Origin of the sequence: Sphingobium sp. AntQ-1 (assembly GCF_028538045.1) — a bacterium.
Taxonomy (GTDB): Bacteria; Pseudomonadota; Alphaproteobacteria; order Sphingomonadales; family Sphingomonadaceae; genus Sphingobium; species Sphingobium cupriresistens.
Genome location: NZ_CP117158.1, coordinates 3,505,756 through 3,562,407 on the forward strand (window position 1 = coordinate 3,505,756; position 56,652 = coordinate 3,562,407).

At 62.3% G+C, this 56,652-nt stretch carries 53 protein-coding genes, 2 tRNA genes and 2 pseudogenes (2 of these 57 cut by a window edge); 27 read left to right on the forward strand and 30 right to left on the reverse strand.

What is annotated here, in order from left to right:
* Both gspN and sphantq_RS17575 read left to right on the forward strand, forming a co-directional pair.
* Positions 1–238: the 3' portion of a type II secretion system protein N gene (gspN, locus tag sphantq_RS17570; protein WP_272799116.1), read on the forward strand. Its footprint begins 485 nt before the window's first position; 238 of the gene's 723 nt are visible here — the last part of the coding sequence; its start codon lies off the left edge, out of view; its stop codon occupies positions 236–238.
* Positions 235–975: a prepilin peptidase gene (locus sphantq_RS17575; protein ID WP_272799117.1), complete on the forward strand. Its 741-nt coding sequence runs from the start codon at positions 235–237 to the stop codon at positions 973–975. The genes gspN and sphantq_RS17575 overlap by 4 nt, the downstream gene beginning before the upstream one ends.
* A gap of 154 nt (positions 976–1,129) precedes the next feature.
* Here sphantq_RS17575 and sphantq_RS17580 read toward each other — a convergent pair whose 3' ends face one another.
* Together sphantq_RS17580 and sphantq_RS17585 are read right to left on the reverse strand one after the other, a co-directional pair.
* Positions 1,130–2,371, reverse strand: a complete 1,242-nt coding sequence (locus sphantq_RS17580; protein WP_272799118.1) for a type II toxin-antitoxin system HipA family toxin — start codon at positions 2,369–2,371, stop codon at positions 1,130–1,132.
* Positions 2,368–2,685 carry a helix-turn-helix domain-containing protein gene (locus sphantq_RS17585; protein WP_272799119.1) on the reverse strand — a complete coding sequence of 106 codons (318 nt, stop codon included), beginning with the start codon at positions 2,683–2,685 and terminating at the stop codon, positions 2,368–2,370. Before sphantq_RS17585 ends, sphantq_RS17580 begins: the two co-directional genes overlap by 4 nt.
* A 505-nt stretch (positions 2,686–3,190) precedes the next feature.
* Here sphantq_RS17585 and sphantq_RS17590 point away from each other — a divergent pair.
* Genes sphantq_RS17590 through sphantq_RS17615 form a run of 6 tightly spaced genes read left to right on the forward strand, consistent with a single transcriptional unit; the run spans position 3,191 to position 12,847 of the window.
* Positions 3,191–6,211 (forward strand): BPTD_3080 family restriction endonuclease, encoded by a 3,021-nt coding sequence (locus sphantq_RS17590; protein ID WP_443021507.1) that lies wholly within the window; start codon positions 3,191–3,193, stop codon positions 6,209–6,211.
* Positions 6,208–7,107, forward strand: a complete 900-nt coding sequence (locus sphantq_RS17595; protein ID WP_272799121.1) for a hypothetical protein — start codon at positions 6,208–6,210, stop codon at positions 7,105–7,107. Before sphantq_RS17590 ends, sphantq_RS17595 begins: the two co-directional genes overlap by 4 nt.
* Positions 7,107–9,923 carry a site-specific DNA-methyltransferase gene (locus tag sphantq_RS17600; protein WP_272799122.1) on the forward strand — a complete coding sequence of 939 codons (2,817 nt, stop codon included), beginning with the start codon at positions 7,107–7,109 and terminating at the stop codon, positions 9,921–9,923. Before sphantq_RS17595 ends, sphantq_RS17600 begins: the two co-directional genes overlap by 1 nt.
* A complete protein-coding gene (locus tag sphantq_RS17605) occupies positions 9,923–10,804 on the forward strand; it encodes a hypothetical protein (RefSeq protein ID WP_272799123.1) in 882 nt (293 codons plus the stop codon). Before sphantq_RS17600 ends, sphantq_RS17605 begins: the two co-directional genes overlap by 1 nt.
* Position 10,805: 1 nt before the next feature.
* Complete coding sequence (locus sphantq_RS17610) at positions 10,806–12,077, forward strand: UvrD-helicase domain-containing protein (protein ID WP_272799124.1); 1,272 nt, start codon at positions 10,806–10,808, stop codon at positions 12,075–12,077.
* Complete coding sequence (locus sphantq_RS17615) at positions 12,005–12,847, forward strand: 3'-5' exonuclease (RefSeq protein WP_272799125.1); 843 nt, start codon at positions 12,005–12,007, stop codon at positions 12,845–12,847. Before sphantq_RS17610 ends, sphantq_RS17615 begins: the two co-directional genes overlap by 73 nt.
* On the opposite strand, the gene sphantq_RS17620 is transcribed toward sphantq_RS17615, so the two are convergent.
* Positions 12,840–13,190 (reverse strand): hypothetical protein, encoded by a 351-nt coding sequence (locus sphantq_RS17620; protein WP_272799126.1) that lies wholly within the window; start codon positions 13,188–13,190, stop codon positions 12,840–12,842. The two genes, sphantq_RS17615 and sphantq_RS17620, sit on opposite strands and share 8 nt — an antisense overlap.
* Before the next feature lie 31 nt (positions 13,191–13,221).
* Between sphantq_RS17620 and sphantq_RS17625 the strand changes: the two genes are divergently transcribed.
* On the forward strand, positions 13,222–13,767 hold the full coding sequence (locus sphantq_RS17625; RefSeq protein ID WP_272799127.1) for a hypothetical protein: 546 nt from the start codon (positions 13,222–13,224) through the stop codon (positions 13,765–13,767).
* 152 nt (positions 13,768–13,919) lie between these two features.
* On the forward strand, positions 13,920–14,060 hold the full coding sequence (locus sphantq_RS17630) for a hypothetical protein (RefSeq protein ID WP_272799128.1): 141 nt from the start codon (positions 13,920–13,922) through the stop codon (positions 14,058–14,060).
* 288 nt (positions 14,061–14,348) lie between these two features.
* On the opposite strand, the gene sphantq_RS17635 is transcribed toward sphantq_RS17630, so the two are convergent.
* Positions 14,349–14,786: a hypothetical protein gene (locus sphantq_RS17635; RefSeq protein ID WP_272799129.1), complete on the reverse strand. Its 438-nt coding sequence runs from the start codon at positions 14,784–14,786 to the stop codon at positions 14,349–14,351.
* A gap of 65 nt (positions 14,787–14,851) precedes the next feature.
* Here sphantq_RS17635 and sphantq_RS17640 point away from each other — a divergent pair, with 65 nt between their 5' ends.
* From sphantq_RS17640 to sphantq_RS17660, 5 genes and pseudogenes are all read left to right on the forward strand, one after another.
* Positions 14,852–15,658: a hypothetical protein gene (locus tag sphantq_RS17640; RefSeq protein ID WP_272799130.1), complete on the forward strand. Its 807-nt coding sequence runs from the start codon at positions 14,852–14,854 to the stop codon at positions 15,656–15,658.
* A gap of 89 nt (positions 15,659–15,747) precedes the next feature.
* Positions 15,748–16,380 (forward strand): hypothetical protein, encoded by a 633-nt coding sequence (locus tag sphantq_RS17645; protein WP_272799131.1) that lies wholly within the window; start codon positions 15,748–15,750, stop codon positions 16,378–16,380.
* A 90-nt stretch (positions 16,381–16,470) separates the two neighbouring features.
* Positions 16,471–17,007, forward strand: coding sequence for a hypothetical protein (locus tag sphantq_RS17650; protein WP_272799132.1), 537 nt, complete (start codon positions 16,471–16,473; stop codon positions 17,005–17,007).
* A gap of 86 nt (positions 17,008–17,093) precedes the next feature.
* Positions 17,094–17,816 (forward strand): MobA/MobL family protein, encoded by a 723-nt coding sequence (locus sphantq_RS17655; protein WP_272799133.1) that lies wholly within the window; start codon positions 17,094–17,096, stop codon positions 17,814–17,816.
* Between the two features lie 149 nt (positions 17,817–17,965).
* A pseudogene (locus sphantq_RS17660) lies at positions 17,966–18,079 on the forward strand (IS5/IS1182 family transposase); the annotation flags it as partial.
* 52 nt (positions 18,080–18,131) lie between these two features.
* On the opposite strand, the gene sphantq_RS17665 reads toward sphantq_RS17660, so the two are convergent.
* The 4 genes from sphantq_RS17665 to sphantq_RS17680 form a co-directional block, all read right to left on the reverse strand.
* Positions 18,132–20,186, reverse strand: coding sequence for a hypothetical protein (locus sphantq_RS17665; protein ID WP_272799134.1), 2,055 nt, complete (start codon positions 20,184–20,186; stop codon positions 18,132–18,134).
* A gap of 108 nt (positions 20,187–20,294) precedes the next feature.
* Positions 20,295–20,371 (reverse strand) — tRNA-Pro (locus tag sphantq_RS17670).
* A 275-nt stretch (positions 20,372–20,646) separates the two neighbouring features.
* Positions 20,647–20,856: a hypothetical protein gene (locus sphantq_RS17675; RefSeq protein WP_066605281.1), complete on the reverse strand. Its 210-nt coding sequence runs from the start codon at positions 20,854–20,856 to the stop codon at positions 20,647–20,649.
* Between the two features lie 155 nt (positions 20,857–21,011).
* Positions 21,012–22,385, reverse strand: coding sequence for a M20/M25/M40 family metallo-hydrolase (locus tag sphantq_RS17680; RefSeq protein WP_129926159.1), 1,374 nt, complete (start codon positions 22,383–22,385; stop codon positions 21,012–21,014).
* Positions 22,386–22,484: 99 nt separating this feature from the next.
* Between sphantq_RS17680 and ettA the strand changes: the two genes are divergently transcribed.
* Entirely contained in the window at positions 22,485–24,170 is a 1,686-nt protein-coding gene (ettA, locus tag sphantq_RS17685) for an energy-dependent translational throttle protein EttA (protein WP_129926158.1), read from the forward strand.
* A 226-nt stretch (positions 24,171–24,396) separates the two neighbouring features.
* Here the strand turns inward: ettA and sphantq_RS17690 are convergent, their stop codons facing one another.
* The 4 genes and pseudogenes from sphantq_RS17690 to sphantq_RS17705 all read right to left on the reverse strand — a co-directional run bounded on the left by sphantq_RS17690 (position 24,397) and on the right by sphantq_RS17705 (position 27,429).
* A complete protein-coding gene (locus sphantq_RS17690; protein WP_272799135.1) occupies positions 24,397–25,398 on the reverse strand; it encodes a cytochrome-c peroxidase in 1,002 nt (333 codons plus the stop codon).
* Between the two features lie 275 nt (positions 25,399–25,673).
* Positions 25,674–25,949 (reverse strand): annotated as a pseudogene (locus tag sphantq_RS17695) (acylphosphatase); the annotation flags it as partial.
* On the reverse strand, positions 25,949–26,776 hold the full coding sequence (locus tag sphantq_RS17700; RefSeq protein ID WP_066605277.1) for an NYN domain-containing protein: 828 nt from the start codon (positions 26,774–26,776) through the stop codon (positions 25,949–25,951). The pseudogene sphantq_RS17695 and the gene sphantq_RS17700, both read right to left, overlap by 1 nt.
* A gap of 14 nt (positions 26,777–26,790) precedes the next feature.
* On the reverse strand, positions 26,791–27,429 hold the full coding sequence (locus sphantq_RS17705; protein WP_066602133.1) for a carbonic anhydrase: 639 nt from the start codon (positions 27,427–27,429) through the stop codon (positions 26,791–26,793).
* Between the two features lie 8 nt (positions 27,430–27,437).
* Between sphantq_RS17705 and lipA the strand changes: the two genes are divergently transcribed.
* Positions 27,438–28,445 (forward strand): lipoyl synthase, encoded by a 1,008-nt coding sequence (lipA, locus tag sphantq_RS17710; RefSeq protein WP_272799136.1) that lies wholly within the window; start codon positions 27,438–27,440, stop codon positions 28,443–28,445.
* 7 nt (positions 28,446–28,452) lie between these two features.
* Positions 28,453–28,926 carry a type II toxin-antitoxin system RatA family toxin gene (locus sphantq_RS17715; protein WP_224546162.1) on the forward strand — a complete coding sequence of 158 codons (474 nt, stop codon included), beginning with the start codon at positions 28,453–28,455 and terminating at the stop codon, positions 28,924–28,926.
* Here the strand turns inward: sphantq_RS17715 and sphantq_RS17720 are convergent.
* Both sphantq_RS17720 and sphantq_RS17725 read right to left on the reverse strand, forming a co-directional pair.
* A complete protein-coding gene (locus sphantq_RS17720) occupies positions 28,875–29,390 on the reverse strand; it encodes a CinA family protein (RefSeq protein ID WP_224546163.1) in 516 nt (171 codons plus the stop codon). The two genes, sphantq_RS17715 and sphantq_RS17720, sit on opposite strands and share 52 nt — an antisense overlap.
* Positions 29,391–29,394: 4 nt before the next feature.
* The gene (locus sphantq_RS17725; RefSeq protein WP_272799137.1) at positions 29,395–30,576 is read right to left on the reverse strand and encodes a bifunctional 2-C-methyl-D-erythritol 4-phosphate cytidylyltransferase/2-C-methyl-D-erythritol 2,4-cyclodiphosphate synthase; all 1,182 of its coding nucleotides are present in this window, start codon (positions 30,574–30,576) and stop codon (positions 29,395–29,397) included.
* Positions 30,577–30,691: 115 nt separating this feature from the next.
* Between sphantq_RS17725 and dusB the strand changes: the two genes are divergently transcribed.
* From dusB to hflX, 7 genes are all read left to right on the forward strand, one after another.
* Positions 30,692–31,714, forward strand: a complete 1,023-nt coding sequence (gene dusB, locus sphantq_RS17730) for a tRNA dihydrouridine synthase DusB (protein WP_272799138.1) — start codon at positions 30,692–30,694, stop codon at positions 31,712–31,714.
* Positions 31,711–32,820: a two-component system sensor histidine kinase NtrB gene (locus sphantq_RS17735; protein ID WP_224546166.1), complete on the forward strand. Its 1,110-nt coding sequence runs from the start codon at positions 31,711–31,713 to the stop codon at positions 32,818–32,820. Before dusB ends, sphantq_RS17735 begins: the two co-directional genes overlap by 4 nt.
* Positions 32,820–34,265, forward strand: a complete 1,446-nt coding sequence (gene ntrC / locus sphantq_RS17740) for a nitrogen regulation protein NR(I) (RefSeq protein WP_066602117.1) — start codon at positions 32,820–32,822, stop codon at positions 34,263–34,265. Before sphantq_RS17735 ends, ntrC begins: the two co-directional genes overlap by 1 nt.
* 111 nt (positions 34,266–34,376) lie before the next feature.
* Positions 34,377–36,629 carry a sensor histidine kinase gene (locus sphantq_RS17745; RefSeq protein ID WP_272799139.1) on the forward strand — a complete coding sequence of 751 codons (2,253 nt, stop codon included), beginning with the start codon at positions 34,377–34,379 and terminating at the stop codon, positions 36,627–36,629.
* Positions 36,619–37,989: a nitrogen assimilation response regulator NtrX gene (gene ntrX, locus sphantq_RS17750; protein ID WP_066602110.1), complete on the forward strand. Its 1,371-nt coding sequence runs from the start codon at positions 36,619–36,621 to the stop codon at positions 37,987–37,989. Before sphantq_RS17745 ends, ntrX begins: the two co-directional genes overlap by 11 nt.
* Positions 37,990–38,164: 175 nt before the next feature.
* A complete protein-coding gene (hfq, locus tag sphantq_RS17755) occupies positions 38,165–38,647 on the forward strand; it encodes an RNA chaperone Hfq (RefSeq protein WP_066602107.1) in 483 nt (160 codons plus the stop codon).
* 121 nt (positions 38,648–38,768) lie between these two features.
* Positions 38,769–40,118 carry a GTPase HflX gene (gene hflX, locus sphantq_RS17760; RefSeq protein ID WP_129926975.1) on the forward strand — a complete coding sequence of 450 codons (1,350 nt, stop codon included), beginning with the start codon at positions 38,769–38,771 and terminating at the stop codon, positions 40,116–40,118.
* A 16-nt stretch (positions 40,119–40,134) separates the two neighbouring features.
* Here hflX and sphantq_RS17765 read toward each other — a convergent pair whose 3' ends face one another.
* The 14 genes from sphantq_RS17765 to sphantq_RS17830 form a co-directional block, all read right to left on the reverse strand.
* Positions 40,135–40,668 (reverse strand): tetratricopeptide repeat protein, encoded by a 534-nt coding sequence (locus sphantq_RS17765; RefSeq protein WP_272799140.1) that lies wholly within the window; start codon positions 40,666–40,668, stop codon positions 40,135–40,137.
* A gap of 116 nt (positions 40,669–40,784) precedes the next feature.
* A complete protein-coding gene (mazG, locus tag sphantq_RS17770) occupies positions 40,785–41,564 on the reverse strand; it encodes a nucleoside triphosphate pyrophosphohydrolase (RefSeq protein WP_272799141.1) in 780 nt (259 codons plus the stop codon).
* A 235-nt stretch (positions 41,565–41,799) separates the two neighbouring features.
* Entirely contained in the window at positions 41,800–43,218 is a 1,419-nt protein-coding gene (locus sphantq_RS17775; RefSeq protein WP_272799142.1) for an ISNCY family transposase, read from the reverse strand.
* 283 nt (positions 43,219–43,501) lie between these two features.
* Positions 43,502–44,902 carry an ISNCY family transposase gene (locus sphantq_RS17780; protein WP_443021562.1) on the reverse strand — a complete coding sequence of 467 codons (1,401 nt, stop codon included), beginning with the start codon at positions 44,900–44,902 and terminating at the stop codon, positions 43,502–43,504.
* Positions 44,903–45,129: 227 nt separating this feature from the next.
* Complete coding sequence (locus tag sphantq_RS17785; RefSeq protein ID WP_272799144.1) at positions 45,130–46,431, reverse strand: MFS transporter; 1,302 nt, start codon at positions 46,429–46,431, stop codon at positions 45,130–45,132.
* Entirely contained in the window at positions 46,428–47,057 is a 630-nt protein-coding gene (locus sphantq_RS17790; protein WP_272799145.1) for a retropepsin-like aspartic protease family protein, read from the reverse strand. The genes sphantq_RS17785 and sphantq_RS17790 overlap by 4 nt, the downstream gene beginning before the upstream one ends.
* Entirely contained in the window at positions 47,057–47,848 is a 792-nt protein-coding gene (locus tag sphantq_RS17795) for an MBL fold metallo-hydrolase (RefSeq protein WP_129926972.1), read from the reverse strand. Before sphantq_RS17795 ends, sphantq_RS17790 begins: the two co-directional genes overlap by 1 nt.
* Positions 47,845–48,618 carry a TatD family hydrolase gene (locus tag sphantq_RS17800; RefSeq protein ID WP_272799146.1) on the reverse strand — a complete coding sequence of 258 codons (774 nt, stop codon included), beginning with the start codon at positions 48,616–48,618 and terminating at the stop codon, positions 47,845–47,847. The genes sphantq_RS17795 and sphantq_RS17800 overlap by 4 nt, the downstream gene beginning before the upstream one ends.
* 4 nt (positions 48,619–48,622) lie before the next feature.
* Positions 48,623–50,191: a methionine--tRNA ligase gene (gene metG / locus sphantq_RS17805; protein ID WP_272799147.1), complete on the reverse strand. Its 1,569-nt coding sequence runs from the start codon at positions 50,189–50,191 to the stop codon at positions 48,623–48,625.
* A gap of 41 nt (positions 50,192–50,232) precedes the next feature.
* Positions 50,233–51,207, reverse strand: a complete 975-nt coding sequence (locus tag sphantq_RS17810) for an AAA family ATPase (RefSeq protein WP_272799148.1) — start codon at positions 51,205–51,207, stop codon at positions 50,233–50,235.
* Entirely contained in the window at positions 51,204–51,830 is a 627-nt protein-coding gene (tmk, locus tag sphantq_RS17815; RefSeq protein ID WP_066602077.1) for a dTMP kinase, read from the reverse strand. The genes sphantq_RS17810 and tmk overlap by 4 nt, the downstream gene beginning before the upstream one ends.
* Positions 51,827–52,990, reverse strand: coding sequence for a D-alanyl-D-alanine carboxypeptidase family protein (locus sphantq_RS17820; RefSeq protein ID WP_272799149.1), 1,164 nt, complete (start codon positions 52,988–52,990; stop codon positions 51,827–51,829). Before sphantq_RS17820 ends, tmk begins: the two co-directional genes overlap by 4 nt.
* Before the next feature lie 47 nt (positions 52,991–53,037).
* A complete protein-coding gene (locus tag sphantq_RS17825; RefSeq protein WP_272799150.1) occupies positions 53,038–53,988 on the reverse strand; it encodes an RlpA-like double-psi beta-barrel domain-containing protein in 951 nt (316 codons plus the stop codon).
* Positions 53,972–55,021, reverse strand: coding sequence for a lytic murein transglycosylase (locus tag sphantq_RS17830; protein WP_272799151.1), 1,050 nt, complete (start codon positions 55,019–55,021; stop codon positions 53,972–53,974). The genes sphantq_RS17825 and sphantq_RS17830 overlap by 17 nt, the downstream gene beginning before the upstream one ends.
* A 133-nt stretch (positions 55,022–55,154) precedes the next feature.
* Here sphantq_RS17830 and sphantq_RS17835 point away from each other — a divergent pair.
* Both sphantq_RS17835 and sphantq_RS17840 read left to right on the forward strand, forming a co-directional pair.
* Positions 55,155–55,244 (forward strand) — tRNA-Ser (locus sphantq_RS17835).
* A 50-nt stretch (positions 55,245–55,294) separates the two neighbouring features.
* Positions 55,295–55,885 (forward strand): hypothetical protein, encoded by a 591-nt coding sequence (locus tag sphantq_RS17840; RefSeq protein WP_272799152.1) that lies wholly within the window; start codon positions 55,295–55,297, stop codon positions 55,883–55,885.
* A gap of 14 nt (positions 55,886–55,899) precedes the next feature.
* Here sphantq_RS17840 and sphantq_RS17845 read toward each other — a convergent pair whose 3' ends face one another.
* Both sphantq_RS17845 and sphantq_RS17850 read right to left on the reverse strand, forming a co-directional pair.
* The gene (locus sphantq_RS17845; RefSeq protein ID WP_272799153.1) at positions 55,900–56,601 is read right to left on the reverse strand and encodes a response regulator; all 702 of its coding nucleotides are present in this window, start codon (positions 56,599–56,601) and stop codon (positions 55,900–55,902) included.
* Positions 56,598–56,652, reverse strand: the end of a protein-coding gene (locus tag sphantq_RS17850) for a sensor histidine kinase (protein WP_272799154.1). Its footprint extends 2,612 nt past the window's final position; the window shows 55 of its 2,667 coding nt (coding positions 2,613–2,667); its start codon lies off the right edge, out of view; the stop codon is at positions 56,598–56,600. Before sphantq_RS17850 ends, sphantq_RS17845 begins: the two co-directional genes overlap by 4 nt.

Below are 56,652 nucleotides of genomic sequence, written 5' to 3' on the forward strand. Positions count from 1 at the left end.
CCTCAATCTGACGCAGGGGCTGTCGGGCGTCGTCGTTTGTGATGGCGACGCGCTGCTGCTGCCGCTGGTCAGCCAGTCGGGCATGGAGAAGATCAGCCTGCGCATCTGGCGATCGGGCCGCTATACGGCCGAAATGCGGATCGAAACCGCCGACCCGGCGCTGGCCGCGACTTTGGGCCAGGCCGGTTTCGCGGGCGTGGGCAACGCTCAGCTGCTCAAGGTCGAAGGGACCCTGTGATTCAGCCGGTCACGGCGCTGGCCGGCGCGCTGGTCGGCGCGATCCTGGGCAGTTTCCTCGCCACGCTGATCCTGCGCTGGCCGCAGGGGCGCGGCGTGGCGCGCGGGCGATCGGCCTGCGACGGCTGCAGCCGGACGCTGGCGGCGCGCGACCTGATCCCTCTGTTCAGCGCGATGGTCCAGCGCGGCCGCTGTCGCACCTGTGGCGCCCGCATCGATCCGCTGCATGGGCGGGTGGAGGCGGGATGCGCGATCATCGGCGCGCTGGCGATCGGCGGGATGCCGGACATAGGCGGGATCGGCTGGGCGCTGCTCGGCTGGACGCTGCTGACGCTGGCGATCCTCGACTGGCGGCACTTCTGGTTGCCTGACGCGCTGACGCTGCCCCTGGCGTTCCTTGGCCTCACCATCGGTCTGTGGGCCACCGACGTCATCCTGATTGACCGTATCATTGGCGCGGTGATCGGCTATGGCGCATTACTGGCCATATCGCTGGGCTATCGCGCATTGCGGGGGCGTGATGGGCTGGGGCTGGGCGACGCCAAGCTGCTGGGCGCGCTGGGCGCCTGGTTCGGCTGGCAGGCGCTGCCTTTCATCCTGCTGATCGCATCGATGCTGGGGCTGGCGGTGATGCTGGTCAGCGGACGGGCGAAAAGCCGCACCGCGCGCGTGCCTCTTGGCGCCTTTCTGGCGCTGGCGGCGCTGCCCGCGTGGATCATCGTCCTGCGCATATTTTAAGTGAGTGGTCGGGGAGACAGGATTCCAGACCGAAATACCTGCCCCTTCGACCCACGGAAATCCGCGGTTTTTGCGGGATCGCAAACCCCTTGTGTAGGGCTTATGTGTATGGGTCAAGTGCCATCCTGAAAACGATCTGTGTGGATGCTTCGACTTAGCTGAATACCCTTTCTATCTCATCATGGCGTCGGGCAATCTCGGCGATGGAAACGGTCGCTCCGGCATCCGCTGCGATGGACTGCCATTTGGCCAAAGCACCGCGTACGTCATCAATGATGGCTGTGATTGTCCTGTCGGACAGGCCATGCCGCCGCCCCAGCGTCGTCACCTGCGCACGTGTCGGAGCGCGTCCTTCGCCTTCGACGGCTAGATAATGCTCGCCGCCGGGGCCGGTCGAGAAGGTCAGGTCATAGGCCGGAGCGAGACGCCATTCGCCGGCTTCATCCTGCAGGAAGCTATGCTGGCGCGTGTGGTCGTCGCGGTTGTGGGAGAGGATGTTAAAGACCATGCGGCGGAAGGCTTCCTCCACATCATTAGCATGACGGGTAATTGCCATCGTTGCGCGAAGGAACATATCATAGTCGATAGACGGCATGTCGGCGCGCGCCTCCAAAGCACCGGCGAGTGAAATCATGTGGAGGCGTCGACTGGGCGCTGGCCGATCAAACCTGCGCGTCGCGAAATAGCCGGGCCCATCGTGCGCAGGGAGCAGGCGAGATACCGCCATATTGATGCCCGCCATCCGCGCCATGCGGGCATAGGCTTCTTCTATCGGGCCGATGTCGACGGGATCGACGCCGGCGCGAAACTTCACGATCCAGTCTTCATGGCTGGCACCGGCTTCGGCGCTCAGTGTCCCGTCCGATGCGATGCCCAGATGCACTTTGGGTCGCGCACCGCCGGATGCGCCACCAAGACGGGCAAGCATGTCAATCTGTCCAGCATCCTCGCCGAGCAGCAAGACCCGCGACTTTTCCGCCAGAGCATCAAGATCGATCAGGCCTGCGTCATCGCTTGGCGTCGTCGCGGGCTGATAGACCAGTGCGCCGCGGCCGGTGGTTCCTACCAGAGCGAGCCTGTCGACAGCATTCAGCGTGTCGATATGGATGCCCAATTTCTCCAGCCGTCGCTTCATGAGCAGCCGTCCCCACGCGTCAGGAAGGCTGTCGGACAGGAAGCCGTGCAGGCCCTCAAAGCTGCGCCCGCGCGCGGCGTGGAGGCCAGGTTCAGCGGGATAGAGGAGTGGATCGATCCTGTGCTGTCGCTCGATGATGGTCGCTGCCCATTCGACCTGCGCCAGCCCATCGGCCATCGCGAGACGGCCGACTGGGTCGAGGGGCTGGCTTTCGTCGAGCATCAGGCCGATTTCGAGCGGGGTGCCGGGAGCGAGTTTCATGAAGCCTTCGATGCCGATGCACGCAGGCGGGGCTTTGGCTTAGCCTCCGCCTTCTGCTGCTGGAGCAGAGCATCCATGGACAAGGCCGGTGGCACTGGAAACAGAGCCGCCAAATCCTGTTCGCAGCGTAACGCCAAAGCGGCACGGACGAGATCCTCGATCGAGGCCTTGCCTTCCGTTTCGAGGCGGCGCCAAGTACGATACGCGATGCCAGCGCGAGCGGCCGCATCGGCCTGGGTCAGGCCGATGCCGAGACGGCGACGCTTTATCCGCTGGCCCAAAGCGGCGGTCAATTCGATTGGTGTTTCTAACATGGTCCAAATATGGACTATAATTCGGAAAAATGCAATTAATAGTCCTTATTTGGACGTTTAAATCTATACTCAAAGTATGCGATTGCTTACCGTTTGGTGTCCCATCCCGCGTGCCCTGACACCGTCATCACCCACGATAAAGGCGATTTCACCACGACATCTACACACAGCGCTAGACGCACGGCTATCGGCACGGTGGTCTGGCCTTTGGCCGTAATTCTGCTGCGCTCTTCGACTTGCGGCACCATAGCAATCACCCTGCATGCGAGGTCAGAAATTTTCATTTCCGCTTCAACTACGGGTTGAGATGGGACATCCGCGACCTGATCGTTCAGTTAGGAGTCGATCGATTTTCCTGTTGGATGTGATCTGCGCCGCAGCGCTGCAATTTTGCAGCCATTATAAATAGATTATCGACATCAAGTGCTTGACCCTGGCGGGGATGAAGAACCATTCATGAACGATCTGGGCGGGATAGAATCGGAAGGCGATGGGGTGAGGACGCATGAGTGAAGTATTTTTTCAGTCGCCTATCCTTAATTCGCCGTATGAAGAGCCAACCAAGCATTGGGAACTTGATCCCAATGGGCAACCCACCAGCGTCATTGTGTCGCGCCGTCGCCAGAGCGCGCTTGTCTCGCCGATCCCAAAGGCCAAGAAGGTCCGTGGAAAGGCTGTGCAAGCCGATCTGCTGGCGGATGAAACCGGGCAGGAATATAATCCGACCGAAGTAATCAACGGTATTCGTTCCGCCGTGGAGAGTTGGCGCACATTGCCTGAAAGCCAGTGGCAGGTGACGCCGACCACAGCCCGGCTGCTCCGTCATTGGCGGACCCATCCTTTCGCGAACCAGAGGCCATTCTTCTGCCAGGTAGAGGCGGTCGAAACGGTGATCTGGCTGACCGAAGTCGCGCCTCGTTCGTCATCGCAGGGGCGTCGTTTCTGGACCCATCTCGAAGCGGCCAACGCAGCATCGAATCCGGAATTGATGCGCATGGCGCTGAAACTGGCGACTGGCGCCGGGAAGACGACCGTTATGGCCATGCTGATCGCATGGCAGACCCTGAATGCTGTCCGGCACCCCAACGCCAAGCGTTTCACCAAAGGTTTTCTGGTCGTCGCGCCCGGCATCACGATCAAGGACCGCCTGCGCGTTCTCCAGCCGAATGACCCGGAAAGCTATTACAAAAGCCGGGAAATCGTACCTGAAGACATGCTGCTCGATCTCGGTCGAGCAAAGATCGTCATCACCAATTACCATGCCTTCAAGAAGAAGGATGAGGTGTCGCTCAACAAGGTCCTGCAGGCAGCGTTGCGCACGAAACCCAAGCCAGAGAGCGACGGTGCAATGATCCGCCGCGTGGCGGGGGAATTGATGGGCTTGACGAACATAGTCGTGCTGAATGATGAGGCCCACCACTGCTACCGGGAGCGGCCGCTGTCCGATGAGGAGCAGAAGGCGCTAAAGGGTGATGAACTGGCCGAAGCGAAGGAAGCAAATGAGGCTGCCCGCCTCTGGATTTCCGGCATCGAAGCGGTGAAGCGCGAACTGGGCGTGTCTATGGTTTATGACCTGTCGGCCACACCCTTTTTCCTGCGCGGCTCCGGCTACCGGGAAGGCTCGCTGTTCGGCTGGGTAATGTCGGACTTCAGTCTGATGGACGCGATCGAGTGCGGAATTGTGAAGCTGCCGCGTGTTCCGGTGATGGATAATGTGCCTGGCGGCGATACGCCCATGTTCCGCAATCTGTGGGATCATGTCGGCAAGCAATTGCCAAAAAAGAGCGGCGGAGCCAAAAATCTTGATCCGCAGAAGCTGCCTAACGAATTGCTGACCGCCATTGATGCGCTTTATGGGCATTATGTCACGACCCACGCGGCCTGGCGCGACGCTGGGATCGGGGTGGATCCCGTGTTTATCGTGGTTTGCAACAACATTGCCACATCGACACTCGTGACGCGTTATATTGCGGGTTACGAAATCGAAGATGCGGACGGCAATAAGTCCCTCATCGCCGGCAAGTGCCCGCTATTTCGTAACTTCGATCCTGACGGTGTTGCTATCCCGCGCATGCGCACCCTGCAGATCGACAGTCAACAGGTGGATTCGGGCGAGTCAATCAGCGCAGATTTCCGGGCAGCCGCGGCACCGGAAATCGCCCGGTTCAAGGACGAACTGATCCAGCGGACCGGTGATCGCGTCGCCGCTGAAAAGGTCGACGATGCCACCATCCTGCGCGAGGTGATGAACACCGTCGGCCGCAAGGGTCAACTTGGCGAAGGCATTCGCTGCGTCGTTTCCGTGTCCATGCTCACCGAAGGCTGGGACGCGAATACCGTCACCCATGTTTTGGGCATCCGTGCCTTCGGTACGCAATTGCTGTGCGAGCAAGTCATCGGCCGCGCGCTGCGCCGCCAGTCCTACAAATTGCTGGAGGAAGGCCCGGACGCGGGTAAGTTCAAGGTCGAATATGCCGACGTCTTGGGCATTCCGTTTGACTTCACCGCGCAGCCGGTCATTTCGAAGCCGTCACCCCCTGACAATATGGAGCGCGTGCACGCGATCAGTCCGGCGCGCGACATGTCGGAAATCCGATATCCGCGGGTAGAGGGCTATCGCACCGAACTGCCGAGCGAGCGACTGACCGCATCATTCTCCGACGACTCGACGCTGCAACTGACGCCGGATCTGGTGGGGGCCACAGAAACGGTCAATTCTGGCATCATCGGTGAGTCGGCTGACTTGAAGATCGAGCATCTGGCCGACACCAGAGCCGCCACGATCCATCTGAAGCTTGCGGAATGGATCGTAAAGCGCCGCATGACCAACGCCGGGGATCGGCCCAATGTCGGCCTTATCATTCAGGCGAAATCGATCGTCCGTGCGTGGATGGCGGACCATCTGGTGCTGGCTGGCGGCACCCAGCCAGCCCAATTGCTCTATTACAATATCGCCGATCGTGTTGCCGATCGCATTATGAATGCCATTACGCGCGGGCACGAAGGCGGCGGCCGCGTTATCGCCATGCTTGATCCCTATAATCGGGAGGGCAGCAGCCGAAACGTCAGCTTCATGACCAGCAAGGACCGGTACGAAACGAGCGACCGATGCCATATCAACTATGCTGTCATCGACAGCGACTGGGAGGCGGAATTCTGCCGCGTCGCAGACAAGCATCCGCGCGTGCTGGCCTGGGTGAAGAATCACAACCTAGGCTTTGAAGTGCCCTATAGCGCCGGGGGCGAAGCGCGGCGCTACCGCCCGGATTTCATCCTGCGGATCGATGACGGCCACGGCGATGAAAGCCCGCTCAACCTGGTGGTCGAGATCAAGGGCGCTCGCGACGAGGACGACAAGGACAAGGCAGAAACCATGCGCACGCTCTGGGTGCCGGGCGTGAACGCGCTGGGCGAGCATGGCCGCTGGGGCTTCGCGGAATTCACCGACGTGTGGACCATCGCTACCGAGTTTGCGGCGAAGGTCGAGGCATGGCTGGACGGTGTGGGTGAGGGAGAGCCGTCGTGAAGCAAACCAACGAAAACCTGTCAGCGGATACTGCGACGAAGGCGCTAATGCGGTGGCTCGTTGCAGCGGCGCTGGACAATTCCTTTCTGACATATGGCGAGGCAAAGCTGCGGCTTGAGCAGGAAGTCGGTTTCGAGCGGATCGCGCGAGCAGGGCGGACCGGTCTGGTCGCCGGCACGATGATCGACAATCTCATCCGCGTTGATCCCAAGGCTCCGCTCTTGAACGTGCTTCTGGTGGAGCAGGCGACGGAACTGCCGAGCGACGGCGCTGGCAGTTATCTGGCCAATCGCTTTCAGGAACCGCTCCTGCGCCTCGACAACGCGAAGAACATGTATCACAAACTGTGGCGACGCACTTTCGACAAGGCGGCGGGCGAAGTTTACGCAACGCCAGAGGCCGAGTGGCAAAGGCTATTCGAAGCGGCATACGGAGAACCACTGGCAGACCGTCAGATCGCTGACGATCGCAAGAGGCGTAAAGCGGGGACCGAGGAAGACGGTTTGCGCTACGGTCGCAGTGGTGAAGGACCGCACCATAAAGCGCTTCGGCTGTGGGTATGTGACAATCCCGCTTTCATCCGTCGACAGTTTGCCGGTGCCACAACGGAAACTGAGGTTGTCCTCGACTCTGCCGATCGTGTCGATGCGGTATTCAATCTCAAGAACGAGGTCATAGCGATCGAAGTCAAATCGCGGGACTCAAACCTGATCGACCTTCGCCGCGGCGTTTATCAGTGCATCAAATATCGTGCTGTCCTAGACGCGATGGACATCCGCCAGAGTGGCTCCGTTCGCGCCATGCTGGTCACGGAAATGCCGTTGCCCGGTGAAATCGCGACACTGCTCAAGACCCACGACATTGCCCATTATCAAGCCCCTATGGATCGAAACTAATGGCCAAGAAGCCGCTTACCGTTGAAACCCTGACCCATGACGAGGCGACGCGGCGCAATGCGCCGACGGCGGAGCTGGAGGCGTTCGTGTCGCCGGAGGTGAAGACGCCGATCCGCGCGGCCTATGAGCGGCGCAACCCGGACTTGGACCCGCAGCTCGTGTGGCGCGGCAAGGATATGGCGGACTGGTCCGACCTGATCGTCGAGGCGCCGCCGCTCTACATCCAGGAGAAGATCCACCCCAAGGCGCTGGTCGAGGACCTGAAACGCGCCAGCCAGCGGCGCGCCGAGCCGGAGGCGGCGCCGGACCTGTTCGCCGATTTCAACGGGATCGAGCCGGACCAGCGCACCGAATTCTACGCGCATGACCAGCATTGGTCGAACCGCATGATCCTGGGCGACGGCCTCAAGGTGATGGCGAGCCTGGCCGAGCGTGAGGGGCTCAAGGGGCAGGTGCAGTGCATCTATATCGACCCGCCCTATGGCATCAAATTCAACTCCAACTTCCAGTGGAGCACCACCAGCCGCGACGTGAAGGACGGCAAGGCCGATCATTTCAGCCGCGAGCCCGAACAGGTGAAGGCGTTCCGCGACACCTGGGCGGACGGCATCCACTCCTACCTCACCTACCTGCGAGACCGGCTGACGGTGGCGCGCGACCTGCTGACCGAGAGCGGATCGGTGTTCGTGCAGATCGGCGATGAAAATGTGCATCGCGTGCGTGCGCTTATGGATGAGGTGTTTGGTCCGGATAATTTCTTCCGGACAATCACCATTCGGAAAACCGCGGGAGACACTGCGGCGGTTTTGAAACCGCAAGCGGATTACATCCTCTGGGCAGTTAAAGACATTTCAAAGATGAAGGGGCGAAACCTCTTCCTCGACAAAGACGTTGGTGCGGGGGCCGGACTACAATACGACCGAGCGCTGTCGATAGTAGATCGAAGCACCCGACGACTCTCCGCTACAGAACTTGCGGATATTGGAAAGTTGCAGTCAACCCATATTCCATACCGGACTGCGGACCTCCGGCGACAGGGGTTTAGTCGAACCGCAACGATAGATTTCGAGTTTGAGGGCAAGTTCAGGCATCCAGGATCGACGCGACAATGGAAAACGCCCGAAGCAGGGTTAAATCGCCTTTTGAAGAGCGACCGGCTCGAACTTGTCGGGAACACACTCGAATATCGTCGGCTGCATGAAGATTGGCCGGTCACCGAACTCACAAACATTTGGATGGATGCTGGTGGCAGCGGATTTGGCGATCCGCGTATTTATGTGGTTCAGACAATTACTCGTGTCATCGAACGCTGCATCCTGATGACCACCGATCCCGGTGACCTCGTCCTTGATCCCACCTGCGGGTCGGGAACCACCGCCTATGTCGCCGAGCAATGGGGCCGCCGCTGGATCACGATGGACACCAGCCGCGTCGCGCTGGCGCTCGCCCGCGCGCGGATCATGGGCGCGCGCTATCCCTGGTATCTGCTCGCCGACAGCCGCGAGGGTCAGGTGAAGGAGGGCGAGGTGACGCGCCAAGTCCCTGCCGACACGCCCACCTATGGCCGCCTGCGCCAGGGCTTCATCTACAAGCGTGTGCCGCACATCACGCTCAAGTCGATCGCCAACAATGCCGAGATCGACACGATCTGGGAAAGCTATCAGGCGAAGCTGGAGCCGCTGCGCGATGCGATCAACACCGCGCTCGGCACCGCGTGGCAGGAATGGGAAATCCCGCGCGCGCTGACCGCACAGCAGTCCGCCGCGGCCCAGCCCCATGCTGCGTGGTGGCAGGCGCGCATCGCCCGCCAGAAGGAGATCGACGCGTCCATCGCCGCCAAGGCGGACACCGAATATCTCTATGACCAGCCCTATGAGGACAAGGGCCGCGTACGCGTCGCGGGGCCGTTCACGGTCGAGAGCCTGTCGCCCCACCGTGTCCCCGCCATGGACGTGGACGATAGCCTGTTCGACGAACTGGAAGCGGCCGAGGGCCGGCGTCAGCAGGGCGCGGCGGCGTCAGAAAGCGCCGACTTCGCCGAAATGGTGCTGGATAACCTCAAACGCTCCGGCGTGCAGCAGCGGGACAAGGTGGACCGGCTGGTCTTTTCTTCGCTCAAACCCTGGCCCGGCCGCTTCATCTGCGCCGAGGGCGCGGTGCGGCAGGCGTCGGAAGGCGAAAGCGACACGCTGGCCGACAGTCCCACCCGCCGCGCCGCGATCTTGGTCGGCCCGGAATATGGTACAGTCGCCCGCGCCGACCTGACCGCCGCTGCGCGCGAGGCGATGGAGGCGGGCTTCGATCTGCTGATCGCCGCCTCGTTCAACTTCGACGCCCATGCCTCCGAATTCGACCGCATGGGCGCGCTCACCGTGCTGCAGGCGCGGATCAACCCGGACCTGCACATGCCGGACCTCGCCAATACCGGCGCAGGCAACCTGTTCACCGTCTTCGGCGAGCCGGACATCCAGGTGCATGAGGAAGCTGACGGCTGCATCAGCATCGAGGTGGCTGGCATCGACATGTACAAGGGCGGCGAGATCGTCGGCAGCGACGCGGACGACATCGCCGTCTGGTTCATCGACACTGATTATAATTACGAAAGCTTCTTCGTCCGCCACGCCTATTTCCCCGGCGCGAACGATCCGTACAAGGCGCTCAAGACGACACTGAAGGCGGAGATCGACGCGGATGCGTGGGAAAGCCTGAAGCGGACACGTTCGCGCCCTTTCCCCAAGCCGACCAGTGGGCGGGTAGCGGTCAAGGTCATCAACCACCTTGGCGACGAGGTGATGAAGGTCGTGGGGATTAATTGATGGCTGACTTGGATATGAATGGCAGCGAACGAATTGTAGATGCGGTCCAGTCGCCGTCACAGCTACCATTGTCTCAAAGGCGCTATATTGCTGTGGTCAGTGATGACCAGTTTGACAAATCCAAAGATGAGGCACCTAACTGGAAATACGGTGGACTGGTCTGGGATGTAATTCCTCTAGTAATTCCCGGCGGGCCATTGGCGCGCGCTGGTAGCTCTCTGGTAATAAAATTGTTCCACCAATGGAATGAAAATAAGAAAATTAAAACAAAGAAAGCCGGAACGCTTATTCAGGCCATGCCGATGAGAGAAGCTGGAAACTTTTTATTTCTTGGTGGATGCCCAGAGGTTGGCAGAGCTTATGCAGCAAATCCACTTGATGATCGAACCTATTTTTCTGTCGAGACGTATAACGATGACATGGTTGATCATAAGCTCAGCGAACTAGAAAGGATTTTAAATTCACTTGGTGCGAGGCAGTACGAGATCGTCTTTCAGACCGATGAGAATGTTCACGGCAAGATAAGCGGTGGTGCCGAGCGACGAGCCTTCTTCAAAAAGGGCGAGAAGGCTCAAATGGAGGCTGAACTGCATCGGGCTCGGGCAAAGCGCTTTGAGCGGAGTGGGACGTCGCATGGACGAGACCCGGTTCTCGCTCCGAATTTGGTGTGGCTTGAAAGAGAGGCATCTTGGAGAGCTCTTGTAGAGAGTCGGCTTGAATATGGCCGAAAGGACTTTCACCTTCGAGTGGACCTTGATCGAGATATGAAGTTGTCCTCCCAAGCAAGCGCTGATTTCAAGGTAATTGGTTTGAACGTCGGAGCAGAATTTGAGAAGAAAACGAATTTTACGCTTACGGTAAAGGGGACTTTTGCGGAATAGTATGGTTTTACTCTACGCCTCGACCTTTACCAAAGCGCTCGATCGCCTGACTGTCGCCGAGCAGAAGCAGGTGAAGATCACTGCTTTTGATCTTGCGCAGGACGAGAGCGGTAATGGCCTGTCGCTTCACCGTGTCGAGGCGGCACCTGGTTTCTGGACTGCCCGTGTCAGTCAGGACATCCGGATCGTCCTGCATAAGGATGGCGGTTATACCCTGTTGGCATGGGTCGGGCATCACGATGATGCCTATCGCTGGGCGGAGCGGCGCCGACTGGTGCCGCATGAACGCACCGGCGCGATGCAATTGGTCGAAATCGTCGAGCGAACCGAAGAGCGTCTCGTTTACACCGAGACGGTTGAAGACGCTGCGCCCGCGCCGGTCGCGGTCCATCGCCCCTTCGCTCAGCTTTCCGATGACGACCTGCTGAACGTCGGCGTGCCGCGCGACTGGCTGGACGCTGTTCGGTCGGCCGACGAAGCCAGCGTCGATGGTCTTTTTACGTCTCTCCCTGACGAAGCGGCCGAGGCACTGCTGGACTTTGCAACCGGCGGGCGCCTTCAGGATCATGTCGCGCTTCAGGCCGGTCCGGGAGCCGACCCGTTCGCGCATCCGGATGCGCAACGGCGATTCCGCGCGGTCGATGGGGTTGAGGAGCTCAAGGCGGCGCTGGACGCGCCCTTCGCACAATGGGCGGTGTTCCTGCATCCCGCGCAACGCGCGCCAGTGACGCGCGACTGGAAGGGACCGGCGCGCGTGTCGGGATCGGCTGGCACAGGCAAGACTATCGTCGCCCTGCACCGCGCCGTGCATCTCGCCGGCCGGGCGGGCGCGCAGGTGCTGCTCACCACCTTCTCGAAGCCGCTCGCCGCCAGTCTTGCGACCAAGGCCGCACTAATTACCCAGGCCTTGCCGGACACGCGCACCCGGCTCACCGTACGCGCCATCGATCAGGCCGCATATGAGCTTTACGCAAGCGCCTTGGGCCGCCAAACTTGGCAACAGCATCGCAGGTGCGAGCAGCGATTAAAGCCGCGACCGAGGGTGGCCTTGGCGCCGGGCACAGCCCCGCCTTTCTCTACGAAGAATGGGATGAACTGGTCGATGCCTGGGGTCTCCACGATGCCGAGGCGTATGCCGCCGTGCCACGCATCGGCCGCAGGACGCGGCTCGGGCCCAAACAGCGGGAGAGCGCGTGGGCCGTGTTCGCTTTCGTCCGCGAACGATTGGCAGCGCGCGGTGTCGTCACGACTGCCGACATCTATGGTCGCCTGACCGGGTGGGTCGAGGATGGCGGGCGTCTCCCCTTCACCCATGTGGTCGTGGATGAAGCGCAGGATTTGTCGGTGGCGCAGGCACGTTTCCTGGCTGCGGTGGGTGGCGCGGGTACGGCGGACGCGCTGTTTTTCACTGGCGACCTTGGCCAGCGCATTTTCCACCTGCCATTCTCCTGGGTGAAGCTCGGTTTGGATGTGCGCGGTCGGGCGCAGGTGCTGAAGGTCTGCTATCGGACATCGCATCAAATCCGCCGCGCCGCCGACCGGCTACTGGCCGGCGAGATCGCCGATCAGGACGGGATCGAGGAATGTCGGCGCGGCACCGTATCCGTATTCGACGGGCCTGATCCGGTCATGGCGCTGTTCGAAGATGCCAAAGCGGAAGCGGTGGCGGTCGAAGCTTGGGTGCGTGATAGATTAGATGAAGGAATGCCTCCATCTGAATTGGCCGTGTTGGTGCGGGGTGCGCAGCAGTTGGACCGCGGTCGCGCGGCCGTTAACTTCGACGGCGCAAACGTTGCGGTCATGACGATGCATGATGCTAAAGGCCTTGAATTTCGGGCTGTAGCAGTCATGGCTCTGGATGAGGATGTTCTTCCTGATCCGGACCGGCTTCAAGATATAGGCGACATGGCTGACCTTGAGGCGATCCAGGACGCGGAACGGCATTTGCTGTACGTGGCTGCGACACGAGCAAGAGACCGGTTGATGCTGTCCGGTGTAATCCCAGGGTCGGAATTTTTAGATGACGTCCTTATTTCTAATTGAAACGCGGGAATGGGACATCGAACCCTTCTTCCCGCAACTTCTGGCGAAGTATCACTTCGCTTTCCAATTTTGATGACAGCGAAATTTCTTCACCTTCAATGAATTTGTTCAACTTAACGAGGTCGTAGCTGGACGTGATCGCTGCCTCAATGTCCCGATAGTATAGTAAATGACCCGCCTTTCCCTGCATCTCATCAAAAGCATTGTCTAGGATCATATGAGAATGCGGGCCTTCGGACAAACCAAGCGCTTCCCAGATCTTATCGACCCGTTTTGCGACTATTTCTTTCGCAATTGGAAGGTAGAGGCTTGTTTGGCCTTGACGGTCGGCGACTGTGACCAATTGCCCGCTGGCATCTGATACGGGCGCAGGCGTGGCGACGGGCGCAGGCGTGGCGACGGGCGCAGGCGTGGCGACGGGCGCAGGCGTGGCGACGGGCGCAGGCGTGGCGACGGGCGCAGGCGTGGCGACGGGCGCAGGCGTGGCGACGGGCGCAGGCGTGGCGACGGGCGCAGGCGTGGCGACGGGCGCAGGCGTGGCGACGGGCGCAGGCGTGGCGACGGGCGCAGGCGTGGCGACGGGCGCAGGCGTGGCGACGGGCGCAGGCGTGGCGACGGGCGCAGGCGTGGCGACGGGCGCAGGCGTGGCGACGGGCGCAGGCGTGGCGACGGGCGCAGGCGTGGCGACGGGCGCAGGCGTGGCGACGGGCGCAGGCGTGGCGACGGGCGCAGGCGTGGCGACGGGTGCAGGCGTGGCGACGGGCGCAAATCGGAGCCAGGACGCAAGGTGTCTTGTCTTCTTGAACCGCCAATATCGGGTTGAACCTGGTTCCGGTCGCTCCGGTGGCGGCGCGCCCAAAGTCGACCTCCGGGACGGTCGGCGACCGGGTTCGAATTTTTCCATCGTCCTGCCGGAATAGACGGCAAACGCGTCGGTCCAAGGGTTTTCAAGATCGTCGCATGTTGGATCCTGAGCCTTCCAGCGTATCAAGTCCGCAATAATGGCTACCTCATCTTCGTTGACCTTATGCATCATCGAATGGCCGACGCCGAAATATAGCAGCCGGTCGATATGCCTGACGAATTCATCGTGAATGCCATCTTCGTCTTGGCCCGTGATCACTGGACGCTCCCGCTGGCGCAGACGGGTTTCCTTCAGCGCTGCGATTTTGTCCTTCTGGCGCGCGAGCGCCAACAACTTTATCATTGCTGATCGGATGGTGTCGGCGCCATTTTTCTCCATGTTCCAATAGGTCTGTTCAAGCATGTCGATCTGCTGGTCGATCGGCGTTGCGGATTTCGTAGGATTACTCAACTGCCTGCGCCTGGTCAGGCCGACATCGTCATTGTCCGTCATCAACGCCGTTTCGGTCCGCCACTTCTCGATGTCAGCCTCTTCGGCTTCAAGATATGCAGCGGCTAGTTTAAGCAGTTCATCCAGCATAAGGCCTCACCATAAAATGATGTACCCAGGTCTTTGTAGGATGGTCGCTGCCCCGCGTTAAGCGAACTCGTTCAATCGATTTCGCACGGTGCTGTTGATGCCGTCGTCCAAGACGGCGAAAAATTTTTCCTTAGATGATGGAAAAGGGTGCCGATGACCTTCGGCGACGGACCCGAGAGAAATAGGCGCAATACCGTTAATATGAAGCATAGCTTTCATATTAACTTGCGGAATTCCGCCTGCGCGAAATTCATGTGCCTCCGCTTTTCCTTCACGGAATTGCTTCGGTTGCCGTTCAACGGTGATTTTTGGGCGGCTCGCATCAGCGAGCCTTGGGCCTTGCCATCCTACGGAGGCGCTAATTTCGTTGCGACGCACAGACCTCCGACTTGGTCGCGTTAACTGCACGCTGTCGTAATTGACCGGACGATTTTGTGACTTTGCACCAATTGCAGAGGCATTCGATGACCGGATACGGGTGGGGAAAATTGGCATGACGCCGCCTCAGCGGCTCCGGTTCGTGACCGCCAGCCGGCGGCGCGTCCCCATGGAGAAAATTTATGCGGTGGCAAAAACAGCCAGTCCATTATCCTTATGAACATGTCGTATGCTATGATCTTGAAACCATCACGGACCAGGAAATGCAGGATGGAAGCTTCCCACCGTGGCCACGGCACCGACCAGTGGCAGGCTCGTTCCTGACCGCCGAATGGTCGCCAGTGGGCTACAGATTCAAGCTCGACACGCTGTTGTGCCGCGAAGGGCGTGAGGCTGAATTCTATCGCAAGGTTGATAGTCTGCTACCCCCTGGCGGTATGGGCGTCTCACTGAACGGCCGTAATTTCGATAATGCCGTCCTGCGCCTTCAGGCGCAACGTAACGGCCTATTTGACCTGCGCAACATTGCCCGTCAGGCCGAGTCCAGTCGCTTCGATGTCGCTCATCTCGATCTGCTGGACGTGTTTGGCGCCCGCCCGGGCACGTCTCTGGCTGAACTGTGTCGAGCGCTCAGTATACCAGTGAAGACGTCCGTTACTGGTGGCGATGTCGCCGACTTATGGAGGTCGGGGAATGTGGCAGCGGTCAAGGCCTATGTGCAGGAGGACGTCATCGCGACGTACATTTTGCATCTGCATGCTGCCGCTTGGCGCGAAGGACATGAGAGGCAACTGGTGTTGCCACTCGCTGATCTAGCTATCTGGCTGGAAGGCGAACCGGGGCTGCGACATTTGCTGTCCTTCGCAACATGCCGACCCGCGAGATGGGCGCGCTCCCGCGCACCTGCATTGCGAGCAGCGGCCGCCCTCGCTGAAGCCGAGTTGCGGCTGAAGCGCGAGCAGGACGAGGCGGCATTTTCCGCCCGCTAATCGCAAGTCCCACGAAAACCCATTTGCACGCGTGTCTCAGTTCGGTCGCTTCCGAACGCAAAGGCGTGTGCCTGAAGCAGGACATATCCATGACTGACAATAATGTTACCTTCGTATCTGTTGCCGCTGCCACCATCACAGTACCGCCGACCGTCAGTAGCGATGCGCCAGAGGTCTATCTCATCGGGGCTGGCTTACTGATCGCCACGCACGACGGCTCTCGCTGGCGATTTAGCGCCGAGACTGCCGCCGTCAGGGCTGGAGAGAAGGAGCAGAACCTGCTTCTTTGGCTCGCAGACCGACTGCCTTTAGCCACGACAGTGATTGGTTGGAACATTGATAAGCGCGTTGTTCCAACCCTGATCAATGCAGCAGCTCATGCAGACCCTGCGATCGCGCAGCATTTCATGCAGCGGCTCGCGCGAGCGCTCCGCAACAATGTCGTGGATCTATCGATAGATTGCAGCGTCGCCGCCGCGCCCGGTATGTCGGGAGAGGCCGCCACGGCGCGAAGCATGGCCCCGGATGTACTACTTAAGTCTTGGGGCGATGGACGGCTCGATGTCGTGCGTGATGGCTTGGCGGCCGAGGCGATTGGCACCTGGCTGGCGTTCGTCCGGCAGGAAAAGGCACCTGGCATGGTAGCAGAACAGGCGACACGAGATTGGATGCGTCGCCGGTGTAGCATTCAGTCGGTGAAGAGCGGGCCGGGCCAGGCCTGAGTACAAAGCGGTGAAATTGGGATCCGTGAGAGAGCGGAAAATTGAAAATCCCGGGCCAGTAGGCCGTCACCTCAAAGTTGGAGTATCTGAATGACACATCCCTATCTCGCACGTGGTCAAGCTTGGGCGTTGGCACTGCGGACACTAATGGGCTATCCACCCTACGAGCCCACGCGCCACACCATGTCCTTCTGCACTAGTGGCCCGCGCGACGTGGATGATATCCTGCATCTGACCCAGCTCGCGACAGAGATGCAAAAAGACATGCTGCATCTGACCTTTACTGAACTGGATGATCCGGAGCCGTGCATGGTATCGCTGGTCGTGCATCTTCCGCACTGTGTCGAATGGATGCCGGGATGTCAGTTGTACGCAGCCAGCGAGGGTGCGCCAGTCGATTTGTTGCAAGGTGGCAAGCGCTGGCGCATCGACGCGCGAAACCAGTTGGTCAGCGATAGGCTACCGCCGCGCCAAAAGCTTGCCCGGGGCCATTGGATCGCATGGAAACGTTGGCGCAAAATGGCTGAAGAAACGGATGGTCTCGCCTTGGCGGGCAACAGCTTCGTGCCGCAAGGGCAGCCCTTCGCTGCCGCCATTCCGGTCGAGGCGATCAGGGTGACCAACTAAATCGTCACATAAACCCCATCCGCGTCCGCATGGCGCTCTCCAACGCCGCCCCACGTGGGCGGCGTTGGCGTTTCTAGGAGACCAATATGTTTATCACCCAGGATCAACTCCGGCAGGCTCGTCGGGAAGTGGTCGTTCGTCCCCGGAGCATATCCCGGATCGAATGGCCGGATTTCAAGGTCAGGCCAATCAGCGAGGAATGGCAATACTGCGGGCGTGTGCCGGCCTATAAGTCCGCGGTTGCCAATGTTGCGTATATATGGCGCCACAGTGATCCCGTCGACAGGTTCGGCTCCATGCCCACCCGTTTCGCTGAGCGGCGATTCGAACTCAAGGGGTCGGGCCTGCTGCTGCCCGCCAGTGCACCAGTCTGGGCGGCAAGCGATCCCTATAAAATCTGGGCTGAGGCGGATGCCGTCACCGTCGCGACGGGCGATCCCACCGCCGTGGCGGCGTGGCACGTCCTAATGGAAATCCCGCTTGATGTTCGCCCTGAGAACTGGCGCTGGCTCTGCGAAGGTTTTCTACACAGCCAACTCGTTCAGCAAGGTGCAGCGGTCGCGTGGGCGATCCACTCCGTTGAAGGCGACGACGGGGATTGGATCATCAAACCCCATATGCACTCGATCGTGACTGCCCGTTATTGGCGCCATGACAAACGCCATGGACGCCGGCACCCAAACTGGATCGGTAGTTGGGCGCAGCAGAAACGGATGGAATTTGCTTGGCGGCGGCGCTGTTCGTCCATGCGCGACCTTTTGCGCGCGGGCTTCCTCGCGAACCGCTCTCGGCCATCGTTGACACAATAAGGCTTTCCCCCCTCGACATGCGAATGAACCCGATGTCGAGGGGCTGCCACAGTGTGCCAGAATTCAAATTATGTTCCTGCAGGACTTGCAAATGGACTGTCTTTGCAATCCAATTATCGGCTTGGGTCAGGCGTCAGGCTCGCTCAATGGCCAACCGCAATTGTGGCCTGGCTAAAGACTTCGAGCGGACTATCAAATCCGCTACCGCGCTTCTCTACGCCGCCGCTGCCATCGTCCTCATCAGGCGTATCGCTCGTTACGCATCAGATTCAAGACAGGCTCTCAGGCAAGCATCTCGCATGTCTGACGTCGACATCATAACGATCGACGAGTGTGCCCCGCATCGCTGCGTTCCTTACGTTCGCGCGAAGATCCCACCCGCGACCGTTTCTCCAAAGGGAGCAAGCGGATGGGAGCGTTAGCAACATTAGCAGTGATGACTGGAATATATCTCTCGATGAAGATCAGGCGTTCGGCCAAGACGACGTCAAGGCCCTCTGTCTGTATGCGCTTGCTATAATGTTTGCCGTTTGTGCCCTGACGGGCGTGTCCCATGACATCCGCACGAATGTTTTCGTTCACTCCGTCAATCTCGTAGAAGCTCGATCCCAGCGCCCGGATGGAGTGAATGTCGGGCCCCTTGCCCCTTTCGCTAATCGGGAGAGGCAGCCGGTCCTCGATATAGTCCACCATATGTTGCCAGGCGCGTTCGTAGAAAAACGCCCCGCCGCGCTTTTCAGCGGCGACTGGATAGAGCTCCGGAAACAGAGCCACATGACCTTCTTTTCTGATGGCTTCGACATAATCGAAGAACCCCAGCCGTATCAGTTCTGGATGGACAGGCAGATGTCGACGGCGTGCCGCGCGTTTTTCACCGGCCTTCTCCCCATCACGTCCACGGGTTAAGTTGTCGCGGATTTCGATATAAGGCGTCTGATGATCAACGGTGAGGTCGGCGAGTTCCAGACCGCAAATCTCTTCGCGACAGGCGCTGGTATAATACCATATCAACGGCGCAAAATAGGCAGCGTCATGCCAAACATGATCGACAGGTCCATCCGGCTTAAGGCGTCGAAGGGCTCCCCCACCGCCGAGATACAGGGGTGACTGGAAAAGAATTTCCATATGTGGCCGTGTCCAGGCAGGCCGCAGGTCGGCGCTGTTCTCCGCTTTGATCGCAATGCGTACCCCGCTGAAATCCATGATCTGCGCGCCGGGGACCTTTGGCCTCCAGGCGGTCTTGCCCAAATGCTTACTGACAGTTGCCATGAAGGACAGATCACGATTCACTGTCTTATTGCTGCGGCGATCGCCGGGGGCGAGTGCAGGCAGTTCGGCAACCACATCTTCGAATGGGCGCGACATCGCGCCTTCTGTCAGGCTCCCGAAGCGAAATGACGTCGGCATTTTCTGGATACCCTGCTTAAACCTAGGCGCATCCATATGATTGTAGCTGCCCAATGGGCGGTTGCCGGTGATCCAGGCGAACGTCTCCATGATCCGTCGCTGTTGATGGGTTTGTCCCTTCCAGACACCGTCAGCCTTCAGCTCTGCGATGACATCGTCGATGACATCACCGAACCGCCTGTCGTCATATATCATGAAGAGGCATTCCGACTGGGCAGTGGGCGATACCGGAGCAACGGCGGCCGGAATATTTGCCGCCGGGTTGGTTCGGCCAAGCAGTGCCTTGACCTCCGGCGTCGGCTCGCCAAGGTCGGCGATGAGCGCGCGGATCGGGTCAGGGGCGTCCATGGTCGCATCGTCGAACACTGCGGCGACACGGGAACAGGCAACAGCGCCAGCACGGATGATGTGCCCGCGGGCGGCGGCGATATTCTGAGAGTGCGTCGGCGCACCAATGGCGGCGAGGCGACGAGCGATGCTTTCATCGTCGAGCATGTCGCGGATTTGCGCCATATATTCTTCAATCGAGCTAATGGCGTTTTCCATGCCCAGCGCATGGAGCCTCGCCCGGTCCCCATCGGTCATGCCGTTATGCCGATTGGGAAGGCGCAGTATGCGATAGGCTTCGGCTTCCTCCGCTGCCACATCGGGAACGGAGGACGACCAACTGGCGTCCTCATAGGCGCTGTTCACGTAGAAATTAAGTTCCTCTTCCAGCTTCTGGCGGAACAAGGCTTCAATTTCCGGGCCCGTCAGGGACCTCCCGCCTTCCAGCATTGCGTCAACTTCCCCCTTCACCAGAACGAAGCGCGCAGAGAGCAGCGCGGCGCGCTTGCGGGCCACCTTCGGATCGGCGGTCTGCAGCGCGATGGGTAGGGGCTTGGAGATAATATTTCGGAAATGAACGCGGCGCCGAAAAACATACCGGCCATGGATGCGGGCGGTAAACGGGGTGCGGCACATGGGTATTCACCTTTCCGCGTGTGTCACCGTTATGTGCACTGATCATGTGATCGGTGCGTTCCGATGAGCCACGCCTTAAGGCGGATTTCCGTCGTTGTTGCGATAAAGTGGTCGGGGAGACAGGATTCGAACCTGCGACATCCTGCTCCCAAAGCAGGCGCGCTACCAGACTGCGCTACTCCCCGACGAGCGGCGGCCTTAGCGGGGGAATGCGCGTCCCGTCAATCGCCATCGCCCCGTCAGTGGAAGAAAAGCCACAAAAGCAGAATGATGGGAATTGGCACGCCCAGCAGCCACAACAATATGCCCTTGCCCATGTCGATCTCTCCCGTGTCGTCGGTCATAAAAGCGGCGGAGAGCCACGGATGTTCCGTCAGGCGCTCGTTCCAGATCGCATCGGCACAAACAAAAAGGGCGGACCATTAAGGCCCGCCCTTCGAGAATCTCGCAAATGCGAAGATTACATCGCGTTCGCAGCGTTCACAGCGTTAGCGGCGTTTTCAGCCACATTCGCGGCGTTCATGGCGTTGTCCGAAGCGTTCATCGCGTTCTCAACAACGTTTTCGACGACGGCGTTCGAAGCGTTCGCGGTCTCGTTGGCCGGCTTCTCACCGCAAGCGGCGAGGGCCATCAGGCTGGCCGAAGCGAAAACAGCAGCGATCTTCTTCATTGTGTACGGCTCCCATAGCATTTTGCCGCGTCAGGCACTTTACATGTGACCCTACGCGAGCGACCCGCATTAACGTGTGCGATGCACAAATCAATGCTTTTCTGCGCCGGTGAAACGAAGGAATCACGCGACAGAGCGTTGTCTACTATAAAAGTTCAGTTAACGCCCATGGATTCTGTTGCATTGGCGATGGCCTCCAGCGTCAGCGCCCAGGCTGCGACATTCTGCTGCAACTGAACCGGATCGACCTTGTCCAGCGTATCGTCGGGCGTGTGGTGCAGGTCGAAATAGCGCGTACCGTCCTGTTGCAGGTCGATAACCGGCACCCCAGCCTTTACCAGCGGTGCGATATCGGCCCCGCCGCCCGCCTCCTGCCCGCTGGCCCCCACGCCCAGCGGCGCGAGTGCGGCGGCTATCCGCCTGGCTAGCGCTTCATGTCCTTGCGGCAATTTGAAATCCACGCGCCACACCCGGTCCGCGCCGAAATCCGATTCGATGGCGAGGGCGTGTTTTTCGGTCCCGTGCGCCTTGAAATAGGCGCGGGCACCATCGCCGCCGACTTCTTCGGCGCCCGCCATCAGGACGCGGATGGTTCGCCGGGGCTGGCCCGCCTTTGCCACCTGCAAGGCGGATGCCGCCGCGATGCCGCATCCGGTGGCGTCATCTATCGCGCCGGTTCCCTGGTCCCAACTGTCGAGGTGACAAGCGGCCACGACGACCCCGGCTGCCGGATCGCTGCCGGGGATTTCGGCGATGACATTGCCCGATGGCTGGTCCTTCAACATTTTGGACGTCAGCGTCAGATGCACCTTCACCGGCTGGCCGCGCGCGATCACGCGGGCGAGCTGTTCGGCGTCCGGCACGGTCAGCGCGGCGGCCGGGATCGGCGTCACGCCGTCGGCCCACATCTGCACGCCGGTATGCGGCACACGATGATGATCGGTGCCGATCGACCGGATCAGTATGGCGATCGCGCCCTTTTTCGATGCGATGCTTGGTCCCTGCCGCCGCGCTGCGCCGAAATAGCCGTAGGAGGAGCCGTCCTGCGTCGCTTCCATTCCGTGGCTGACGAAGGCGATCTTTCCCTTCACCCTGGCGGCGGGCGCAGCTTCCAGATCGGCGATGGTGGGGAAATAGACGACTTCACCTTCTATCCCCTCGTCCGTGGTCGATCCGCTGTTGCCCAGCGCGGCCAGCACCAGATTTTGCGGAAAGGGGAAGAGGATGCGCGCCTCATCATGGCCGCGCACCCAGACGGGCATGGTATAGGCTTCGGCCCGTACGTTGGAAAAGCCCAGCGCCTTCAATTTCGCCACTGCCCAATCGCGCGCGCGCGCTTCCTGTGGCGTGCCGGCGGGGCGGGGACCGACTTCGGTCGTCAGCCCTTCGGCAAAGGCGAAGGCGACATCGTCCTTCAGCGCCGCATCGCGAATCGCGGCGCTGTCCGCCGGGGCGGCGTGGGACAGGGCGGGGGTGAAGATGCTGCCAAGGAGGAGGGCGGCGAGCGTGCCCGATCGGATTTTCTGCATGGGTGGAAGCGTAGCGGGCCATCACCCATTTGCCAATGCGTCCCGCCTCCGCTAACTCCGCGCCAAATCCTCTTATCCTACCGTTGGAGCTGCCCGAACATGTCCGCCTCCTCGCAATATGCCTATGTCATGAAGAGCATGACGAAGACCTTCCCCGGCGCGGCCAAGCCGGTGTTGAGCAATATCAACCTGCAATTCTACCGCGGGTCCAAGATCGGCATCGTCGGCCCGAACGGCGCGGGTAAATCCACGCTCATCAAGATCATGGCTGGTATCGACACCGACTTTTCCGGCGAAGCCTGGCCGGGCGAAAATATCAGCGTCGGCTATCTGCCGCAGGAGCCGCAGCTCGACCCGAAAAAGACGGTGCTCGAAAACGTGAAGGACGGCGCGCGCGAGACGGCGGACAAGCTGGATCGTTTCAATGAAATCAGCACCATCATGGGCGATCCGCCGGAGGACGTCGATTTCGACGCCCTGATGGAGGAAATGGGCACATTGCAGGAGCAGATCGACGCGGTCGACGGCTGGTCGCTCGACAGCCAGCTTGAACTGGCGATGGAAGCGCTGCGCTGCCCGCCGTCGGACTGGTCGGTCGAAAGTCTGTCGGGCGGTGAAAAACGCCGCATCGCGCTCACCCGCCTGCTGATCCAGAAGCCTGACATATTGCTGCTCGACGAACCGACCAACCATCTAGACGCCGAAAGCGTGACCTGGCTGGAAAATCACCTGAAGGAATATGCCGGTTCCGTCCTGATGATTACCCATGACCGCTATTTCCTCGACAATGTCGTGGGCTGGATTCTGGAACTCGATCGCGGAAAATATTTCCCTTACGAAGGCAATTATTCCACCTATCTGGAGAAGAAGGCCAAGCGTCTGGAGCAGGAGGACCGGGAAGCCACGGGCCGCCAGAAGGCGATCAACGACGAACTGGAATGGATTCGTCAGGGGACCAAGGGCCGCCAGACCAAGTCCAAGGCGCGTATCAAGAAGTTCGAGGAACTGGTTGCCGGCCAGAATAACCGTTCGCCTGGCAAAGCGCAGATCGTCATCCAGGTGCCGGAGCGTCTGGGCGGCAAGGTGATCGAGTTCAAGAATATCAGCAAGGCATTCGGCGACAAGCTGCTGTTCGAGGATCTGTCCTTCCTGCTGCCGCCGGGTGGCATCGTCGGCGTGATCGGTCCGAACGGCGCTGGCAAATCGACCCTTTTCAAGCTGATAACGGGCCAGGAAACTCCTGATTCCGGTGAAATCGACATCGGTTCGACTGTGCGTTTGGGCTTTGTCGACCAGAGCCGCGATCATCTCGACGGGTCGAAGAATGTCTGGGAAGAAGTGTCCGACGGTCTCGATTATGTGAAGGTCAACGGCCACGACATGTCAACGCGGGCCTATGTCGGCGCCTTCAACTTCAAGGGGCAGGACCAGCAGAAGAATGTAGGCAAGCTGTCGGGCGGTGAACGCAATCGCGTCCACATCGCCAAAATGCTGAAAAAGGGCGGCAACGTGCTGCTGCTCGACGAGCCGACCAACGATCTGGACGTCGAAACGCTGGGCGCGCTGGAAGAAGCGATCGAGAATTTCGCCGGTTGCGCCGTGGTCATCAGCCATGACCGCTTCTTCCTCGACCGTCTGGCCACGCACATCCTGGCCTTCGAAGGCAACAGCCATGTCGAATGGTTCGAAGGCAATTTCGAAGCTTATGAAGAAGACAAGCGGCGGCGCCTGGGCGACGCCGCCGATCGGCCAACTGCGCTGGCGTACAAGAAGCTGACGCGTTGAACATATGCCGCCAGGGGTCGCGACGGTCATATGATTGCGATATTTGCAACCGGGGCGCCGCCGTTCGCACTTGCGATTGGTGGCGCTAACATTTCATAGAGAGCGGGCCTTTCAGGCATCCTCTCCTAAAACTTTACGGGCTGGTCTTCGGACCGGCCCTTTTTTGTTTTCATGCACTTAATCTCGGCCTGCTCGCGCAGGTAGGAGCAAGTTGCGCTAAGCCGAATTAGGCCGGAACCGGGCAACCAGCAGGCGGTGGCCCCAGCGCCGGATCCTTCAGAAAATCCCGATCGGTCAGCGCATCGAGAAACGCCAGCATCGCGGGCATGTCGATTCCGGTCAGATGCGCGGCGGCATGGCGGCGAATCGCGCCGTCGATGCTGTCGGCCTTGCCATCGTGCAGCCATGGCCCGGTGACGGCGACGTTGCGCAGCGACGGGGTGCGGAACTGTTCGGGCGGCGGCTCGAAGCCGGGCGGCGGTGGTTTGCCGCCATAGGCTGGATCGTCCGATTCGCGCGGCGCCGCGGTGCCGACATAATGGACCTTGCCATCAGTCAGGTCCGGGCCGCTATGGCAGGAAGCGCAGCCTGACGCCTTGAACTGCGCTGCGCCCTTTGCGGCCAGCGGGGGCAGGGCGCCGCGATCATAGGCGCTGCCGAACGAGATCATGGTGCGCTGGAACGCGCCCAGCGCCGCCGTCACCCTGGCGAAATTCGCGCCGCCCTTCGCGCCGGGAAAGGCCTGCGCGAACATCCGGCGATAGCAGGGATCGGCGTCCAGCCGCGCGGCCAGGTCGCCATCGCGACCGGCCATGCCCATTTCCACCGGCTTGGTCCCGGTCATCGGCACCATCGCCTGCGCCTCCAGCGTGGTGATGCCCGCATCTGTCCAGGTCAGGCCGCTGCGCCAGGCGACATTGGCCAGCCCCGGTACATTGCGCACGCCCATGTCGCCGGTCACGCCGACATGGGTGGGCAGGCCATCGGTAAAGCCGCGCGCCTGTTGGTGGCAATCGGCGCAGGCCATGCTGCCGTCATGCGACAGCGCGCGATCGTAGAAGAGGCGGCGGCCCAGCGCGACCTTCGCCGCGCTCATGCCATTTTCGGCGGGCAGGGCAGGGGCGCTTACTCCTGCCGGAAAGCTGGGCCAGCGCCAGTCCGCCCGCGCACCCATGGCGCCGGATGCCAGCACGACCGCGCCGATGATCCCTGCTATGCCAAGCCGCATGGCCATTCCCCCTGTCCCGCGCACGACGAACGAACGCTGGCGTATCCGCACGGGGAGGGCAAGGGGGAGGGGTGGATTGCGGAAGTACTATTTCGATGCCGTCATCCCCGCGAATGCGGGGACCCATCTTCCGCCTTTCCAGCTTGTTGCGAGCGGGGGAGATGGCTTCCCGCTTTCGCTGGAATGACGAACAGGGTGGAAACAAGACATGCCCCTCCCGCGAGCGGGGACAAGGTCCGCTTCTGGTCTCCAATCACCACCCGTCCCCCCCAAACCGTCCCCCGCTTCTCGAACCCGCTCAGCCCCTCAACGCCCACCTCGACGACATCAATCCGCGCCACCTTCGCCGCCGTTGGCCCATCCTGCGCCAGTGCGACAAACCGCGCCACCGCCGCCGCCTCGCCCTCCACCAGCGCCTCGACGCAGCCGTCCGTGCGGTTGCGGACCCAGCCTGCCAGCCCCAGCCCGCGCGCCGTTTCGACCGTCCAGGCGCGATACCAGACGCCCTGGACCCGGCCATGGATCATCAGGTGACGCGCCACTTGCGGCATCACTTGACCCGCTTGATCCAGGTCTGCCCGCCTTCACGGACTTCGGTGATGAAATTGGGGATGGCCGCGACCAGGTCGGACAGGCGCTTGAAACCATAGTTGCGCACGTCGAAGCTGGAGCGGTTGCCCACCCGCTGGCCGACCGGCCCCAGCGCCACGAAGCCGCGCTCGTCGCGCTTCGCTTCGTCATAGGCGTCGATCAGCAGGCGAATGACCTCGGCATCCACCGCCTTGCTGGGGGCCGGGATGGCGGGCGCAGGCGCGGCGGGCGCAACGGCGGCCTTGGCGGACGTCGCCTGCTGCGTGGTCGTCTTGGTCTGCGCAGCCTTGGCCGGGGCTACGGCCTTGACCGCAGCCTTGGCCACCACCGGCACTTCGGCGGGCTTCAGCGCCGCGACATTCAGGAACCTTGTGCAGGCGCGGCGGAAGCCTTCGGGCGCGTTCGCCGACCCAAAGCCATAGACCGGAATGCCCTGCTGCCGGATGCGGGTGGCCAGCGGCGTAAAATCGCTGTCGCTGGACATCAGGCCGAACCCGTCGACCCGACCCGACGCCATCAGGTCCATGGCGTCGATCGTCATCTTCATGTCGGTGGCGTTCTTGCCCTTGGTCAGGTCGAACTGCTGTTGCGGCTCGATCGCGTGCGCGACCGACAGGGCGGCCCAGGTCTTGAGCGTCGTCTTGCTCCAATTGCCATAAGCGCGGCGGATATTGACCGTGCCCAACTCCGCCAGAACGGTCATGACCGAATCGAAATGCGCCGCCGACGCATTGTCCGCATCGATCAGCAGGGCGATATTGCCCCGGCCTTCCTGTAAAAAAGCCATGCCGCCTGCTCCCTTCATGCGGGCGAGAAGGCGCCGCTATCCTCGTCCAAGATATTCAGCACGCCGTCGGCGATGGCGAAAAAGCTGCCGACCAGCTTCAATTCGCCCTTGCGCTCCTTCGATCGGACGCAGGGGAAGGTGCGCAGGTTGGCCAGGCTGACCTTCACCGCTTCCTGCTCCATCGCCCGTTCGACGTCCCGGTCACGCTGCTCGCCATATTGGCCGATCACGACATCGCGGGCGTCGTCCAGCAATTCGATCCAATTATGGATGAAGCCGCCTTCGCCCGGCGGCGCGTCCTTCAGATCCTGGCTGAGGGCCGCCTTGCACCCCCCGCATTTGCCATGGCCCATGACGACGATCTCGCCGACTTTCAGCACCTGGACAGCGAATTCCAGCGCGGCGGACACGCCATGATGGCCCGGCGCCGTTTCGAATGGCGGCACCAGCGCGGCGACGTTGCGCACCACGAAAATCTCGCCGGGGCTGGTGTCGAAAATCTGCGCCGGGTCGACCCGGCTGTCAGAACAGGCGATCACCATCACCCTGGGCGCTTGGCCCTCGTTCAATTCGTCCCATCGCGCGCGCTGCTGGTTCCAGCCGGTGTCGCGGAAACGGCGATAGCCATCGAGCATGTCGGTAAAATCAGTCATGGACGGGGATGTGCCGCACAAATAGGGGACTGGCAAGAGCGGCCTTGCATCGCTATCTGGGGCGCATGAACGACATCAGCCCGATCCCCATGCCCGGTCAGCCCGCCAGCCCGGAACGCGCCCGCAAGCCCGACTGGATTCGCGTCAAGGCGCCGACCAGCCCGGCCTATCATGAAACGCGCAAGCTGATGCGCGACAAGGGCCTCAATACCGTGTGCGAGGAAGCGGCCTGCCCCAATATCGGGGAATGTTGGACCAAGAAGCACGCCACGGTGATGATCCTGGGCGATGTCTGCACCCGCGCCTGCGCCTTTTGCAACGTCAAGACCGGGATGCCGCGGAAGGTTGATGTCAACGAACCGCAGAATCTGGCGGACGCCTGCGCCGAAATGGGGCTGGAACATATCGTCATCACCTCGGTCGACCGCGACGACCTGCCCGACGGCGGCGCATCGCAATTCGTCAAGGTGATCGAGGCGCTGCGCCGCACGACGCCCGACACGACTATCGAAATTCTGACGCCCGACTTCCGCAACAAGCATGAGCGCGCCGTCGCAATGATCGTCGCCGCCCGGCCGGACGTCTATAATCACAATCTGGAAACCGTGCCCCGCCTGTACCCCACCATCCGCCCTGGTGCGCGTTATTATGCGTCGCTGCGCCTGTTGGAGTCGGTCAAGAAGCTCGACCCTTCGATCTTCACCAAGTCCGGCATCATGCTGGGCCTGGGCGAGGAGCGGCTGGAGGTGCATCAAGTGATGGACGACATGCGGTCGGCCGACATCGATTTCCTGACCATGGGGCAATATCTGCAACCCACGCCCAAGCACGCCAAGGTGATCGACTTCGTCACCCCGGCGGCGTTCAACAGCTATGCCGGCATCGCGCGGGCCAAGGGCTTCCTGCAGGTCGCATCGTCGCCGCTGACCCGGTCGAGCTATCATGCGGGCAAGGATTTCGCGGAAATGCGTGCCGCGCGGGAGGCCAAACTGGCCAAGGCGGCGGCGAAGGCCTGACGTCCAGATGCCCAAGCATGAAGAAACGCGGCAGCTTCCCTATACGCCGACGCAGATGTTCGACCTCGTGTCCGACGTCGCCGCCTATCCGCAATTCCTGCCCTGGATCAGCGCGATCCGCGTCCGGTCCGACAGTGATACGGAGATGGTCGCCGACATGATCGTCGGCTTCAAGGGCGTGAAGGAAAGCTTCACCTCGCGCGTCCATAAACATCGGCCCGACCATGTCCGTGTCGACTATCTCGATGGGCCGCTCAAGCATCTCCACAATGAGTGGCGCTTCCGCGACGACGGGCAGGGGGGCGTGCTGGTCGATTTCGAGGTCGAGTTCGAATTCAAGAACCGGCTGTTCGAAATGCTGGCCGGCCAGTTTTTCGACAAGGCGCTGCGCAAGATGATCGGCGCGTTCGAAACCCGCGCCGCGCAACTCTATGGGGCCGAGTCGGGCAACAGCAGTTCCAGCGCGCACAGCGCCGCCTGAAGCCGCACGCCGCCACGGCCATCATTGTCGAAATGGCGCATGTCGGCGACGACCTTGTCGGCCGCGGCGCCGCGTTCGGCGCGGGCGAAGACGACGGTGCCGACCGGCTTCTGCTCGCTGCCGCCGCCTGGTCCGGCGATACCAGTGATGGCGACCGCCACATGCGCGTGGCTTTTCTTGAGCGCGCCCTGCGCCATCGCCCAGGCAGTAGCGATCGATACCGCCCCGAACGTATCCAGCACATCATGTGAAACTTTCAGAAGTTCCGCCTTCATGTCATTGGAATAGGTAATGAAACCGGCTTCGAAGACTTCGGAGGAGCCTACGATTTCGGTCAGCGCCGCCGACACCAGTCCGCCGGTGCAGCTTTCCGCCACCGCGATGGTGCGGCCGGCGCGGCGATTGGCGATGATGACCTTTTCGGCGAGTTCGACCAACTGGGCCGGCAGGATCGTATCTGGCATGGGGTCAGGATAGCGCGGGGAGGGACAGGGTGGCAACCGCTTGTGCGGCGATGCCTTCGCGCCGGCCGGCAAAGCCCAGCCGCTCGGTGGTGGTCGCCTTCACGCTGATGCGGTCGACCGGCACCGCCAGTATCTCTGCGATGCGCGCGCGCATGGCGTCGCGATGCGGGCCGATCTTGGGCGCTTCGCAGATGATGGTCAGGTCGATATGCTCGATCCGGCCGTCCCGCGCCGCCACCCGGTCGCGCGCATAGGCCAGGAAGCGGTCCGAGGATGCGCCGCGCCATTGCGGGGCGGACGGGGGGAAATGGCTGCCGATATCGCCTTCCGCCAGCGCGCCCAGCATGGCGTCGACGATCGCGTGGAGCGCCACATCGGCATCGCTATGCCCAGCCAGCCCGCGATCGTGCGGGACCAGCAGGCCAGCCAGCCAAAGCTCTTCGTCGGCGGCCAGGCGATGGACGTCATAGCCCATGCCGACCCGCGTCGAACGCGGTGTCGCCAGTTGGTTTTCGGCGCGGGCGAAGTCCTGCGGATAGGTCAATTTCTCAAGCCTTTCATGGCCTTGGACCAATATGACGTCATGGCCCCAGCCTTTGAGAATCTGCGCATCGTCGGTCGCCTCGCGGACTCCGCTCCACGCCCGGTGCGCCGCCACGATGGCATCGAAGCGGAAGGCCTGCGGTGTCTGCACCCGATGCAGCCCGTCCCTGCCCACGCCATCGCCCATGATGCTGCCGGCTTCGCGTATCAGTGTATCGGCGACGGGCAGGGTGGGAATGGCCCCCGTTCCGCTTTCCAGCGCTGCCAGCAGTCGATCGACCACCGCGCCGGGCAGGAAGGGGCGGGCGGCGTCATGGATCAGCACGATATCCGCGCCACCCTGCGCCGTGATCGCCTCCAGTCCCGCGCGCACCGATCCGCGCCGGCTGTCCGCGCCGGTCACGAAGGATGCGGCCCGTTCGCCCAGCGCGGTGCGCGCCGTCGCCTCCTGCCCGTCGCCCAGCACGATATAGATCGCGTCGATCCCGCCATGTGCGGCCAGCGCATCATAGGCATGGGCCAGCACGGCCTTGCCCGCGACGCTTCGGAACTGTTTGGGGATGTCGCCGCCCGCGCGGCTGCCCTGGCCCGCGGCGACGATCAGCGCGACGATCTTGCTGTTTGATGTCATGGAGCGGCGCATAGCGGGTCGCGGGGCGGATCGAAAGGGGCGGTGGGCCGAAAGGGGCGCGCCTTGCCGCCCGCTCCAATTTCCGCTAAGGGCTGCCTGTTTTTTAGGCAGTATCAAAAGTAAGATCATGCGCAGGCTTTCCCCCATCTCCATCGGCCCGATCACTATCGACATGCCGGTTGTCCTCGCCCCCATGACGGGCGTGACCGACATGCCGTTCCGCACGCTGGTGCGCCGCTACGGGTGCGGCCTCAACGTGACGGAGATGATCGCGTCGGCGGCGATGATCCGCGAGACCCGCCAGTCGCTGCAAAAGGCTGCCTGGCATCCGCTGGAAGAGCCGGTGTCGATGCAACTTGCCGGTTGCTCGCCCAAGGAAATGGCGGATGCGGCCAAGCTCAACGCCGATCGCGGCGCCGCGATCATCGACATCAATATGGGCTGTCCGGTGAAGAAGGTCGTCAATGGCGACGCGGGCAGCGCCCTGATGCGCGATCTCCCGCTCGCCGCCTCGCTCATCAAGGCGACGGTGGAGGCGGTCGACGTGCCGGTGACGGTCAAGATGCGGATGGGCTGGGACCATGCCAGCCTGAACGCGCCGGAACTCGCCCATATCGCCGAGGATCTGGGCGCGCAGCTCATCACCGTCCATGGCCGTACCCGCTGCCAGATGTACAAGGGGTCGGCCGACTGGGCGTTCGTCCGCTCGGTCAAGGAGGCGGTGAAGCTGCCGGTGATCGTCAATGGCGACATCTGCTCGGTCGAGGATGCCGAGATGGCGCTGGAACAGAGCGGCGCCGATGGCGTGATGATCGGGCGCGGCGCCTATGGCCGGCCCTGGCTGATCAGCCAGGTCATGGCGTGGTTGACCGATGGCACACGCGTTCCAGACCCGTCACTGGCCGAGCAATATCAAGCGATCATAGGGCATTATCATGCCATGCTCGAACATTATGACACCTACACCGGCGTCAATATGGCACGCAAGCATATCGGCTGGTACACCAAGGGACTGACCGGATCGGCCGAGTTCCGCAATGCCGTGAACCAGCAGCCGGACGCCGCGTTGGTGCTCGACATGCTGGCCCGCTTCTACGAACCGCTGATCGCCAGCGGGCTTGATCCTGCGGACCTGCGCAAGGCCGCATGACCGTGACATTGACGTCCGTCCCGCCGCTTCGAATGCTGCAGGACGGGCCTTCGCTGGGCGAACAGATGACAGCGCTGCCCGTGGCGACGCTGGTGGTGAAGCCGGACAACAGCATCGCCGAAGCCAATGTCCGCGCCGAAACCTTGCTCAACATGGCGCGATCGGCCATCGTCGGCAGCGATGTCGCGCGCACCATCCGCATCGCGGAGGCGGGCGCGCGGTTCGACATCTGGCACAGCAACAAGCCGATCGCCGCCTATGACATCAAGGTCCATGCCGGCCGCACCGCAGAAATGGAGGTCGACCTGATGATCGCGCCGATCGTCGATCATGACGGCTGGCGCGTGGTGTCGCTCCATGCCCAGAGCCAGGCGCGCAAGATCGGCCATCGCGGATCGTCCGGCGGCGCGCGATCCGCGATGGGCGCGGCGGCCATCCTGGCGCATGAGATCAAGAACCCGCTGTCGGGCATCCGTGGCGCGGCGCAACTTCTGGAATCCAGCCAGGGCGGCCGCGACGCGGCGCTGACCCAGTTGATCTGCAACGAGGTGGACCGGATCGCCGCGCTGATCGATCGGATGCAGGATTTTACCACCGATCGGACGCTCGAATGCCATCCCGGCAACATCTATCCGCTGATCGACCGCGCGGCCGGGATCGCGGCGGCGGGATTTGCAAAACATATAAAGATCATAAAGCATTATGATCCGTCCTTGCCATTCGCCAACATCAATGACGACGCGCTGGTGCAGGTGATGATCAACCTGCTGAAAAATGCGGCCGAAGCGCTGGAGCATGTCGCCAAGCCGCGTATCCGGGTGGAAACCGCGTTCCGCCATGGCGTGTCGGTGGTGGTCGGCGATGGCAAGGGCAGCGCGGTGCTGCCGATCGAAATCCTCGTCATCGACAATGGCCCCGGCGTGCCCGAACATATTCTCGACCATCTCTTCAACCCCTTCATCACCGGCAAGCGCGACGGTCAGGGGCTGGGCCTGGCGCTGGTGGACAAGCTGGTGCGCGATATGAGCGGCTTCGTCCAATATAGCCGCGACGTGGAGGCCGGCGAATCCACCTTCCGCATCCTTCTGCCGATGGGGATGGCGTGATGGGCGCGACCGGCACGATCCTGGTGGTCGATGACGATCCCGCCATCTGCGTGGTGGTGGGCGAAGCGCTGCGGCGGCAGGGGCACAGGGTCAAGACCGCCGCCTCGATCCGCGAGCGCAGCGCGCTGATGGAAAGCTTTGCGCCCGACGTGCTGATCACCGACGTCATGCTGCCGGACGGCGATGGGCTGGACGGCGTGGCGGAGATATTGGCGACCAAGCCCGATCTCAACGTCATCATCCTGTCGGCGCAGAACACGCTCAATACCGCGATCCGGGCGACCGAAAAGGGCGCGTTCGAATATCTGCCCAAGCCCTTCGACCTCAACGAACTGACCCGCGCCGTCTCCGACGCGCTGGGCACCCGGCAGAGCGTGGAGGAGGCGGAGGGCGATGTCGGCCTGCCGCATGACGGCCTGCCGCTGGTCGGGCGATCGCCGGCGATGCAGGAAGTGTACCGCACCATCGCCCGCGTCCTGTCCAACGACCTGTCCATCCTGGTGCTGGGCGAATCGGGCACGGGCAAGGAACTGGTGGCCGAAGCGATTCACAGCCTGGGCCAGCGCCGCACCAAGCCCTTCATCGCGATCAACATGGCGGCGATTCCGCGCGAACTGATCGAAGCGGAACTGTTCGGTTATGAGAAGGGCGCCTTCACCGGCGCCCATGCCCGCACCGCCGGCAAGTTCGAGCAGGCGCAGGGCGGCACGCTCTTCCTCGACGAAATCGGCGACATGCCGATGGAGGCGCAGACCCGGCTGCTGCGGGTGCTTCAGTCGGGCGAAGTCACGACGGTTGGCGGGTCGAAGCCGGTGCGGGTCGATGTCCGCATCATCGCCGCAACCAACAAGGATCTGCCGCTGCTGATCGAGGATGGGCGCTTCCGCCAGGACCTCTACTACCGGCTCAACGTCGTGCCGATCGCGTTGCCGGCGTTGCGCGAACGGCGCGAGGACGTGATCCTGCTCGCACGCCATTTCCTGGAGCGGGCGGCGCAGGAGGGCCTGCCGCGCAAGGCGTTGGCCGATGATGCGGCGCAACTGCTAATGACCTATCACTGGCCGGGCAATGTGCGCGAACTGCAAAATATGATGCAGCGCCTGTCCGTCCTCAGCCGCGAAAATGTCATCACGGCCGAGATATTGCGCCATATGCTGCCGATGGATGCGATCCCGGCCGACTATGCCGCCCCGACCGATCATCTGGCGCACGCCGTTCGCGACTGGGCCAAGCGACAACTGGGCGTGGGGCTGGCCCAGCCCAATCGCGCACTGCATGATGATTTGCTGGCGGTGGTGGAGCCGATCCTGTTGCAGGAAGTGCTGGCCAGCGTCGATGGCAACCAGATTCGCGCGGCGGGACTGCTGGGCATCAATCGCAACACGTTGCGCAAGAAGCTGACCGATTACAGTCTCGATCCCATGCAGTTGCGCCTCAACGATTGATCCGCATCAGTCGCAAATCAGGACGAACCGACGGTCTGCATCGACCAGCGACAGTCCTTTGGCCAAATACTGTGTTTGAACGGGCACGGGGGTTGTTGTAACAATGCCACTATGAGCGGCGCGACCACACTCCCCAAGCGGGCATCGGCATGGCGGAGAAATCTCTCGCTATCGCTGCGCAACGGGCGACTGGCTGTATTGGTGGAAGGGGTGACTTTGGCCCTCTTCCTCGGCATGGCGGGCCTGACCTATCATATCCTTTCGGGCAGCGGCGAATCCTACACGCTGCTGACGCCGCCCATCGTCGCCCTTCTGCTGGTGGCCAATCTGGTTCCGGCCATCGCCCTGCTGATGTTGCTTGGGCGGCGCGTCGCCAAACGCCGCGCCGCCCAATCGGCCATCGGGAGTGAAGGGCAACTCCACGTTCGGTTGGTCGCCATCTTCTCCATCGTCGCCAGCGTGCCGATGCTGCTGGTGGTGATCTTTGCATCCCTGCTGTTCCAATATGGCGTGCAATTCTGGTTTTCGGACAGCGCGCGCGGCATGTTGCAAAACGCCAGCGATCTGGCGCGCGGCTATTATGAGCAGAATTTGCGCGAAGTGGGCGACGAAACCGTCACCATGTCCAGTGACCTGCGCAAGGAATTGATGGATTCGCAGGTCAGCAGCCCGCGCTTCGCCGAATATCTTCTCTATCAGGTCGTCGGGCGTAAGTTGAGCCGGGCCGCCATCATCGAGTTAGGGACGGATGGCATCGTGCGCACCGCCGCGACGGTCGATCCTGAAAATCGTCCGGCAGCGGACAAGCTCACCCCTGAAGTCATCAGACGGCTGGGGCAGGGCGAGACGATCGTCGTCCAGACCCGCAACAACCAGATCGAGGCGGTCACGCTTCTCTATCCCAAGTCCAAAATCTATCTCTACGCCGCCCGCAATGCGGACAGTTCCTCCTTCTCCAACGTCGCGCGGGCGCAGAAGGTGTTGTCGGACTATGATCTGTTCGCGGCGCAATCGCGCGCGCTTCAACTGCGCTTCAATATCGCGCTGTTCGTTGGATCGCTGCTGCTGGTCGGCATCGCCGTCTATATCGCGCTGGCCGTCGCCGACTGGATGGTGCGGCCGGTTAATCAGTTGGTGACGGCGGCGCGCAGGATCACCGCCGGCGATCTGTCGGCGCGGGTGACCGGGCCGATGGCGCGCGACGAAATCGGCACGCTGGCCGCCGCCTTCAACCGCATGACCCAGCGGCTGGAGGCGCAAACCGGCGCGCTGGTCGCGGCCAACAGCCAGCTCGACGAACGGCGCGCCTTTATCGAGGCGATCCTGTCGGGCGTCAGCGCCGGCGTATTGTCGGTCGATTTCAACGGGGTGTTGCAGTTGCTCAACAGGTCGGCCGCGGCGATTCTGGTCGACGAAGGCGACGATCTGGTCGGTCGCAACCTGGCCGAGATATCGCCCGAACTCGCCGAATTCATCGCCTCAGAGGACGGCGCGGGCATTGTTCAGGTGCGCGCCCATGGCGACCTGCGCACGCTGGCGGTCAAGCGCTCGCAGGATGCGTCGCGCCATATCCTCACCTTTGACGACATCACGCAACAACTGTCAGACCAGCGCCGCGCCGCCTGGTCCGACGTGGCGCGCCGCATCGCGCATGAGATCAAGAATCCGCTGACCCCGATCCAGCTCGCCGCCGAACGGCTGCAACGCCGCTATGCCGACGAGATCACCAGCGACAAGCCGACCTTCACTCGCCTGACCGGCACGATCGTCCGGCAGGTGGGCGACCTGCGCCGGATCGTCGACGAATTTTCCTCCTTCGCGCGGATGCCCAAGCCGGTGTTCCGGCGCGAGGCGGTGGGCGATATCGCCCGCCACGCCCTGTTCCTGCACGAAGTCGCGCATCCCGATATCCGCTTCGAATATGCCGGAGCGGACGATCTGGACATGGTTTGCGACCGGCGCCAGCTTGGACAAGCGCTCACCAATATTGTGAAGAATGCTGTCGAAGCCATTGAACCAAAAGCCGTTCCGGATGATGGTGGTCCGCGCGGTCATGTCCGTATGACATTGGTGCGGGAGGGGGACGATATTCTCATCACCGTGCGCGACGACGGTATCGGCCTGCCGCCCGAACGCGAGCGGATATTGGAACCTTATATTACGACGCGGACCAAGGGGACGGGTCTGGGCCTGGCCATCGTCAAGAAGATTGTCGAGGAGCATTTGGGGGAGATCCGCTTCGACGATGTGCAAGGAGGCGGGGCGTGCGTAACGCTGCGCTTCGCCGCGGGGGCGCTGGAAAAACTCGAAGAAGGGCAGGTTATCGCCCTGCCAAAAGGAAAAGTGACGGCCAATGGCGCTTGATATTCTGATAGTCGACGATGAAGAGGATATTCGCGATCTGGTCGCGGGTGTGCTCGAAGATGAAGGTTTCACCACCCGTACCGCCGCCAACAGCGACAGCGCGATCGACGCGCTCGATGCCCGTCGCCCCTCGCTCGTCCTGCTCGATGTCTGGTTGCAGGGATCGCGGATGGACGGGCTGGAACTGCTGGAGGAGATCAAGCGTCGCGACCCCACCGTGCCGGTGCTGATGATTTCGGGCCATGGCAATATCGACACCGCCGTCGCGGCGATCCGTAAGGGCGCGGCCGACTTCATCGAAAAGCCGTTCGAGGCCGACCGACTGCTTCACCTCGTGTCGCGCGCGACCGAAACGGAGCGGCTGCGTCGGGAAAACCAGGTGTTGCGCGCCCGTTTCGGCCAGGATGACGAACTGACTGGCTCATCGGCGTCGATCAACGGCGTGCGCGCCACGATAAAAAAGGTCGCCGGCACTGGCAGCCGCGTCCTCATCTCCGGCCCCGCGGGCGTCGGCAAGGAAGTCGCCGCGCGGATGCTCCACAGTTGGAGCGGCCGTGCTGATTCGCCCTTCATCATCGTCGCTGCGGCACGGATGGACCCGGATCGCGTCGAAGAGGAATTATTCGGCGTCGAAGACCCCAGCGGCCTCGTCCGCCCCGGTTTTCTGGAACAGTCCCATGGCGGCACGCTGTATCTGGACGAGATCGCCGACATGCCGATCACGACGCAAGGCAAGATATTGCGCGTCCTGACCGACCAGAGCTTTACCCGCGTCGGCGGGCAGCGCGTGGTGAAGGTGGACGTCCGCGTCATTTCCTCGACCGCGCTGGACCTGGCCGGAGAGATAGAGGAACGCCGCTTCCGCGAGGATCTCTTCTACCGCCTCAATGTCGTGCCGCTGGCGATCCCGCCTTTGTCCGAACGGCGCGACGATATCCCGCCGTTGGTCGAACATTATCTCGCCCGCTTCGCCGCCGAACGCCGCGTGCCGCCGCCGGAAATCGCCAGCGACGCCATGGCCGCGCTCCAGGCCAATGAATGGCCGGGCAATGTTCGCCAATTGCGCAACGTCATCGAACGCACGATGATCCTGGCGCCGGGCGACCGGATCGGGCGGATCGAACTCGACATGCTGCCGCCTGAACTCACCAGCGGCGGCGGCGGGGAGGGGATGGGCCAATCCGCGATCATGGGCGCGCCGCTGCGCGAGGCGCGCGAAAGTTTCGAGCGGGAATATCTGCGCATCCAGATTCGCCGTTTTTCCGGCAACATCTCCCGCACCGCGACCTTCATCGGCATGGAGCGGTCTGCGCTGCACCGCAAACTCAAGCTGCTGGGCATTACCGACGGCAAGGATTAGTCCCGTCTCGCCAATCGATTGCCGAACTTTGGCCAAAGCGCATCTGCGCCATGGACGCTCCTTCGCAATTGCGATAGGATTGCACCGCTCCCGACAAGCGGGGGCGGGCAAGACACCCTGCTTAGGGTGCGAGAGCGGGTAACGTCCCGCCAAGAATAAAGGACTGGCGACGACCATGGCCGACAAAGTGAACAACCTTCAGGATATCTTCCTCAACAGCCTGCGCAAGACCAAGACCCCGGTGACCATGTTCCTGGTCAAGGGCGTCAAGTTGCAAGGCATCATCACCTGGTTCGACAATTTTTCCGTGCTGCTGCGCCGCGATGGCCAGTCGCAGCTGGTCTACAAACATGCGATCTCCACCGTCATGCCGGCCCAGTCGATGGACCTGACCGATCTGCGCAAGGCCAGCGATGGCAACGGCAAGGGGAAGCTGCTCCAGGAAATCTTCCTGTCCGCCGTCCGCAAATCGGGCAGCCCGGTGACGATGTTCCTGGTGAATGGCGTCATGCTTCAGGGTGAAATCGCGGCCTTCGACCTGTTCTGCATGTTGCTCGAACGCGACGGCATGGTCCAGCTCGTCTACAAACATGCCATCTCGACGGTCCAGCCGCTCCATGCGCTCGATCTCAGCGGCGAGAATGAACAGGACGATTGATCGCTTTTCCTGTCCGATAGATTAAAGCCGTGCTCCCGTGTACGCGGCAGCCCAGGTCCGCGTTCAGGACTGGGCTGCCGCCTGCGCGGGAGCATGTTGCATTGTAAGGCGTTATACTTCCATGGCCATATTCAATCGCGATTCCGATGACGAAGTGGCGCGCGGCGCGCGCGCCATCGTCGTCCATGCCGAAACGCACAATGGGGCCAATTCCTCTATAGACCGCCGGGACAGCGACGCGCGGCTGGAGGAAGCGCGCGGGCTTGCCCTCGCGATCGGCATCGACGTGCGCGCGTCCCAGGCGTTTCGCGTGCGCGACCCCAAGCCCGCCACCTTGTTTGGCAGCGGACAGGTCGATCAGATCGCGACCCTGGCGCGGCAGGAGGAGGCCGACCTCATCATCGTCGACAACAGCCTGTCGCCGGTGCAGCAAAGCAATCTGGAAAAAGCCTGCGAGGCCAAGGTCATCGACCGGACCGGGCTGATCCTCGAAATCTTTGGCGAACGCGCCGCCACCAATGAAGGCCGGCTCCAGGTCGAACTCGCCCATCTCGATTATCAGGCGGGCCGGCTCGTGCGCAGTTGGACCCATCTTGAGCGGCAACGCGGCGGCTTCGGCTTCCTTGGCGGTCCGGGCGAAACCCAGATCGAAGCGGATCGCCGCATGATCCGCGACCGCATGGCCAAAATCCGCAAGGAACTGGATCAGGTCACCCGCACCCGCGGCCTGCATCGCGCCCGCCGCCAGCGCGCGCCTTGGCCGGTGATCGCACTCGTCGGCTATACCAACGCCGGAAAATCCACGCTTTTCAACCGGATGACCGGGGCTGACGTCATGGCGGAAGACTTACTCTTCGCCACGCTCGATCCTACTATGCGCCAGATCGCCCTGCCGGGCCTGGACAAGGCGATCCTGTCCGACACCGTCGGCTTCGTATCCGATCTGCCCACGCAATTGATCGCCGCGTTCCGCGCGACGCTGGAGGAGGTGCTGTCGGCCGACCTCATCGTCCATGTCCGCGACATCGCCCATCCCGATAGCGATGCGCAGCGCGACGATGTGCTCGACGTGCTGGGCGAACTGGGCGTTGCCGGCGAAGCGGCGCTGGATCGTGGGGTAGGGGATCCGGATGCGCCGCCGATCCTGGAGGCCTGGAACAAGCTCGACCTGCTCAGCGAAGAAAACGCCGCGCTCGCCCGCGAAACCGCGTCCCGACGCGATGATGTCGTCATCCTCTCGGCCTTGACCGGGGAAGGGGTGGACATGCTCCAGCGCACCATCAGCGACTGCATGACCCGCGGCGCGAAAGTCTATGGCCTGCGCGTGCCCGTGTCGGACGGCGCCACGGTCGCCTGGCTCCACGAACATGGCGAAGTCCTGTCGACCATCGTCGAAGATGAGGAAAGCCGCGTTGATGTGCGCCTATCGGACGCCGCCTTCGCCCGCTACGCAAAGCGAAGCGAAGGCTAGTCTCGGCGCGGCTTCTTTACGCCAGCGCCTTTTCAACCACGGCGATGGCCTGATCCAGCGGCTTGGCGCGGTCGCAATCGCTACCGCATTTTTCCTGCTGGTTGCGCAGCTTGCCCAATATGTCCTGCGCGGCGTCGCGATTGCCCAGGCGAATTTCCGCCAGCGCCAGCCCTGACATCGCACCGGGATAGCCGTTCCGCCCGCGATACAAGCTTTGTTCGAAATATCGCCGCGCGCCCGTCGCATCGCCCAGCCCAAGTCTGGCGACACCCTTGAGGAACCGGACCTGCCGGCTGCTCGTCCTGCCGACCAGGTTCGTCAGCACACTGTCGGCCTGCGCATAGTCGCCCGATGCGATCAGGCGCTGCGCGCGGCTCACATCGTTATACGCACCGCCATTGACGCTACGGAGATTATCGGGACCATAGCCGGTGATCGGGCCGCTCATCGGCGTTGGGAAGTTGGTGGTAATACCGCTAATGCCGTGATTTTGAGCATAGGCGGGAGCGGCTATGGCGGCGCATAAGGGCAGAAGGATCGTCAAACGCATGGCTTTTCCTCCATCTTTATAAGAAAAAGCTATAATCGGTGCAGGACCTTGTCAAATATAAGTTTCAAGTCCGAACCTTATCCAGCTCATGTCTTTGCCCGTGAAACAGGGGGCCTTCAGGCGGATTTTTCCTGCTGCTTGGCGCGCTGCCACAGCGCTTCCTTATCATCCAAGGCCAAGGACGCGAAGCGATTGCCCGCCATGCCCTCCATGGCGCGAAAACGGCGATCGAACTTCCTGTTCGCCTTGCGCAGAGCCGTTTCGGGGTCAACTTTCAGATGGCGTGCGAAGTTGACCACGGCGAACAACAGGTCGCCAATCTCTTCCTCACGCTCATCCTGCGTGGCCGCTTCACGCACTTCGTCCAGTTCCTCGATGATCTTGTCGATCACGCGGACCGTGTCGGGCCAGTCGAAGCCTGTGCGGGCGGCGCGCTTCTGCAATTTTTCGGCGCGCAGCAGTGCGGGCAGGGCGATCGCGACTCCGGCCAGCGCACTGGGATCCGGCTCCTTCTCCGCGCGCTCGGCCGCCTTGATCGTTTCCCATTGGGCATGGCCATCCTCGCGCCGCGCGCCTTCCGCAAAGACATGGGGATGACGACGGATCATCTTTTGCGTGATGCCGTCGATCACATCCTGCATCGCAAAATGCCCGGCCTGTTCAGCGATCCGGCTGTGGAAAGCGACCTGAAGCAGCAGATCGCCCAATTCGTCGCGCAACGCATCCATGTCCGCGCGTTCGATCGCGTCCGCCACCTCATAGGCTTCCTCGATCGTATAGGGTGTGATCGATGCGAAATCCTGCTCGATGTCCCAGGGGCATCCGGTGTCGGGATCACGCAACCGCGCCATGACGTCGGCAAGCGGCATGATGTCGGCGGGGCTGGCTTTGCTCATATCGGACCTGATCGCTGTGGAAGGCTGGCCGTGCGATAGGGCGTACGCACGTCTCTGGCCAGTCCAATATGTTCCTGCCATGTAGAGAAGTCACAATCTCTGCCATTTAGAAATGTCACAGGGTAGGGACAGCAGGGGCTGCGTGGAGCCATCGAAACAGCGCAGCGCAGCCCCTGCTGATGCGCTGACATTTAAGTGGTGCGCTGTGGACCCGCTGCGTCAGCAGTGGGCCCGGTCATATCCTCTGCAGGAAGCTGAGCGTGCCGCGTTCGCGCAACGCCTCATCACTGAGCCTGGGACCACGCTTGAGCTTTGAGCCACCCAGTTTGCGGCGGTCGATCTTTGGTGGCGGGTCTGGCTCGGGAAACAGATGCATTGGTTGGTCACGGCGGGCAGGGGCATCGTTGTTGCGTTTACGATGATGCGGCATGATCGCCTGCATCTGCTTCGCCAACATCAGCGCCGCGTCCAGATGTTTGTTCCCGACAATGGCTGGCTGATTGACCTGCCGCATCTTGTCGAACTGGCGATAGGGCAGGACATGGCCTTCATGCTCGATCTCCAGTCGACCGTCGGGATACTCGCACACCGTCACCCGCTGACGCGCCAGCTTTTTGCTGGCATCGTTCGGCTCCAGGATGAACATCGCCTTGTTGTAGTGCAGCATCAGCGCCGCCGTCACCGTTCGCTGTTCTTGCCAGACCATGATCGAACGCAGATCATCATGCAGTGCGAGCGGCCGGTGCAGATCGCGGGCATCGAAAGCGGGCCGGGCGAACCGCGCATTGTGCCTAGTCATATAGCTGTCGAGGAAGGCGTTCGCCTCTTCGATCGATGAGATGCCCTCCAGGCGCATCGCCTTAACCAGTCGGTCCTGTAATGTGGCGTTGGCCCGTTCGACCCGGCCCTTGGCCTGCGGTGAGTTGGCGCAGATGATCTCAATGTTCAGCGCATCCAGCGCCCGGCCAAAATGCGTCATGCCGTCGCCCCGCGCCGCGCTGGCCTTGGCGTTACGGAAAACACTATGCTTGTCGGAATAGAAGGCCACCGGCTTGCCATGCCGTTCGATATACGCGCGGGTCGCCTCCATATAGGCGAAGGTGCTCTCGCTCTCGACCATCCCGAGGTGCATCAACTCGCTGGTCGCGTCGTCAATATAGACGAGAAGCGTGCATTGCGGGCCGCGGTCTTCAAACCACCAATGCTTCGAGCCGTCGATCTGGATCAGTTCACCCCGGCAATCCCGCCGATAACGTGGCTGATAAGGGCGAGGGCGACGAGCATCGCGATCTTTCCACAAACCAGCCTGAATCATCAACTGACGCAGTGTCTCGCAAGCGACCGTAATGCCATGGCGCTCAATCAGATACTTTCGCGCCAAAGTCGGGCCAAAGTCATGATAATGCTCACGAACGAGTCCAACAATCTGCTCGCGACGGGCTTCGCTGTGCCTCCGATTACTCGGCTGGCCACGCTTACACGAGATCAGGCCTTCGGGGCCTTGCGCATCTAGTCGAGCCAGTAGACGGCTAATCTGCCGTCGGGACACCCTAAGAAGTGCTGCCGCATCCTGAACCCGCAGTTCGCGTCGCCGCACTCGAAGCAGCGTATCGTATCGTGAAAGCTCGCCATGGCTCATCGCAACCACCGTCATAAGCGCATCCTCCGATCCAGAGGATGACCATGCCACCGAGATCCGCGAACGCCCATCAAGATGGGACATCTCTATCTAGCGGAGTGGGACATTTCTATTTAGCGCTTACACACTGTGTTCTCGCTAAATAGAGAAGTCACTATCTGTGCCATATAGAAATGTCCCACCTGTGAGTACAGCAGGGGCTGCGTGGAGCCATCGACACAGCGCAGCGCAGCCCCTGCTGATGCGCTGACCTGGGGGTAGTAGACCCATGGACCCACTGCGTTAGCAGTGGGCACGGTCATGTCCTCTGTACGAAGGCGAGCGTGCCGCGTTCGCGCAACGCCTCATCACTGAGCCGGGGACCACGCTTGAGCTTCGAGCCACCCAGTGTGCGCCGATCGATCTTTGGTGGCGGGTCTGGTTCGGGGAAAATATGCATAGGCTGGTCACGGCGGGCAGGGGCGTCGTTGTTGCGCTTGCGGTGATGCGGCATCATCGCCTGCATTTGTCTGGCCAGCAGCAAGGCTGCGTCCAGATGCTTGTTCTCTACAATCGCAGGTTGATTGACCTGCCGCATCTTGTCGAACTGGCGATAAGGCAGCACATGGCCCTCATGCTCGATCTCCAGTCGGCCGTCGGGATATTCGCAGACCGTGACCCGCTTGCGCGCCAGTTTTTGGCTGACATCGTTCGGCTCCAGAATGAACATCGCTTTGTTGTAATGCAGCGTCAGTGCCGCCGTCACCGTCCGCTGCTCACGCCAGACCATGATCGAACGCAGATCGTCATGCAGGGCGAGGGGGCGGTGCAGATCGCGAGCATCGAAGGCGGGGCGGGCGAACCGCTCGTTGTGCCGGGCCATATAGCTGTCGAGAAAGGCGTTGGCGTCCTCGATCGATGAAATGCCTTCCAGGCGCATCGCTTTGACCAGGCGATCCTGCAAGGTGGCGTTGGCCCGTTCGACCCGGCCCTTGGCCTGCGGCGAGTTGGCGCAGATGATCTCGATGTTCAACGCATCCAGCGCCCGCCCGAAATGGGTCATGCCATCGCCATTGGCTGTGGGCCTCGGATTGCGGAAGACAGTGTGTTTGTCGGAATAGAAGGCCACAGGCTTGCCGTGCTGTTCGATATACTCGCGCGTCGCTTCCATATAGGCGAAGGTGCTCTCGCTCTCGACCATCTTGAGATGCATCAGCTCGCTGGTCGCGTCATCGATATAGACGAGCAGGGTGCATTGCGGCCCGCGATCCTCAAACCACCAATGCTTCGAGCCGTCGATCTGGATCAGTTCACCCCGACAGTCCCGCCGATAACGCGGTTGATACGGGCGAGGGCGACGGGCATCGCGATCTTTCCAGAGCCCCGCTTTTATCATGAATTGGCGTAGCGTCTCGGAGGCTAGGTGGATATCGTGCCGCTCCGCCAGATACTCGCGGGCCAGGGTTGGCCCGAAATCATGATAATGCTCGCGCACGATCGCGACGACGCGCTCGCGGAAATTGTCATCATACCGTCGGTTGCTTGGCCGGCCACGCTTACACGAGACCAATCCTTCGGGACCAGCTGCATGTAATCGTGACAGCAGCCGAAATATCTGCCTTCGGCAAAGGCCCAATAGCGCTGACGCATCCTCAACACGCAGTTCGCCGCGCTCGACCCGCAGCAGCGTATCGTAACGGGAAAGCTCGCCGTGGCTCATGCCAATCACCATCATAAGCGCCAACTCCTGAATCAGGAGATGACCATGCCACCGATGAGCCGCGTGGTGACGTCGAGAGTGACATCTCTAACTAGCGGAGGGGTGACATTTCTATCTAGCGCTTACACAATATAAGTACGATAATATATATTATGTTAAAAATATGCTGTCGCCGCGATCGCGTACAGCTGTCCAACTCGCCGTCGCATTCGCAACGCATCTGCCCTTCAATCCTCGCGGATCAGGCTGTGCTTGGCGGTGTCGCGCATCTTGACATAGACGACCAGCGATATGGCGATCATCACCGTGACGTAGATGTAGAAAGCCTGCTCCATGCCCGCCTGCTTGAACCATAAGGCGACGAGTTCCGCCGTCCCGCCGAACAGCGTGTTCGCCAGCGCATAAGGCAGCGCCACGCCCAGCGCCCGGATATGCGCGGGAAACAGTTCGGCCTTCACCACCGCATTGATCGACGTATAGCCGGTCACGATCACCAACCCGGCCATCACCAGCAGCCCCGCGACCAGCGGGTCTTTCGTCACCGCCAGCGTCGCGAAGATCGGATAGGTGCAAAGCACGCCCAGAACGCCAAAGCCGATCATCAGCGGCTTGCGCCCGATCCGGTCGGACAAGGCGCCCGCGACCGGCTGCAACAGCATGAACGCGAACAGCGTCGCCGCATTGATCTGCGACGCGACTTCGCGGCTGAGGCCGCTGGTATTGACCAGGAACTTCTGCATGTAGATGCTGTAGGCGTAGAAGGCGATCGTGCCGCCCGCCGTCAGCAGCATCACCGTCAGCGTCTCGCGCGGATGGTTGGTGATGAGTTCCACGAACCCCGATTTCGGCGCGCCCGCCGCCTTGGCCACCGCAAAGCTCTGCGTCTCGGCCAGCCCGCGCCGCAGCCAGAACACGATAACCGCCAACAGCCCGCCGATGAAGAAGGGTATGCGCCATCCCCATGCGTCAAGTTGCGCTTCCGTCAGCGTCGCCTGCAACAGCAACAGCACGCAGATCGCGACCAACTGCCCCGCGATCAGCGTCACATATTGGAAGCTGGAAAAGAAGCCGCGCCGGTTCTTCCCTGCCATTTCCGACAGATAGGTCGCGCTCGCGCCATATTCGCCGCCGATCGACAATCCCTGCATCAGCCGCGCCAGCACCAGCATCAGCGGCGCGGCGACTCCAATCGTCTCATAGCCCGGCGTCACCGCGATCAGCAGCGACCCCGCGCACATCAGCGCCACCGATAGCGTCAGGCCGCTCTTGCGCCCATGGCGGTCGGCATAGACGCCCATGAGCCACGCCCCGATCGGCCGCATCAGGAAGCCGACGGCGAAGATCCCCGCCGCGCTCAGCAGTTGCGCTGTGCGATCCTCGCTAGGGAAGAAATGCGGCGCGAAATAGAGAGTGAAGGCGGCGTAGGCATACCAGTCATACCATTCCACCAGATTGCCGGTGGACCCGCCGATAATGGCCTTGAGCCGCTGGGCCTGCGTCGGCGCGCCCGTCTCGATCGAAGCGGTCATGGCGTCAGCACCATGGCGCCGTCTTGGACGCCCCAGCTTTTCAGGCGCGACAGCATGTTCATGCCGATGACATTAACCTCCCCGAATGTGGGTGACACGACCACGGGAAGATCGCTTGCCGAAATGGGACCGATAGATAGCGTGGCGATGCTCGACCGCTTGGCCGACACCTTGCCGTTGGCGGTGGTCATGATGACGCCCGGTTCGCCGACATCATAGTTCAGGCCGGCGGCGCGCGCCGTATTTTCGGACAGGGCGGTGATCGTCGCGCCGCTGTCGATCAGGAAACGGGCGGTCGTGCCGTTGATCGACGCCTCGACCCAATAATGGCCGTCCGGCGCGACCGGTATGCGCAGCGCCTGCCCCTCGGTCCGCGCCTTGGGCAGCGCGGCGGGCGCTTCGTCAGAGGTGACGACGTCCCCCTCCTCAGCCCAGCGTCCGGTCAAATACCCCTGGCCCTGCGCGAATTTGAATAGGCCCAGCAGCCCGCCGAAGATGGCGACCCACAGCAACGCCATGCGCAGCAGGCTGCCCCAGGCCATGTGCCGCCCGACCAGCGCGGATCCGACAAGGACGAGCGCCAGCACATACCAGATGGTCGATGCCGCCTGATCCGTGCCGTCCATCAGGCCCCCTGCTCGTTCGCATCCAGTTGCACCACCATGCCGTCATAGCCCGGCACCACGCCCGTCGGGAGCGTGCCGATCAATGTCGCATAATCCATGCTCTGGTCCATATGGGTCAGGATCGCCAGGCCGGGCCGGGTGGCGGCGATGCCGTCCAGCGTCAGCGCCAGATGCGGATGGGTCGGGTGCGGCTTGGTCCGCAGCGCATCCACGACCCAGACGTCCAGCCCGTCATAGAGCGCCAGCATGTCCGGCGTCAGGGCATGGAAATCCGTGGCATAGCCGACCGACCGGCCGCCATGGCTGAAGCGAAATCCGGTGGAAAAAATGTCGCCATGGGGCTGGTCGACGCAGGCGATGTCGATGTCGCCGATCCGCAACCCGTCGGGCAGGATATGAGGCTGTATCGTCGGATGATAACCGTTGCGTCCTTCGAACGCATAAGCGAAGCGCTCCGACAGCAGCTTGAGCGTCTGCGCTCGTGCATAGCCGGGAACGGGCGTGCGGCGATGATGGAAGAGCTGGCGGACGTCGTCGATGCCATGGCTGTGGTCGGCATGGTCGTGCGTCCACAATATCGCATCGATCTGGATGACGTCGGCGGCCAGCAACTGCGCGCGCATGTCGGGCGAGGTATCCACCAGAATGCGCGTGGTCGGGCTTTCCACCAGGATGGACACGCGCGTCCGCCGGTTCTTCGGCTCGGCGGGATCGCATGTCCCCCAGTCATTGCCGATCCGCGGCACCCCGGACGATGTGCCGCTGCCCAGGATCGTGAGCGTCAGGCTCATGCGACCTTGCTGAACAAGGCGCGGAAATTGGCGGAGGTCGCCGCCGCGAGTTCTTCAATGCTCTCGCCGCGCAGATTGGCCAGGAATTTGGCGGTGTCGGCAACGAAGGCGGGTTCGCACGGTCGTCCGCGATGCGGCACCGGCGCCAAGAAGGGCGAATCCGTCTCCACCAGCAACCTGTCGAGCGGCAGCCGCGCCGCCGTCTCCTGCAAATCCTTCGCGCTCTTGAACGTCACGATGCCCGAAATGCTGATGTAGAAGCCCAGTGCCATCGCCGCATCGGCAAAGGCGCCGCTGGCGGTGAAGCAATGGATAACGCCGGTGAAGCTGCCCTGCCCCATCTCGTCGCACATGATGCTGAGCGTATCCTCCTCCGCATCGCGGGTATGGACGATCAGCGGCAGGCCGGTGTCCCGCGCCGCGACGATATGCGACCGGAAGCTCTTCTGCTGCCGATCGCGGTCGCTATGGTCATAATAATAGTCGAGGCCCGTCTCGCCGATGCCGACCACGCGGGGATGCGCCGCCCTCTCCACCAGCTTGGCGGTGTCGATATGGGGATGTTCGTCCGCCTCATGCGGGTGGATGCCGACCGTCGCCCATACGTCCGGCTCGCGGATCGCGGTGCCCAGCACATCGTCCCACTCGCTTTCGCGCGTCGCGATATTGAGCATCAGGTCGACGCCAGCGGCCCGCGACCGTTCCAGCACATTGGCCTGATCCTCGATCAAGCCCTTGTAATTGAGGTGACAATGGCTGTCGATCAGCATGGGATCAGGCGACCTCCGCCGGCAGTTCGAGGCGCGGGAACAGCGGCTTGGGCGCGGCCAGCACGAAATCGCTCTCCGCCAGCGCCGAATACCAATGATCGCCGATCGCGTCATAGCTGCGCTTGTCCTGCGGTACGCCCATATGATCCAGCAGCGCGCTCGCGCTCGCCGGGATGACCGGCAGGATGCCGACCGCCAGCTGGGCGATGGCGATATAGAGGGTCGCCAGCACCGTCTCCATCCGCTCGGCATCGGTCTTGCGCAACGCCCATGGCGCCTGCGCATCGATATATTGGTTGCAGGCGAAACAGGCGCGCAACCATGCCTCGATCGCCACGCTGGGCGCCAGTTCGGCGAAGGCGGCGGGCATGTCGGTGCGGATCGTCTTGTCGAGCAGCGCGAGCAACTCCCCATCAGCCGCATCATGACCGTGGATCACGGGCAGGCGGCCATCCAGATTCTTCGCGATAAAGCTCAACGTCCGCTGCGCCAGATTGCCGAAGGCATTGCCCAGATCGCTGTTGGAGCGCTGGACGATCGCCTCTGCGCTATAGCTGCCATCATTGCCGAAGGTGACTTCGGACAGCAGGAAATAGCGCAACTGATCCACGCCGAACCGGTCGGCCAATTCCATCGGGTCGGCTACATTGCCGACCGACTTGGACATTTTCTCGCCCCGGTTGAGCAGGAAGCCGTGACCGAAGACCTGTTTGGGCAAAGGGAGGTTCGCGCTCATCAGGAAAGCCGGCCAATAGACCGTATGAAAACGCACGATATCCTTGCCGATGATATGCGTGATGTCGCCACCCTTGGCCCAATAGCGCGTCATCCGCGCCGCATCGTCGGGATAGCCACAGCCCGTCAGATAATTGGTCAGCGCATCGACCCACACATACATGACATGGCCGTCCGATCCCGGCACCTTCACGCCCCAGTCGAAACTGGTGCGCGATACGCTGAGGTCCGACAGGCCGCTTTCGACAAAACGCAATATCTCGTTGCGGCGGCTGTCAGGCTGGATGAAGTCGGGCTGGCTTTCATAGAGCGCCAGCAGCCGGTTCTGATAGGCGGACAGGCGGAAGAACCAGCTTTCCTCGACCGTCCACTCGACCGGCGTGCCCTGCGGCGAGAGCTTGACGCCCCCCTCCCCGTCGGTGATTTCCTTCTCGTCGTAAAAAGCTTCGTCGCGGACCGAATACCAGCCTTCATAGCGGCCCAGATACAGGTCGCCATTGGCCTCCATCGCCTGCCAGATCGCCTGGCTGGCGCGATGATGATCCGGCTCGCTGGTGCGGATGAAACGATCATGGCTGATATTCAGCCTCTCGTTCATCACCTTGAAATAGCCCGCCATTTCATCAGCCAGTTCACGCGGTTCGATGCCGCGGTCGCGCGCCGTCTGGGCCATTTTCAGCCCATGTTCGTCGGTGCCGGTCTGAAAGAAGACGTCGCGGCCCATCATCCGCTGGAACCGGGCGACCGCATCGGTGGCGATCACTTCATAGGCGTGGCCGATATGCGGACGGCCATTGGGATAGGAAATGGCGGTGGTGATGGTGAAGGGCTTGGACATGGCCTCTCCCTAGCCGCTGATCCGCGCCCCGCAAAGCCGCTTTATGCGCGCTCTTGCGCCAGCGCCGCGACATGCCCGGCCAGTTCGAAAACCACCCCCGCCGGATCGAGCGACAGGATCACCGCGCCACCCGCCAGATGCCGGGCCTTTTCCCAATGGTCCAGCGCCGTGCCCAGCGCCGGTCCATGGCGAGTCCGCGCCGCCTGCGCGATGAAGGCGGGCGCGCGTTCCAGAAAGGCTTCATAGCGCGGCTTGGCGGATTTCAGCGCCAGCGCCTTGGCCAACGCCAGCCGCTGGCGATTGCCCGGATCGCCCTGCGTCGCCAGCGCGGTCAGCGCCTGTTCGATCTCCGACAGGTTCAGGCCCGCATAGCGCAGCGCCTGCCCCGGCGATCCCTCGCCCGCACGCACCAGCGCATCCATTTCCTGCGGCGACAGCGTATCGTCCGTCGCTTTCAGCACCGTACGCATCGTCGCCGCATCCAGCGGATCGAAGCGCAACGTGCGGCAGCGCGACCGGATCGTCGGCAGCAATCGCCCCGGCGCATGGCTGACCAGCAGGAATACCATGTCCGCCGGGGGTTCCTCCAGCGTCTTGAGCAGCGCATTGGCCGCGCCCCGCTCCAGATCGTCGGCGCTGTCGACCACCACCAGACGGCGTGGCGACAGCGACGGGGCCGACTGGGTCAGCCGTTGCAATCCCCGCACCTGATCGACACTGATGTTGCGTGCGGTGACGCCATCCTTTTCCAGCGGCGCCAGTTCGGCATAGTCGGGATGCGCGGACGCTTCGATCAGGCGACGGGTCTGGTGGTTTTCCGGGACGGACAGCCCCTCCGCATCGATCGACGGCCCGGCGGCCTCGGCCAGCAGCCGCATCGCCAGCGCGCGCGCGAAACTGCCCTTGCCTATGCCCCTGGGACCGGAAAGAATCCAGCCATGATGCATCCGTCCGCTCTGCGCGGCGGCCATCAGCGTGCGGGCCTGCGCGTCATGGCCCAACAACAAAATGGTCATGGCAGCAAGTCTTCGATCGCGTCGAGCAGCCGCAGCGTTACGATCTCGGCCGGGCCGGAGGCGTCGATCGCATGGACGCGCGCGCCTTCCTCCAGCGCGAAGCGGCTGAAGGCATCGGCCACGGCGCGGTGGAAATCGCTCGCCCGCCCGCCGATCCGGTCTTCGGCATCGCCGTCGCGCGCCTTGGCCCGCCCAGTCGCCTCGCCTTCGGGCAGCGTGAGCAGCAAGGTGCGATCGGGCAAAAACCCGTCGCTGCCGATCCGATGGAGCGTCAATATATCGGCGTCGGTCAACGCGCCCTGCCCCTGATAAGCGCGGCTCGAATCGAGAAACCGGTCGGACAGCACCCAAGCGCCCCGCGCCAGTGCCGGACGTATCGTCTTTTCGATATGATCAGCCCGCGCCGCCGCGAAAAGCAGCGCTTCGGCGCGCGCGCTCCAGCGATCGGCGCCGCCGGTCAGCAGCAGCGCTCGGATCGCCTCCGCCCCTTCGCTGCCGCCCGGCTCGCGTGTTTCGACCACGTCCTGCCCGCGCGCGCGCAGGGCTGCGGCCAGCGCGCGCAACTGTGTCGATTTGCCCGCGCCCTCGCCGCCTTCCAGCGTGATGAACCGCCCTGCTATCAAGCGAAGAGCGACTTCATGCCGTTCCACAGCCGGCCGAAAAAGCCCGCTTCCGCGACATCTTCACCGGCGACCAGCGGCATGATCTGCGGCGGGGTGTCCGGTGTCTGAACGATCATCTGGGCGATCTGCTGGCCCTTGGCGATCGGCGCCTTGATCGGGCCGGTATAGACCACCTTCACCTGCACATTGGCTGACGCCGTGCCCGGCAGGGTCACGGCCAAATTCTGCGGCGCGACCAGCGATACGCTCGTCGCGCTGCCCAATTGCACGGTCGCCGTTTCGACCTTCTGGCCCTTCTTGAACAGCGGCTGCGCCTTCCACGCCTTGAAGCCCCAATCCATGAAGCGGACCGATTCGCTGATGCGGCCGTTAAAGCTGGACAAGCCAGCGATGACCATCACCAGACGGCGACCATTCTGCTCTGCCGATCCGGTAAAGCCGAAGCCCGCCTCTTCGGTATGACCAGTCTTCAAGCCGTCGGCTCCGTCGATCTTGCCCAGGATAGGGTTGCGATTGCCCTGCGCAATGTCCGCGCCGCCCATCGTCTTGCCCCAGGTGAAGGACCGGGTGGCGTAGAATTTCTTGTAGAGGTCGGGCGTTTCCTCGATCGTCGCCTGCGCCAGCTTGGCCAGGTCCTCGGCGGTGACATAGGTCACGCCTTCATCCGGCCAGCCATTGCTGGTGCCGAAATGGCTGTTTTTCAGGCCCAACCGCTTGGCTTCTTCGTTCATCGCGGCGACGAAGGCCTGTTCGGTGCCGGAAATCCCCTCCGCCAGCACGACGCAGGCGTCATTGCCCGACAGGGTGACGATGCCGTGTAGCAGATTTTCGACCGACACCTGCTCGCCGACGGACAGGAACATGGTCGATCCGGCCTGCGGGCCATGCCATTGCTTCCAGGTTTCCGGGCGCACGGTGAATTTGGTGTCGAGTTTCAATTCGCCTTTCTGGATCAGACGGAAGGCGACATGCGCCGTCATCATCTTCGCCATGGAAGCGGGCGGTATCCTCGTCTCGCCGCCCTTGTCGTACAGCACCGCGCCCGACGACAGATCCTTCATATAAGCGATCGGCGCTTCGGTGGTGTAGGGCGGTGCGGCGGCGATCAGCGGCTGGGCCAGCAGCCCGACGGCAAGGAGGACTGCAACGCTTTTCTTCATGGGACAACTGCCTTCGGACAAGTGGAATCGCTCTTCAACTGCGACGTCTATCGCGCGTCATTAGCCATGATACGGCTATTCTCAAAGCCTTTGGCGGCCGCGTAGCGAACTCCGGTCTGCGCCGCCTGCTGCGTGGCATAGGGGCCAAGCCGCACGCGCCATATGCCGTCACCCGACGCGACGTGCGCGCCCAGCCTCTTTGCGAGCGAATCAGCGCGAGCCTGCGAGGAGAAGGCCCCGACCTGCACCACATAGCCGCCGGTCGTGGGCGGCGCGGGCGTCGGCCTGGGCGCTGGCTTGGCTGGTTGCGCGACGAGTTTGGGCGCGGGCGTGTCGAAATCCGCGCCAGGGAGGCCGGCGCTGACAGGCTTGGCCGCAGCCGGCCTGGGCTTTGCCGCAGCCATGCGTGTGGACGCTGCTGGCCGCACCGGACCGAGCTTCTCCCGCAGCACCTTTAGCAAGGCGGCGGGCGTTTCCAACCGTTCGGCCGCCCGGCCGTGGCCGCGCAGCACCGCGCGTTCCTGATCGGGCGGATTGACCCGCCGCACCCGCACCGCCGCTATCCCCGCGACGCCCAGTTGCGCGGCCGCGCCCGGCGTCAGCGCGATCAACTGGTCGTTGCGCATCGGTCCGCGATCATTGACCCGCACCAGGATCGTCCGCCCGCTGTCCAGCGCCGTCACCTCGACATAGCTGGGCAAGGGCAAGGTCTTGTGCGCCGCCATGATGGCCGAAGGCATGAACGCCTCGCCCGTTGCGGTCGAACCGCCCCGACTGCCATCCTCGATGGCGCCGGCATAGCCGACCTCGTCATAGGAGGCGGGATCGGCCGGCGTGTATGTGACGCCACCCACCGCATAAGGCGGCTCCAGCGGGATCGGCGTATCGCCTGCCATAGCGACCGAACCGGCCTGCTGCGGCTGCGCCGCACACGCGCCTCCTCCGATCAGCGCCAGCATTATGGCGGTCCCGAACAGCCCCTTATTGTTTAACAGCATCCGCCAGCAATCCCACCGACAAGGCATAGAAGTTGGAGCAATTATAATCCAGGATCGCCCGATAATTGCCGGTCAGCAGATAGGCGGTCTTGCCCGGCCCATCGGGTTCCAGCAGCGTCGCCAGCATATTGTCCGCGGGCCACACGCCATTGGCGGGAAACAGCCCCAGCTTGCGCCATTCCGCCATAGTCAGCCAGCGGCTGTGCCGGTTGAACACCCGCGGGCACCGCGCTGGCTCGGTCTTGGCCGCCACGGCGGCGCGGTTGAAGCTTGCCGGCACATTGACCGCCACGCCCCAGGGCTGGCCCTTACGCCATCCCGACTGGACGAAATAATTGGCGATCGACGCCAGCGCATCGGCCTCGCTGGTCCAGATGTCCGCCTTGCCGTCCCCGTCGCCATCCTTGGCGAGGCGCAGATAGACCGACGGCAGGAATTGCGGATAACCCGTCGCCCCGGCCCAACTGCCGACCAGCCGGCTCCGCGGCACGCCATTGTCCAGCATCTTGAGCGTAGCGAGCAATTCCGGCTCGAACAGCGCGCGCCGCCGCCCTTCATGCGCCAGCGTCGCGAGCGACCGGATCAGGTCGAAATCGCCGGTATAACTGCCATAATTGGTTTCATGGCCGTAGATGGCGACCATGATCTCTTCCGGCACGCCCGTCTCCGCCTCGATCCGGGCCAGGCGCGCCCGGTTCGCCTGATAGACGGTCCGCCCCCGGCCGATCCGCGCCGCATCGACATGCTGGCGACGATAGGGTTCGAAATTGGGGATGGGCGAATAGGCGCCGCCGCCGGGCTGGCTCTGGTCGAGTTGAACGACGCGTGGATTGATGGTCAGCGATGGAAAAACACTGTCCAGCGTCGCGTCGCTTATGCCCATGGCCCGCGCCTTGGGCCGCAGGCTTTCCAGATAGGCCCGGAAATCCGCCCCCTCCTGCGCCTGTGCCGGCCCCACGGCCATGCCTCCGGCGGCGATGGTGGCAAGGCCCAGCAAAAAAGACAGGATGGGTGAACGCAAAGAATCCCTCATGCCCCCGTTGTTGCACAGGCGGGGCGGCAGGTGAATCCCCTTAATGCTCGGTCGGGTCGCTTAAGGCGACGAACGGAGAAAGCGACGATTTCCACTTGGCATCGCCGCCCGGCGCGCTAGGAAGCGAGCCAACGGAAGTGTGGCCGAGTGGTTTAAGGCAGCGGTCTTGAAAACCGCCGTGGGTGTAAGCTCACCGTGGGTTCGAATCCCACCGCTTCCGCCAAATGCTGTCGGCTATCGTCGGGAGTTGCAGCCGCGTCTGAACTTCGTACCTTGATGGCTGGCGCACATGTCCATGTGCTGGGCTCTGCACCGGGAGCCTGCCTCCCTACCGGCCCCGCGCCCTATGTGCTGATGGCCGTCAACGGCAGCTTCCTGCCCTGGCCGACCCTGGTCCCTGACATCGTGCTGCTCAACGGACATACCGTCGTGTCTGATAATCCGGCGCAGCAGATGACGCGCAGCCTGATGCGCGGCCGACATGCGACGCATGTGCTGGCCATCGCCGACATGGCCAGCCTCGACGCTTTCGCTACGATTGGCCTGGGCTGGGATTCGATAGAGGCAATGGACCGCGCGGCCCGGCAAAGGGCCTGCGAGCAGGCGACAGGGCTGCGCTTTCGCGGTGATCGCGGCGATCGCATCCCTTCGTCCGGCGTCACGGCCCTGTGCATCGCCATCGACGCTGGCGCCACGGGCGTGACATTTTCCGGCATCAGCATGGAAGGGGGGTATAGCTATGCGCCGGGCGATCATGCGCGCAAACATATCGACGTCGATCGGCGGGCGCTACAAGCGCTGGGCCTCAATCCAGACCAACTGGACCCCACCCTTATTCGACAGGTTCCAATCGGGACGGACTGAATGGCCGGCTATGCCTATCCCCCCTCGCCATCCGTCCGCAGCCGATAGCCGATACCCGGTTCGTTGCCGATGATCCGCGGCCGTTGCGGATCGTCCTCCAGCTTGTGGCGCAGCGTGCGGACCAGCACGCGCAGATATTCGACATGATGCTCGACCTCGCGCGGCCACACCTGCGCCATGATCTGGCCATGGGTAATGACGCGGCCGGGGAATTTCGCCAACTGGACCAGCACGCCATATTCCTTGGGCGTCAGATGCACTTCATGGCCGCTCTTGCGCACCATCCGCGCCAGCAGGTCGATCTCCACATCGCCCGCCTTGACCGTCGACACCCCGCCCTCGCGCGTCAGCCGGTTGCGCAGCGCGACGCGCAGCCGCGCCAGCAATTCGTCGGTGTCGAACGGCTTGGTCAGATAATCGTCGGCGCCCAGATCCAGCGCCGCCACCTTCTGCTCGGTCGCCTCGCGCGCCGACACGACCACCAGCGTAGCGTCGGACCGCTGCTTGATCAGCGGCACCAGTTCCAGCCCGTCCCGATCGGGCAGGCCCAGGTCCAGGATGACGATATCGGGCGACGCCTCGCGCAGCAGGTCGAGCGCCGCGCGCGCATTTTGCGCCTCCACTGTCTCATAATCGGCACGGGCGAGCGCGCTGTGAATCAATCGACGGATATGCAGTTCGTCGTCGACGATCAGCACTTTATGGCGTGTGGTCATGGTCGCTCGTCCTGGGGCATGTCCTTGATTATGCAATCTTCGGGGATGCGG

What these genes read in the sequence shown, in the direction of transcription:
- ntrX (WP_066602110.1), top strand. Translation starts at nt 36,619, where the DNA reads ATGGCGCTTGATATTCTGATAGTCGACGATGAAGAGGATATTCGCGAT.
- sphantq_RS17630 (WP_272799128.1), top strand. Translation starts at nt 13,920, where the DNA reads ATGCCTGACGAATTCATCGTGAATGCCATCTTCGTCTTGGCCCGTGAT.
- sphantq_RS17690 (WP_272799135.1), bottom strand. Translation starts at nt 25,398, where the DNA reads ATGCGGCTTGGCATAGCAGGGATCATCGGCGCGGTCGTGCTGGCATCC.
- sphantq_RS17845 (WP_272799153.1), bottom strand. Translation starts at nt 56,601, where the DNA reads ATGACCACACGCCATAAAGTGCTGATCGTCGACGACGAACTGCATATC.
- hflX (WP_129926975.1), top strand. Translation starts at nt 38,769, where the DNA reads ATGGCCATATTCAATCGCGATTCCGATGACGAAGTGGCGCGCGGCGCG.
- hfq (WP_066602107.1), top strand. Translation starts at nt 38,165, where the DNA reads ATGGCCGACAAAGTGAACAACCTTCAGGATATCTTCCTCAACAGCCTG.
- sphantq_RS17635 (WP_272799129.1), bottom strand. Translation starts at nt 14,786, where the DNA reads ATGCCAATTTTCCCCACCCGTATCCGGTCATCGAATGCCTCTGCAATT.
- sphantq_RS17655 (WP_272799133.1), top strand. Translation starts at nt 17,094, where the DNA reads ATGTTTATCACCCAGGATCAACTCCGGCAGGCTCGTCGGGAAGTGGTC.
- sphantq_RS17590 (WP_443021507.1), top strand. Translation starts at nt 3,191, where the DNA reads ATGAGTGAAGTATTTTTTCAGTCGCCTATCCTTAATTCGCCGTATGAA.
- sphantq_RS17675 (WP_066605281.1), bottom strand. Translation starts at nt 20,856, where the DNA reads ATGAAGAAGATCGCTGCTGTTTTCGCTTCGGCCAGCCTGATGGCCCTC.
- ettA (WP_129926158.1), top strand. Translation starts at nt 22,485, where the DNA reads ATGTCCGCCTCCTCGCAATATGCCTATGTCATGAAGAGCATGACGAAG.
- sphantq_RS17745 (WP_272799139.1), top strand. Translation starts at nt 34,377, where the DNA reads ATGAGCGGCGCGACCACACTCCCCAAGCGGGCATCGGCATGGCGGAGA.
- sphantq_RS17700 (WP_066605277.1), bottom strand. Translation starts at nt 26,776, where the DNA reads ATGGCTTTTTTACAGGAAGGCCGGGGCAATATCGCCCTGCTGATCGAT.
- sphantq_RS17610 (WP_272799124.1), top strand. Translation starts at nt 10,806, where the DNA reads ATGGTTTTACTCTACGCCTCGACCTTTACCAAAGCGCTCGATCGCCTG.
- sphantq_RS17640 (WP_272799130.1), top strand. Translation starts at nt 14,852, where the DNA reads ATGCGGTGGCAAAAACAGCCAGTCCATTATCCTTATGAACATGTCGTA.
- sphantq_RS17810 (WP_272799148.1), bottom strand. Translation starts at nt 51,207, where the DNA reads ATGACCATTTTGTTGTTGGGCCATGACGCGCAGGCCCGCACGCTGATG.
- sphantq_RS17720 (WP_224546163.1), bottom strand. Translation starts at nt 29,390, where the DNA reads ATGCCAGATACGATCCTGCCGGCCCAGTTGGTCGAACTCGCCGAAAAG.
- sphantq_RS17680 (WP_129926159.1), bottom strand. Translation starts at nt 22,385, where the DNA reads ATGCAGAAAATCCGATCGGGCACGCTCGCCGCCCTCCTCCTTGGCAGC.
- sphantq_RS17585 (WP_272799119.1), bottom strand. Translation starts at nt 2,685, where the DNA reads ATGTTAGAAACACCAATCGAATTGACCGCCGCTTTGGGCCAGCGGATA.
- sphantq_RS17830 (WP_272799151.1), bottom strand. Translation starts at nt 55,021, where the DNA reads ATGAGGGATTCTTTGCGTTCACCCATCCTGTCTTTTTTGCTGGGCCTT.
- dusB (WP_272799138.1), top strand. Translation starts at nt 30,692, where the DNA reads ATGCGCAGGCTTTCCCCCATCTCCATCGGCCCGATCACTATCGACATG.
- sphantq_RS17735 (WP_224546166.1), top strand. Translation starts at nt 31,711, where the DNA reads ATGACCGTGACATTGACGTCCGTCCCGCCGCTTCGAATGCTGCAGGAC.
- sphantq_RS17725 (WP_272799137.1), bottom strand. Translation starts at nt 30,576, where the DNA reads ATGCGCCGCTCCATGACATCAAACAGCAAGATCGTCGCGCTGATCGTC.
- sphantq_RS17605 (WP_272799123.1), top strand. Translation starts at nt 9,923, where the DNA reads ATGGCTGACTTGGATATGAATGGCAGCGAACGAATTGTAGATGCGGTC.
- sphantq_RS17775 (WP_272799142.1), bottom strand. Translation starts at nt 43,218, where the DNA reads ATGACGGTGGTTGCGATGAGCCATGGCGAGCTTTCACGATACGATACG.
- sphantq_RS17785 (WP_272799144.1), bottom strand. Translation starts at nt 46,431, where the DNA reads ATGACCGCTTCGATCGAGACGGGCGCGCCGACGCAGGCCCAGCGGCTC.
- lipA (WP_272799136.1), top strand. Translation starts at nt 27,438, where the DNA reads ATGTGCCGCACAAATAGGGGACTGGCAAGAGCGGCCTTGCATCGCTAT.
- sphantq_RS17800 (WP_272799146.1), bottom strand. Translation starts at nt 48,618, where the DNA reads ATGCTGATCGACAGCCATTGTCACCTCAATTACAAGGGCTTGATCGAG.
- metG (WP_272799147.1), bottom strand. Translation starts at nt 50,191, where the DNA reads ATGTCCAAGCCCTTCACCATCACCACCGCCATTTCCTATCCCAATGGC.
- ntrC (WP_066602117.1), top strand. Translation starts at nt 32,820, where the DNA reads ATGGGCGCGACCGGCACGATCCTGGTGGTCGATGACGATCCCGCCATC.
- sphantq_RS17795 (WP_129926972.1), bottom strand. Translation starts at nt 47,848, where the DNA reads ATGAGCCTGACGCTCACGATCCTGGGCAGCGGCACATCGTCCGGGGTG.
- sphantq_RS17650 (WP_272799132.1), top strand. Translation starts at nt 16,471, where the DNA reads ATGACACATCCCTATCTCGCACGTGGTCAAGCTTGGGCGTTGGCACTG.
- sphantq_RS17820 (WP_272799149.1), bottom strand. Translation starts at nt 52,990, where the DNA reads ATGAAGAAAAGCGTTGCAGTCCTCCTTGCCGTCGGGCTGCTGGCCCAG.
- sphantq_RS17780 (WP_443021562.1), bottom strand. Translation starts at nt 44,902, where the DNA reads ATGAGCCACGGCGAGCTTTCCCGTTACGATACGCTGCTGCGGGTCGAG.
- mazG (WP_272799141.1), bottom strand. Translation starts at nt 41,564, where the DNA reads ATGAGCAAAGCCAGCCCCGCCGACATCATGCCGCTTGCCGACGTCATG.
- sphantq_RS17580 (WP_272799118.1), bottom strand. Translation starts at nt 2,371, where the DNA reads ATGAAACTCGCTCCCGGCACCCCGCTCGAAATCGGCCTGATGCTCGAC.
- sphantq_RS17825 (WP_272799150.1), bottom strand. Translation starts at nt 53,988, where the DNA reads ATGCTGTTAAACAATAAGGGGCTGTTCGGGACCGCCATAATGCTGGCG.
- sphantq_RS17715 (WP_224546162.1), top strand. Translation starts at nt 28,453, where the DNA reads ATGCCCAAGCATGAAGAAACGCGGCAGCTTCCCTATACGCCGACGCAG.
- sphantq_RS17790 (WP_272799145.1), bottom strand. Translation starts at nt 47,057, where the DNA reads ATGGACGGCACGGATCAGGCGGCATCGACCATCTGGTATGTGCTGGCG.
- sphantq_RS17705 (WP_066602133.1), bottom strand. Translation starts at nt 27,429, where the DNA reads ATGACTGATTTTACCGACATGCTCGATGGCTATCGCCGTTTCCGCGAC.
- sphantq_RS17665 (WP_272799134.1), bottom strand. Translation starts at nt 20,186, where the DNA reads ATGTGCCGCACCCCGTTTACCGCCCGCATCCATGGCCGGTATGTTTTT.
- sphantq_RS17765 (WP_272799140.1), bottom strand. Translation starts at nt 40,668, where the DNA reads ATGCGTTTGACGATCCTTCTGCCCTTATGCGCCGCCATAGCCGCTCCC.
- sphantq_RS17645 (WP_272799131.1), top strand. Translation starts at nt 15,748, where the DNA reads ATGACTGACAATAATGTTACCTTCGTATCTGTTGCCGCTGCCACCATC.
- sphantq_RS17600 (WP_272799122.1), top strand. Translation starts at nt 7,107, where the DNA reads ATGGCCAAGAAGCCGCTTACCGTTGAAACCCTGACCCATGACGAGGCG.